Genomic DNA, 45,283 nt, shown 5'->3' with positions numbered 1-45,283 from the left:
CCGGTGAGGACGACGGTGGTACCGCCGGTCACCGATCCCGCCGTGGGGGTGACGGTGGTCAGGGTGGGCACCGCGGCGTAGGTGTAGGCGACCCCGTTGCTGGTACCGCCCGAACCGGTAACGGTGACCTGCACGGTGCCGGCCGCGTGGGCGGGGGCGACGGCGGTGATCTGCGTCGGCGAGTTCACGGTGAAAGTCGTTGCGGTCGTGCCGAACCGGACGGTCAACGGACCGGTGAACCCGGTGCCGGTGATCGTCACGTTGTTTCCGCCCGCGGTGGGACCGGCGGTCGGGGAGATGGCGGTGATGGTCGGGACGACGACATAGACGTAGGTCACCGGATTGCTGGTACCGCCCGGACCCGTGACCGTCACGGAGACGATTCCGGTACCCGCGGGGGCGACGGCGGTGATCTGGGTGTCGGAGTCGACGGTGAACGAGGTGGCCGGAGTGGCACCGAAATTCACCGCTGTGACTCCCGTGAGGCCGGAACCGGTGAGGGTGACCGTCGTTCCGCCCGCGGTCGACCCTTGGCTGGGGCTGATGCCGCTCAACGCGGGGACCGCGAGGTAGGTGTAGGTCACGCCGTTGCTGGTGCCTGCCGAGGTCGTGACGGTGACCTGCACCGGACCGACGGATCCGGAGGGAGCGATCGCGGTGATCTGCGTCGCGGAATCGATCGTGAAAGTCGTTGCGGTAGTGCCGAATCGCACGGTGGTGGGGCCGGTAAACCCGGTCCCTGTGATCGTGACGCTGGTTCCTCCGGTTGCAGGGCCGGACGTCGGCGAGAGGGAGGTGATGGTAGGCACGGTATTTGCCTCCTGACTGCTGTGATGGGCAGCGCGGATAGCTGCCCGAATTGCTCTGTGTTTCCGCTACTTCAATTAACGTCCGCGAAACACGTCGTGGGACGGTCTGCTCGGTTCGTTTTCGTCCGTTATCGGACTCGTCTTCCGGTTCCAAGATCAGAAAGCGCCTTGTGCCGCAGGGCTTTTCGGCGCCCAGTGTGACCGTGCTCCGAGTGGTCGACCGAGCGGTGTAACCGTGGAGGATGTGGAAAACGGACGAAAACGGATAGGAGATCCGTTGCTGCCCAACGGTGTTAGGGGGCTTAATGGAAAGCGGGCCACCGATCGAGTAAGGCAACCACCCGGTATGCGGAGACGCGGATCATCGTGTTCGCCGTGGCCGGAAAGAGGACGCAGCTCGTCGTGGTCGTGATAGGCGGGATCGGTAACGGCATCTCCAGCACTTGTGCCGGCGCGGTACCGGCTTCCAGTCGGTTGCCGCACGCGTCGGCGGCCCGGCGTTAGCCGCGGTCGTAGATCGAGCCGCCGCGGGGGCGGTGGTTTCAGGGGTAAAGGGGGTTTCCTTGGCTACCGTTCTGAAGACGCTGCTGGCGCAGCGGCATCTGACCAGCCACGCGGACTTCCTGGCCGCGTACGACACCTGCGCCGCACGACTCGACCCACCCATCCCGCCCGGCTACGGGCCGGCGAAGACCCAGTACTACCAGTGGCTTTCGGGCAAGATGGTCGGGCTTCCGCGCGACTACCACTGCCGGGTACTGGCCGAGATGTTCCCGGGCTGGACGGTCGAGGGTTTGTTTCGGACGGCGGGTGCCACATCGCTCGGCAGGGGAGCACACGACACGGATCCCGCGACCGACGTCGAACTCGAGGCCTTCCTCGGAGCCGAGATGTTCACCAGCGGCGTCACTCTCGTGTACCCGGCATTCGAGCTACCGCTGCGATCGGCGCGCGCACGCCGGGCGCTCGCGGCGTCCGATCGGTATTCGTTCGAGCGGAAGATTCGCGCAATCGCGGCCGACCACCGCTCGGATGTGCTGGCGGCCTTGCCGGAGAGGGAGTTTCGCGGGCTGCTGTACGTGCTGTCGATGCTCCAGCGTCATGCCGGTTTCTCGGCCGACGTCCGCAGCGATCGCGAGGTCGTCGCGCACGGTGAGCGCCCCTACATCAGCTTCGGTCTCACCGGCAACGCGTGCACACGAAGGTATCTCGACAACGCCGACCGGCCGCTGTTCGATCTCGACGGCCGCGGTCGTCGCATCGAACAGGTGGCGTTGGCCGACGGCAGCCGATACGGCTCGCGTGACGGCCACAGCATCGGTGTCATCGCGCGCGCGCGACCGGATCCGGATCTGCAGCCCGGCCGATACCGGATCTTCTGCGCCGGCTTGGGACCGCGCGGAACCACCGGCGCCGGTTGGTATCTCGCCCACTCGTGGGGTCCGTTGCAGCGCCAAGCGGGTGATCGCGAGTTCGTCGCCGTCGTCGACGTCGATGACGGCTCCGACGAGACCGCCCGCCTCGAGTACCTGATGATCGAATCGGCGCGGTGAGCCACATGCCCCACCGCCGCGCGATCCCTCCCCGGAGCCCCTCGAGGCGGCCGAAACCCCGCCGCAGCGAAGCGAAGGCAGAAATTACGGCAGCGGCGGAATCGCGTCCTCGTCGCCGACGAAGTCGACCGAGGCGTATTCGTGCAGCTTGGTGAGGCGGTGGTAGGCGTCGATGATGCGCACGGTGCCGGACTTGGAGCGCATCACGATCGACTGGGTCGAGGCGCCGCCGCTGTAGTAGCGCACGCCGCGTAGCAGGTCGCCGTCGGTGACGCCGGTGGCGGAGAAGAAGACGTTCTCACCGGAGACCAGGTCCTCGGTGGTCAGGATGCGGTCGAGGTCGTGACCGGCGTCGAGCGCCTTCTGCTTCTCGGCGTCGTCGGTGGGGGCCAGCCTGCCCTGCAGCGCGCCGCCCATACAGCGCAGCGCGGCCGCGGCGATGATGCCCTCGGGGGTGCCGCCGATGCCGACCAGCATGTCGGTGCCCGATTCGGGGCGGGCGCAGGCGATGGCGCCGGCGACGTCGCCGTCGGAGATCAGGCGGATGCGCGCACCCGCGTCGCGAACCTCCTGGATGTGGCGGGCGTGGCGGGGCCGGTCCAGCACGCAGACGGTGAGGTCGGAGACCAGCGAATTCTTGGCCTTGGCGACCCGGCGCAGGTTTTCCGCGATGGGGGCGGACAGGTCGATCACATCGGCCGCCTCCGGGCCGACCGCGATCTTCTCCATGTAGAACACCGCCGACGGATCGAACATGGCGCCGCGTTCGGCGACCGCCAGCACCGAGATGGCGCCGGGAGAGCCCTTCGACATCAGCGTGGTGCCGTCGATCGGGTCGACGGCGAAGTCGACCTCGGGACCGGTCCCGTCGCCCACGGCCTCGCCGTTGTAGAGCATCGGGGCTTCGTCCTTCTCGCCCTCGCCGATCACGACGGTGCCGCGCATGGAGACGGTGGCCACCAGTTGCCGCATGGCGTCGACGGCCGCCCCGTCGCCGCCCTCCTTGTCACCGCGGCCGACCCAGCGGCCCGCGGCCATCGCACCGGCCTCGGTCACCCGGACCAACTCCAGTGCGAGGTTGCGGTCCGGGGCCTCGCGCCGGCGACTGGTTGCGGGTGTGGGTGCCGTCATGACGGTGCCTCCTCGAGTTGTGTATTGCTGCGTGAATTGTCGCAGAACGGTCGGATCCGCCATTCAGGTACTGCTGTTCCACTTCGCGGGAAGAGCGTCCGCGCCGGTGGGGACGGCTGTGATGTCGGCCTCCCGGCCCGAGGGCGAGGCTCGGCGGATTCGGCGGCGCGTGGATACTTGGGTCGTGTCGCAGAAACCACGCATCCTCAACGACTACCGGGATCTGATCTGGTCGCTGATCCCGCTGGTACTGATCTGCGTGGTGCTGGCCGCGGTGGCCAGCCAGTGCAGCTTCTCCGCGCACGGACCCACGCCCGGTCAGGTGCCGAACTTCGACGTCCAGTCGGCCTTGCACGACGACGCGAAGGCGCTGCCGTTCCCGATTCGCGACCCCGCGGTGCCGGCGGATTGGAAGGCCAATTCGGGCAGCCGCGACACCGTCACCGGATCCGGCGGCGGCACCGTCAGCACGGTCGGTTTCATCACCTCCAACGGCACCTACCTGCAGCTGAGCCAGAGCAATGCGAGCGAGAGCGCGCTGGCCGCCCACGTCGTCGACACCCGCAGCCCGTCGGGGTCCCGGATGGTGGGCGACCAGAAGTGGACCGTCTACCACGTGCAGGGCAGCGAGTCGGCCTGGATCTCGGACTTCGGGCAGAGCCGCGTGCTGCTCAAGGGGGCGGCCGACGAGGCGGCCTATCTGACGCTCGCGCAGGCCGTGGACGCCGCGGCCCCGCTGCAGCGCTGAGCGCCGCGACAACTTCGAGCCCGGGCTACAGGCCTGAGCGCGGGTTCAGCGGTGGCTCACGACGTTGACCACCGTGCCGTCCGGATCGCGGACGAAGAACCGCCGCACACCCCACGGCTCGTCCCGCAGCGCGTAGACCACGTCGGCTCCGGCCGCGACCATCGCCTCGTGCGCGGCGTCCACATCGGCGACCTCGACGCTGATAGCCGGCTGCGGGTCCTCGGCGTCGGCGCCGATCAGCAGGATCTGCGCGGTCGGATTGCTCGGCGAGGCCAGCCCGACGGCCCAGCCGAGATCCATCACCTCGTCGAGGCCCAGCGCCCGATAGAAGGCGCGGGCCCGTTCCATATCGGCGACCCGCAGATCCGGGACGACGCGACGGATATCCATGTTCAGTCCTGGTCTCCGCCGCGCCGGGACAGGGCGTCCTCGACCCGCCGGCGGGCTCCGGCGAGATGTTCCTCGCACCGGTTGGCCAGTGCCTCGCCGCGTTCCCACAGGGCCAGCGAATCGTCGAGGTCCATTCCGCCCTGTTCGAGCATCTTCACGACGTTGACCAGTTCGTCGCGGGCGCGTTCGTAGCCGAAGGTCGCGATTTCGGTGACATCGCTCTCGGTCATGACGACTCCTCCTGTTCGGATGCCGGTGCCGGCCGGTCCGTAACCCGCTGGGCCGGTATGGGATTCGCGAGGGCCTGACTGCCCAGGGCCGCGGCGCTGATCGCACCGTCGGCGACCCGGATACGCAATTGCGTGCCCGGCGGGGAGTCGGCGACGGTGCGGACGACGTGGCGCTCCGTACCGGTAACCCGTTGCACGACAGCGTATCCGCGTGCCAGGGTGGCGGCCGGACCCACCGCGGTGAGCTTGTCGCGCAGATGGCGCGCGGTGGTGGCCTGGCTGGTGAGGCAGTGGTCGACGGCGCGATGGGCCGCGGTGCGCAGCCGCTCGATCTCGTCGTGGCGCTGGTCCAGAATCCGCAGCGGATCGGCCAGTACCGGGCGCGAGCGCAGCTGCTGCAGGGCGCGCGCCTCGCGATCGACCCAGCCGCGCAATGCCGCGGCCGAACGGGCGCGCAGTTCGCGGACGCCCGCGAGTTCGGCGGCGGCGTCGGGAACCAGGCGTTTGGCCGCATCGGTGGGGGTGGCCGCGCGCAGGTCCGCGACGTAGTCCGAGAGCGGATTGTCCGGCTCGTGCCCGATCGCGCTGACGATCGGGGTGGTCGCGGAAACGATGGCGCGGCAGAGGGTTTCGTCGGAGAACGGCAGCAGGTCCTCGACACTGCCACCGCCGCGTGCCAGCACGATCACCTCGACCTCCGGGTGATCGTTCAACTCGGCCAGCGCGTCGAGGATCTGCGGCACCGCGGTCGGGCCCTGCACGGCGGTATTGCGGATCTCGAAACGCACCGCGGGCCACCGCTGCTGGGCCACGGTCACCACATCGTGTTCGGCGGCGCTGGCGCGACCCGTGATCAGGCCGATCACCTTGGGCAGGAACGGCATCGGCCGTTTCAGCCGCGGATCGAACAATCCCTCCGCGGCCAGCAGCGCCTTCAGGCGTTCGATGCGGGCCAGCAGCTCGCCGATGCCGACGGGGCGAATCTCGGTGACGCGCAACGAGATCGTGCCCCGGCCGGTGAAGTACGACAGTTTGCCGTAGACCACCACCCGGCTGCCCTCCTGCAGCGGGACGGCCGAGGCGCGCAGCAGTTGCGGATCGCAGGTGATCGACAGCGACATGTCGGCGGCGGTATCGCGCAGCACGAGGAACGCGGTGCGGGTGCCGGGGCGCAGATTGATCTGGGTGATCTGGCCCTCCACCCAGACGCTGCCGAGCCGGTCGATCCACTGCGCGACCTTCATCGCGATGGTGCGCACCGGCCACGGCTGTTCGGCCGAGTTGGCGGGGCGGGCAGCAGAACGCGCCGGCTCCCCGGAGGCTCGTGCCCCGGCGGCCGGCGCGTCGGCGTGTGAGTCGGTCACTTGGCCTGCACGGTGGCGATCCGGTTCGTCAGCATGGTCACGAACGGCGCCCGGTCCAGGGTCTGCTGCTCGTAGGCCAGCAGTTCGGCCAACTCCTCGGCGCTGAGCATGCGCAGCCGGGCCCGTAGCTGAGCCAGCGTCATATTCGCGTAGTCGTACCGGGCGGCGACCTCGGGCTCGACCACTCCCCGCGGTTCCGCCGGCGCCGCGGTGCCGGGGTCGCCCGTGCCGGGGTTATCCGTGCCAGGGTTGCCCGTGCCGGGGTTGTCCGTATCCTCGCCGGTCGTTTCGATGGAGTTCGTCCCCGTGGCGGCATCGGCGGCGGTGGTCTCCGCCGTGTCCGTTTCGGCGGTGGCCGCTTCCGTAGTGTCCGATTTCGCAGTGTGAGATGCGGCATAGCCGTTCGTCGCCGAGGGAGTGACCGACGCCGTAGGTTCGGGGACGCCCGCGGCCGGGTCGGATTCGGCGAACAGATCGAAGCGGCTGAGCCGGGCGGCGAGATCGCGGTCGCCCCGCGCGCCGAAATCGCCGCTGCCGAACGGTTGCTCGTCGTCGAGGTCCTCGTCGAAGGTGGCCCATTCCGGCTGCTCCACCGGGCGATTGGCCAGCCGGTCGAAGACCTCGTCACCCTTGAGGGCGAGGCTGGTCACGAACTGCTGCAGATGCATCGAGGTCTGCAGCAACTGGCTGATCGCGGTGATCGGCAGATGGATTGCCACAGTGGGTAACCGGCGAGTTTCCTCGAGGGCGTAGACGGCGGCCCCAGCGGCGACCCGGGCCAGGTAGGGAGGTCGGAACATGTCCCTAGCCTGCCCGAAACGGCCGGTGATGCAAAGAACAGAGTTCACGTGTTCCATTGTCGCGCGTCCCGCCACACCGCCGTACCCGCGGTTCGCGGGCGGGACTTTCCCCGTCGGCCGGCGCACGTAAGCTGTGAACATGTCCTCGGCTATCCCCCTGAATGTCGGAATCGCCCGGTCGGCCGATGCGGCCGGTGCCGGCGCGGGCAAGCGGGTGCTGCTCGCCGAACCACGCGGCTACTGCGCGGGTGTGGACCGGGCGGTGGAAACCGTGGAGCGCACCCTCGAGAAGCACGGTGCGCCGATCTACGTGCGCAAGGAGATCGTGCACAACCGCCACGTGGTCGAGACCCTGCGCGAGCGCGGCGTGGTCTTCGTCGACGAAACCGACGAGGTGCCCGAGGGCGCGGTGGTGGTCTTCTCCGCGCACGGCGTGTCGCCGGCGGTGCACGAATCCGCGGCCGCCCGAAATCTGCACACCATCGACGCGACCTGCCCGCTGGTGACGAAGGTGCACCAGGAGGCCAAGCGCTTCGCCCGCGACGACTTCGACATCCTGCTCATCGGCCACGAGGGCCACGAGGAGGTCGAGGGCACCGCCGGTGAGGCGCCCGACCACGTTCAGCTGGTCGACGGCCCCGACGCGGTCGACGGCGTCGAGGTGCGCGACGAGAACAAGGTGATCTGGCTGTCGCAGACCACGCTCTCGGTGGACGAGACGATGGAGACGGTGCAGCGGCTGCGCACGCGCTTCCCGAATCTGCAGGACCCGCCCAGCGACGACATCTGCTACGCCACCCAGAACCGTCAGGTCGCGGTGAAGGCGATGGCGCCCGAATGCGATCTGGTGATCGTCGTCGGCTCCCGCAACTCCTCCAACTCCAGGCGGCTGGTGGAGGTCGCCCTGAACGCGGGCGCCCGCGCCTCCTATCTGGTCGATTTCGCCCGCGAGGTCGACCCGGCCTGGTTCGAGGGCGTCACCACCGTCGGTGTCACCTCCGGCGCCTCGGTTCCCGAGATCCTGGTGCGCGGCGTGCTCGACCTCCTCGCCGAACACGGCTACGGCGAGGTCCAGCCCGTCACCACCGCGAACGAGACCCTGGTCTTCGCCCTCCCGCGCGAACTGCGCACCACCGGTCGCCGCTGATTCTCCGTCGCTGCATCTCCAGGTTTCCGCGCGGTCGCGGAAACGCTTGGGGCGCAACGGTAACGGCTCGCCGCGGCGAGACGATGAGTGGGCGTGGGGATTTCGGGGATGACCGCTGGAGCCGTAACCGGTTCGGCGCCCGCGACGTTCGGCTCAGCGGTCGCGGTAGCGCACGTTCGGCCGCGGATGCGGGGGCACATCGCTCGGCGGCTGCGGCCGGCCGCGGCGGGGCTGCGGTTCGGCGACTCGGGTGCGTTCCGCGGTCCTGGTGCGTTCACCGGTGCGGGGGTAGGACGCGGCCGCGGCGACACGCGGCGGGCGTTCGGCCACCTTGCCGCCCGTGCGGCGCGCCGCCCGTGCGGGTTCCGGCTCCGCGGCTCGCTTGGCCGTCCCGGACCCGCGAGCGGCCGAATCGCCACGCTTGGGCGCCTTGGCCGATTTGGTGGCCTCCGCACCGCGCTTCTGACCGCGGGAGCTACGCCGCAGGGTCTCGCCGCCGGCGGCTTCGCTACGAGCGCGACGCGCACGGCCGGCGGCCGAACGCGGATTCCAGCTGTCGCTGCCGCGTTCCCGGGTGGGACGCGCGGTGGTGTCGGCGTTGCGGTACAGCCATACCCGCACGGCGCCGACGCCCAGCACCAGGACCGTCGCCAGCGCCATGGTCGGGAATCTGTTCACCAGCGGAATCGCCAGGTTCAGCAGAATGTCCTTCACCGAGGTCGAGCTGCGCCCGATCAGCTGCTGGTAGGCCAGCGGGACGGCGATGAACAGCAGTAGCGGCGGGGTCACCATGGTGGTGAACAGGCCGCGATAGCGCACCACGCATGCCGCGATCACACATCCGATGATGTAGAACGCGGCGAACACATGGGTCAGCTCCTTGCCGCTGTTTCCGGAGTCGATGAAAAATCCGATGAAAGTGCACGCCACCGCGATCAACACCGCGGCGCCGGCGGGGATGCCGGGCACCGACGGGACGATCGAGAGGTGCGAGGCGGGTACATCGGATCGCTCGCGTTGGGTAGCTGCCACGTAAAGCACACTATCTGCCGCGGCCGGAACGTGTGTCGAGGCCGGGCTGCTGCCGGAGTTACTCGTTGGTGTCCGAGAAGCCTACCGCGCGCGGCCACGACTGGACGGGAGCAATTGCCGGTACGGCGCGATCGCCGATGTCGAGATCGTGCAGCCGGCGCGCGGTGACCATCACGCGCGACTCGATCGAGGCCACGGTGTGGTTGAAAGCGTCGACGGCCTTACCGAGTTGGGTGCCGAGCTTGTCGAGATGGCTGCCCGTGGTGGACAACCGGGTGTAGAGCTCCCTCCCCAGTTGCTGAACAGTTGCCATGTCTCGCGAAAGCGCCTCCTGCCGCCAGCCGAACGCGACGGTGCGCAGTAATGCGATCAAGGTGGTCGGTGTAGCGAGAATCACGTTGCGGCCGAATGCGTATTCGAGGAGGCCGGAATCGGCGGTCAGTGCGGCGTCGAGGAACGGATCGCCCGGGATGAACAGGATCACGAATTCCGGGCAGGGATCGAATGCCTCCCAGTACGCCTTGCCGGCCAGCTGGTCGACATGCGCGCGCAGGTGTTTGGCGTGCCGGGCCAGATGGTCGGTGCGCCGGCGCGGATCCGTCTCCCCGGTGGCATCCAGATAGGCCGCCAGCGGCACCTTGGCGTCGACCACCAGTTGGCGGTCACCGGCCAGCCGCACCACCAGATCGGGGCGGATCAGGCCGTCGCGGCCGCTCGCGGTGACCTGCGTGTCGAAGTCGCAGTGTTTGGCCATCCCCGCCAGTTCGACGACCCGCTCGAGCTGGATCTCACCCCAGCGGCCGCGCACCTGCGGCGCGCGCAATGCCGACACCAGCTCGCCGGTCTGGGTGGACAACTGCTGGGAGATCCGCTGCATCCCCGCGACCTGTTCGCGCAGCCCGGAGTAGGCGTTGATGCGGTGGTGCTCGACCTGTTGGATGTGCTGGTTCAAACTGCCCAGGGCCTCGCGCAGCGGTTCGACCAGGGAGCCGATGGCCTGCGAATTGTGCCGTGCCGCATCCGCACTCGCGGCGCCGAGCGATTGCCGCAGCAGCTGTTCGTTGTCCCGCAGCGCCGCGAGCCGAGCTTCGGCCGTGGCCGCTCGCTGCCCCGCCCGGGCGGCATGCCCCAGCCAACCGAGGCCGGCCCCCGCGCAGAACACCAACAACAACGCGAACAGCATCGATGCGGTCATGGCCCAGATAGTGCCCCATCCCACCGACAAGTTCGCGGATCCCGGCAATTCTCCAGCATCACCCGTCGACACGCCGAAGCGATTCAACCTTGTCGGTGAGATGGCTTAGCCTCTTCCCACATGCGGATGCTGCATACCTCGGACTGGCACATCGGGCGCACCTTTCACGGTGTCGACCTGCTGGCCGATCAGGCGCGTGCGCTGGAGGCGGTGGCGGAACTCGTGGCCGCGGAGCAGGTCGACGTGGTCGTGGTACCGGGTGACGTCTACGACCGGTCGATTCCGAGCGCGGACGCGATAGCGGTGTGCAACAAGGGTTTCGAGGCGATCCGCGCCGCGGGGGCGACGATCGTCGCGACCTCGGGTAATCACGATTCACCCACCCGGCTGGGCGCTCTCGGCAGCTTCGCCGCCGCGGGCGGGCTGCATCTGCGGACGTCGGTGGCGGAGGTGGACCGGCCGGTCGTGCTCACCGACGAGCACGGACCCGTCGCCTGCTACGGCATCCCGTACCTGGAGCCCGAAATCACCCGCGCGGAACTGGATGTGCCGCAGGCGCGTTCGCACGCCGAGATCCTGGATGCCGCGCTGGCCCGTATCCGCGCGGACCGGCAACGCCGTGGTGATCCGCGCACCGTGGTGCTGGCACACGCGTTCGTGGTCGGTGCCGAGGCGACCGGTTCGGAGCGTTCGATCGCGGTGGGCGGGGTGGAGACCGTTGCGCTGAGCGCCTTCGAGGGCATCGATTACGTCGCGCTGGGCCATCTGCATTCGCCCCAGACGTTATCGGAGTCGGTGCGATATTCCGGCTCGCCGCTGCCGTATTCGTTCGCGGAGCGGTCACATCGCAAGGCGGTGTGGATCGTGGATCTGGACGCCGGCGGGCTGGCATCGGTGCGGCGCCACGATCTGCCGGTGGTACGGGGGCTGCGTCAGCTGACCGGCGTGCTGGACGAGCTGCTGGCCGCGCCCGAATATGCCGACGCCGAGGACGATTACGTCTCCGCGGTGCTCACCGATCACGCCCGTCCCGTCGATGCGCTGCGCCGGCTGCGGGAGCGGTTCCCGCACGCCGTGCACGTGGAATGGTCTCGCCCGGAGGGCAACGCGCAGCTGCGCTACCGCGAACGGGTACACGGACGCCGCGACAGCGAGATCGCGCACAGCTTCCTCAGCGATGTGCGGGGTGAACCGACGGCGGGGGAGATGGCGCTGATCGAGCAGGCGCTGTCCGCGGCCCGGCGCGAACCCGCCGCCGAAGTGGTGGCAGCCGCGGCGGAGTTGTCGGCATGACCGACGCCCGGGCGGGTCGCGCATGAGGCTGCATCGGCTGGAGCTCACGGCTTTCGGCCCGTTCGCCGAGACGGCTCGGGTCGATTTCGACGAGCTCGGCGCCGACGGTCTGTTCCTGCTGCACGGTCATACCGGCGCGGGGAAGACGACGGTGCTCGACGCGATCGCGTTCGCCCTCTACGGCCGGGTGCCGGGGGCGCGCGGTGAGAGTAAGCGCCTGCATTCCGACCACGCCGATGCGCAGACCGCGCCGCGGGTCGTGCTGGAGGCGACGCTCGGCGGCCGCAGGCTGCGCCTGACCAGATCGCCGGAGTTCGAGCGGCCGAAGAAGCGCGGCACCGGTATGCGGACCGAACAGGCTGCGGCGACGCTGGAATGGCTGGACGGGCGCGGACAACATCTGTCGCGCATCCCCGATATCGGCGACGAGGTGAGCCGGCTGCTGGGAATGAGTGCCGATCAGTTCTTCCAGGTGGTCTTGCTCCCGCAGGGCGACTTCGCGCGCTTCCTGCGCTCGGACAACGAGGATCGGGAGAAGCTGCTCGAGCGACTGTTCGACACCGAGCGCTTCGGCACGGCCGAACAGTGGCTGGCTCAGCGGCGGCGCGAGAGCGGCGCGCAGCTGGACATTCACCGCCAGAGCGTCGACCGCTTGATCGCCCAGGTCGCGATTACCGCGGGCCTGGGCGCCACCGAAGCCGTCGGCCCGCTCGAGGCCGTGGAATGGTCACAGCAGCTCCTCACGCAGGCCCGCGCCGAGGCCGAGCGTTCGGCAGCGGAACTGGCTCGCTGCCAGCAGCATTCGGCGCTCCGGCAGTCCGCGGCCGAGGAACATCGCCGCGTACAGGAGCGCCGCGAACGTGCCGCGATCGCCCGCCGACACCTCGACGACTACACCGCCGGCGCGTCCCATCGCGACCGGGTGCAGGCCGATCTGGACCGCGCCCGCCGCGTCGAACCGGTGGCGGCCGCGCTCGCCGACGCCCGCACCGCTGCCATGACCCTGCGCCGCCGCACCGACGAAGCCCGCGACCTGGCCGAACGCCTCGCCGCCCGCCTGCTCGAACCGGAATCCGCCGAGCTTCCCGGAACGACCTGGGCCGCAAGTGATCTCGCCGTCGCCGAACTGGTGGATACCGAGTTGGCCGAGGAACTGTCGGCCATTCCCGAGATCGGCCGCACCGACGCCGGCGAAGCGCATGCCGGGGAGTCCGCGGGGGACAGGCGTCGGGTTACGCCGGTCACAGTGGCAACCGACCCAGGTGACGCCGAAACAACCGACGACGCAACACTGTTCGCTCTCTCTGGACCTCCGCCGGAGGAGCACGATGCGGTGGACGAGGCGGTCGAATTGGAGTTGTTCTCCATCGACCTCGTCCGCCCCGCACCGGCGCCGGAGCCACGCGGTGACCGGACTCGCTCCGGTGCCGGCGCGCAGAGCGAGGACGGCGGCCCGCGCTCGGCGGGCGACGGTCCGCATTCGGTGGACGACAACCCGCGCCGGGCGGACGACACTGCGCACACCACGACTCCGCGCGGTCTCGACGCCGCCGTCCAACGGTGGTCGGCACACATCGGCTCCCTGGAGGAGGTCCGCGCCGACGCGGAGAACGCCGTCCGCCTGACCACCGAATTGGCCGGTCTACGAACGGAATACGCTGCCGCATCTCGCGAGCTGGAACAACTGGCGCAGCGCAGGGAGCAGTTGCCGCAGGCCATTCGCTCGGCCGAGGTGGCGCTGCGGGAGGCGGCGGATGCGCGGGCAGCGCTGCCGGGCTTGGAACGCGAATGCGAACGCACGCGCGCCGCGGCGGAGGCGGCGGTCGAGCTGGTGGGCGCGCGGAAGGAATTGTCCACGGCCACCGAGGCATTCGAGCGGGCCCGCGCCGCGCACGCCGATGCGCGCGAGCGCACCCTCGATATTCGCGAACGCCGTCTCGCCGGCATGGCGGCCGAGCTGGCGGGTGCGCTCGTCGAGGGGCAACCGTGCAGCGTCTGCGGTTCCGGCGACCACCCGGCCCCCGCCCGGCCCACCGCCGTCACCGTCGCGAAATCCGACGAGGACGCGGCGGTTCAGGCGGAACGCGACGCCGAACAGCTCCGCGACCGCGCCCTTACTCGCCGCACGGAACTGGAACGACGGATCGAACTGCTCGTGGAGCGCGGCGGCGACGGCGACCACACGGAATTGGCCGCCGCCGTGAACGCGGCGACCGAACAGTTCCGGTCCGCGCAGCAGCAGGCCAGCGCCGCCGCCGATCGTACCGCCGAGGTCGAGCGGTTGCGCACCGCCGAAACCGAACTGCACACGCGCCTGCGGGAACTCGAAAGCCGAGGCAGCGCCGTCCAGGAACGCATTCTGTCCGCCGATCGGCGGCTGGCCGAACTCACCGAGCGAGTCCGGGTCGCCGCCGGCGCCGACGGCACGGTGGAGCGCCGCCGTGCCCGCCTGGAAGCGCTCATCGCCGACGCCACGGATCTGCTCACCGCCCGCACCGACGCCTCCGCCGCCGGCGATCAGTTCGCCGACCTCGCCCGCCGCGTCGAACACACGGCCCGCGCCGCCGACCTGCAGGTCGCCGCCGAGCCGCAGCCGGAACGCTCGGCCTCGGATGCGCCCGACCACGCGGTGCTCGCGGCCTACGCGCAGGTCGTCGCGGCCGCGACCCGGACCCCGCAGCAGCAGACCGAGATGGAGGCCGAGCTCGTCGCGGCCGACCGCCGCCGCGCTCACGCCGAAGCGGTTCTCGCCGAACCCGAGGTCCGGGCCGCGGCCGACGCCGAAGCGGTGAACCTCACCGAGGTCGAGGCGGTCGTGGCCGAGGCGCGCCGCGCGCTGGACGCCGCGGTCGCCGCGCACGCCGAAAGCACCCGCCGCGTAGCCCAACTCGAGGAACTCGGCAGTCAGCTGTGGGCCGCGGCCGACCGCATCGCACCGCTACAGCAGGCGCATACCGAACTCGAGGGGCTCGCCGACGTGGTCGCGGGACGCGGCGCCAACAACCGCCGCATGTCCCTGCGCTCCTATGTGCTCGCCGCGCGGCTGGAGGAGGTCGCGCTCGCCGGTTCGGCACGCCTGCGGCGAATGTCGGGCGGCCGCTACGAATTCGTCCATTCCGATGCGGCCGGCCCGCGCGGCCGCCGCGGTGGTCTCGGCCTGGACATCCGCGACGACTACACCGGCGCCGTCCGTCCCGCGAAAACACTGTCCGGTGGCGAAACCTTCATGGCCTCGCTGTCACTGGCTCTCGGCCTCGCCGATGTGGTCGCGGCGGAATCCGGTGGCCTGGTCCTGGACACCTTGTTCATCGACGAGGGATTCGGCAGTCTCGACGCCGACACCCTCGACGCCGTGATGGGCGTGTTGGACGAATTGCGTTCGGGCGGAAGGGTTGTCGGTGTGGTCAGCCACGTCGACGAGATGCGCCAGCGCATCCCCAGCCGCCTCCACGTCATCCGGGAACCGACCGGCTCCCGGCTGCGCACGATCGTCGCCTGATCACGCGCGGCGCAACCAGCTGCCCGATTCGCGCAGTGCCCGCAGCTCCGCGGCGTGCGGATCCGGCACGGTGGTCGAGCTCGGGAAGTCGAACCTCCGCACCTGCCGGTCGGTTCCGAACGGCGCCCAACCCGGATCGCCGTGCGTCGCGAAATCGACCCAGGCCCGGTGGATTTCGTCGGCCAGTGGCTGCGGCGGGTTCGGTCCGGTCAGCGGATGTGCCTCGGTAAGTTTGTCGAAGACGAACGGAATCTCCAGCACGTGACAGGCGCCGAGGTCGGGAACCTCACTGCGCCAGCAGAATTCGTACACGTGCGTCGGCGCCCCGGCGGCGGTGTTGGCGGCCGCGATGCGCATCGAATCGTCGCGGAAGACCATATCGGTGATCACGGCCGCGAAGAGGTCGGCGGATGTGGCCTGCGGCCGCTGCTCGGCATACACCTCCACCACGGCGGAGTCGACGCCGTAGCGCGACAGCACCGGCCCCAGCGTCTCCTCGGTGAGCGTGGCCGCGATGCCGGTCGGAAAGGTGAAGAACCGGAATTCCTCGGCCGTCCAGCCGATGATCAACGGCACCGCGTGGCCGGTGGAGCGCTCCAGCACATCGACGGGCCGGTCCTCGATGAGTTCGCCGTCGATCACCGGGAAGAAACTCAGAATCCCGAGACCGTTGTCGATGATCGTGCGGCCCCACCGGTTCGGATCCGGATCGGTGATCAACTCCAGCGCCACCGCGTCCTGCGCGGTCCGCAGCCGGTCCGGCCCGAGTTCGCCGAAGGCCGCGGCCGTCGGCTCGATTCCCAGTGTGCGAGCGAGGTTTTCGGCGACCTTGACGGCGTCGGCCGCCTCGGCCACCGCGGATCCGTTGCCACTCTGCACGATCGCGCGGCGGAACAGTCCACGCGCCGGCGCGGCGGTCAGCAGGTCGACCACACTCATCCCGCCGGCCGATTCGCCGAAGACGGTCACCGTGTCGGGGTCGCCGCCGAACGCGGCGATATTCTCGCGCACCCAGCGCAACGCGAAGATCTGATCGTGCAGGCCGCGATTGAGCGGTGCGCCGGGCACGGCGGCGAAGCCGGAGATCCCGAGCCGATAGTTGATCGACACCACCACGACCCCGTCGCGGGCGAAGGTGCTGCCGTCGTACATCGTGCGGGCGTTGGAGCCGCGGGTGAAGGCACCGCCGTGAATCCAGACCATGACCGGTAGACCGGATCCGCCGGCCTCGGGCGTCCACACGTTCAGATTCAGGTATTCGTCACCGGGCAATCCGTCGCTGCCGATCAGCGCGTGGATCGGTGCGGGATACGGCGATTGCGCACAGGTCGCGCCGTAGGTCAGCGCATCGCGCACGCCGTCCCATTCCGGGACCGGCCGCGGCAGATCGAATCGGGCCGGGCCGACGGGCGCGGCCGCGTAGGGGATGCCGAGGAATGTACTCACCCCGTTCTCGGTGGTGCCGCGGACCTTGCCACCTGTCACCGACACGATCGTTTCCATGCAGAACTCCTTCGTCGTTCCGCATTCTGCCCGCCGGACCGACTGTTCGGCACGAGTTCGGTGCGCCGGATCCGAGGCGACCGGAGCTCAGCGCGTGAGCTGGGCCTTGTCCTCCGCCGCCCGCTCGTGGGCGAGCAGCCAGCGTTTGCAGCCCAGCCCCCAGCGGAAGCCGCCGAGCGAGCCGTCCGTACGCAGAATCCGGTGGCACGGAACGAACAGCGCGGCCGCATTGCGCGCACACGCGTTCGCGGCGGCGCGAATCGCCTCGGGACGGCCGGACCGGAGCGCGAACGCGGTGTAGGTGATGGGCGCGCCGGCCGGTACCGCCCGCAGCACCGACCAGGCGTGTTCGAGGAAGGGACCGGACACCTGCCGCACCGCCACTCCGTCGATGGCGTTCAGCTCGCCCTCGTGATACCGCTCGACGGTGTCGGTGAGCTCGTCGAGGGCGTCGTAGCGACGCAGCGCGGCCGGTCTCAGTTGCGGATGGACGAGGTCGCGCAGCCCCTCCGCATCGGCGGTCCAGCCGGAGGCCAGGACCGCCCCGTCGGCATCGGCGATCACGGTGAACGGCCCGATCGGGGTCGGGACCGTCGCGTAATCCGCGGTGGTCATCGCCGTGCGCCCAGATAGGCCGTGCGACGGCCGGCATCGGCGGCAGCGGCTCCGGGACGGGCGCCGTCACCACGACGGTCGAGTGCGGCACGGGCGGGCGCGGGCCGGGTGGCGTCGTCACGCCCGGCGGGGTATCCGCCGGTGCGTGCCAGTGCCGCTCGCGCGGTGGCGGCCCCGGCCACCGCGGTGCGTTCGGAGAGCGCGCGCTTCCACAGATGCATCGACAGATACGACCGCCACGGCGCCCATCGCGACGTATCGGTGAGATCGATCCCGTACTGGGCCGCGCCCTGCCGGACCACGAGGTCGGTATGCAGCAGGATGTCCGGGTCGGCGAGCAGGCGCATCGTCACGTAGTCGGCCGTCCACGGGCCGACCCCGTCGATGGCGAGCAGATCGCGGCGTACGTCGGCGGCGGTCCGGCCGGCGTGCAGTCGCAGGTCACCCGAGGCGAGTGCGCGGGCGGCGCCGACGATCGAGGCGGTCCGCCGGGCCGGTCCGGTCAGCACGTCGGCGCCGCGTTCGGCGATGGCCTCGGCGGTGGGAAAGAGCCGAGGCATCGGGCCGTTGACGTTCTCGCCCAGCGCGTCGACTAGGCGGGCGGTGTGCGTGGTCGCCGCCGACACCGAGATCTGCTGCCCGATCATGGTGCGCAGCAACAACTCCGAGCCGTCCAGGCAGCCGGGCACGCGGATACCCGCGCCGATCGCCGGCGCGCCGGGCCCGAAGCCCTCGGTGAGTGCGGCATCGATTCCGACCGGATCGGCGTCCAGGTCGAGCAGATGCCGGATCCGTGCGACCGTCGGCGCCAGATCGCGCATATCGTGCAGCGCCAGACTCGCGCGCACATGGCCGGGGTGGATGCTCGCGCGCACCGTGGCATGTCCGTGCGGGGTGCGCAGGCTGCGCGTGTAGACGCCGTCCTCCCAGCTCTCCAGGCCGGGGACCGCATGCGCGGACAGGAACCATTCGAGCCAGCTCGCGTCGAGCGGTTCGCGATAGGGCAGGCGCAGGGTGAGGGCACCGTTGGTGGCGGGCAGTGTATCGCCGCGCAACCGCCGCGCCTCCTCGCGCAAGACCGTCGGGCTCACCACGAACACCTCGCGCACGGTGTCGTTGAACTGCCGGATGCTGGCGAAACCGGCCGCGAAAGCGATGTCGGACATGGGCATTCGCGTGGTCTGAATGAGCAGCCGGGCGGTGTGAGCGCGATGGGCGCGAGCGAGGGCGAGCGGACCGGCGCCGAGTTCGGCGGTGAGTACCCGGGTCAGTTGCCGCTGCGAATAGCCGAGTTTGTCGGCCAGGCCGGGGACGCCGCTGCGTTCGATCACTCCGTCGGCGATCAGCCGCATCGCCCGCGCGGCCAGATCGGCACGGGTGTTCCACAGCGGTGAGCCGGGCGCGGCATCGGGCAGGCATCGGCGGCAGGCGCGAAATCCGCTCTGCTGCGCGGCGGCCGCGGTGGGGAGGAACGTGACATTCGTACGCTTCGGAGTGATAGCAGGACACGATGGCCGACAGTAGATTCCGGTGGTGCGCACCGCCGTGACGAATTGCCCGTCGAAACGGGCATCGCGGGTGGCCACCGCTCGATAACAGCGCTCGAAGTCCAGACCGTTCACACTCACGCAGTCCACCTTGTCAGCCCGAGGCCGCCTGCGCTAGCGGGAATCAGACAACTACCCCCGAGGGACAACGTTTCAGCGACATAGCTGTGCGCTATCAATGGTCGGTCAACTGAGAGCAGCTGGGTATAACCGCCGCAAAGGGCCTATTCCGCAGCGTCGCAAGGATTTCGGGTCGGCCGGAGTCGCCGGATGAGTTGCGCGGGGTCGGTCGCAGATCACATGCGAACGTTGCGACGGCCGGCTGCCACATCGACCCCCGGCCGCCACCGATCAGTGCCGCAGCGAGCTCAGCAACACCGGGTTCCGGGATTGCGATCGGCTGCGGCGTGCCGCTCTCGCCAGTACTCGCGCTCGCTCGGAATCGGCCGATCGGGATGCCGGCGGCGAAGATGTTCCACATATCGCGGATAGTCCTGGCCGCCGAGCACCGCGTTCAGATAGCGGGCGCCCGCACGGACCGCACGCAGCGGCGCCCGGAGGACCGCGGCGGTCCGCCGGTGCGTTCTCGCCGCGTCCGGGGCGGCGGACAGGGCCGGCGCGGCCCCTGCCGCGCCGGAACCCTCGAATTCGCTTGTCAGGAAGCCGGTTCCGGAGTCGACGCGTGCGCTGCTCCGGGGACTTTCACCGCTCCCGTGCGTTCCAGTTCCTCCCATTCGCGCTGCACCTCCTTCTCGGCCTTGGTGGTGAGGAAGCCCGACGGCCCGAAGATCTTCGACGGCACTTCCGGAGTCTCGGTGGTGGCTCCACCACCGCGCCGCACCGCCTGCACGCACACGATCACACCGACCACGGCCACGATCAACACCAGCACCGCGAAGATGATCGACAGTGAGCCCTGGATGAACGTGTTGCGCACGACCTTGTCCATATCGGCCATGCTCTTGGCCGGCGCGAGCACCTTCCCGGCGTCACGCGCGTCGCTGTAGATGCGGTGCTGGGTCCAGTAGCCGATGTTCTTGTCGCCGGAGAAGATCTTCTGCCACGAGGCCGTCATGGTGACGATGAGATCCCAGATCAGCGGTAGCGCCGGAATCCAGGCCCACTTCCACAGCCCCTTCTTCATCACGATCACCAGCACCACCGTCAGCGCGACCGCGGCCAGTAGTTGGTTGGCGATGCCGAACAGCGGATACAGCGTGTAGATACCGCCGAGCGGATCGGTGACGCCCATCAGCAGCACCGAACCCCAGGCGGCGACCACGACGAAGGTGCACAGCCAGGCTCCGGGCCGCCAGGACGGATCCTTGAACTTGCGGGCCGGTCCGCCGAGGTTGCCGAGCGTGTCCGACAGCATGAAGCGCGCAACGCGGGTGCCGGCATCGATGGTGGTCAGGATGAACAGCGCCTCGAACATGATCGCGAAGTGGTACCAGAACGACTTCATCGCGGCACCGCCGATGAAGTTGTGCATCACCTCGGCCATGCCGACGGCCAGTGTGGGCGCGCCGCCGGTGCGCGAGTAGATCGCCTGTTCGCCCACGTCGTGGGCGGCCTGGTTCAACTCGTTCGCGGTGATCGGTGTCCCGCCTAGTCCGAGGGCGTTGACCTTGTCCGCGGCGGCCTGGGCGCTGGTGAGGCCGCCGGTGTTCATCGCGAAGTACAGATGCTGGTCGAGAATGCTGGCGGCGATGATCGCCATCACCGCGACGAACGACTCCATGAGCATGCCGCCGTAGCCGATCATCCGTGCCTGCGACTGCTTTTCGAGCAGTTTCGGCGTGGTGCCCGAGGACACCAGGGCATGGAATCCGGAGAGCGCACCGCAGGCGATGGTGATGAACAGGAACGGGAAGAGGCTGCCCGCGAACGCCGGACCCTTGGAATTCCCGGCGAACTGGGAGACGGCGGGCGCGTGCAGCACCGGCATGGTGATCACCACGCCCAGCGCCAGTAGCACGATGGTGCCGACCTTCATGAACGTCGACAGATAGTCGCGCGGCGCCAGCAGCAGCCAGACCGGCAGCACCGAGGCGATGAAGCCGTAGATGATCAGCATCCACGCGATGGTGGTGCCCGAGAGGGTGAACAGATCACGGCCCCAGCCGGATTCCGACACCCAGCGCCCGGAGACGATGGCCAGCAACAACAGCACGAATCCGACGACCGAGATCTCGCCGACCTTGCCGGGCCGCACGTAGCGCAGGTACAGACCCATCAGCAGCGCGATCGGAATCGTCATCGAAATCGAGAACACACCCCACGGGCTGCCGCCGTGCAGTTGCCCGTCGGCGCCCTTGGTCGCGGCGAGCGCGTTGACCACCACGATGCCCAGGACGGCCAGCAGAATCACCATGATCACCAGCACCGCGATCAGCGCGGCGATACCGCCCACCACACCGAGTTCGTCGCGGGCCATCTGCCCGAGACTGCGGCCGCGGCGCTTCACCGAAGCCCACAGCACCAGATAGTCCTGGACGGCGCCCGCGAGCACCACGCCGATCACGATCCACAGCGTGCCCGGCAGATACCCCATCTGCGCCGCGAGTACCGGCCCGACCAGGGGCCCGGCGCCGGCGATGGCGGCGAAATGATGGCCGAACAGGACCCGCCGGTCCATCGGCATGTAGTCGGTGCCGTTCTCCAGTTCCTCTGCCGGAGTGGCGGTGTCGTCGCGCGGCTTGGTGATCTTCCATTCGATCAGCCGGGCATAGAACTGGTAGGCGATGATGTAGGTGCACACCGCCGCGATGACGATCCATACCGCGTTGACGTTCTCGCCGCGGGCGACGGCGAGGATCGCCCAGGCGACCGCACCGAAGACGGCGATAGCCGCGAAGATCGCCTTCTTGGCGGGCGTGATCGGCCGGCGGTCGACGATCCCGACGGGAGGCAGCTCCGGCTCGGTTCGGAGGTATTCGATGGTCGCCATGCGAGCTACTCTCCCGTGCTGGTCTAGGTCCGATCGAAGCGGAGCTTCCGTCCGGACATCAGGTGGAACTGACTCAAGGTAGCGGAATCCCGCCGAATCGGGCGAGCCCACGGTGGGATCCGCACCCCGTTCAGGAACTGTTCACCGATCCGGATTCCGGCATCGAAGGCCGAACCGTAGGTGGTCGGGTGTCGGGCGGCCCGGGCATCATTCGGGCGGAACGGCCGACGAATATCGCCGGCCCAGGGTCCGGATATGGTCCACGAGTTCCGGCGGTCCGTCGACGCGGAAGTCCATCATGAGCATGCTCAGGTAGATCGCGATCGTCTCCAAAGTGTCCGCGCCGGTGTACAGCAGACACGACTGTGCGTCGACGGGTTCCACCACACCGACGGCCGGGTTGATGCGCGCGATCACGGTTTCGGCGGGCGCCAGTACCGTCACCCGGGCGTGGACCCGCCAACCGGCCGTGGCGATTTCCCGCAGCACGAACGCCACGAGATCGTCGTCGGGCAGCGTACGGGCTGCGAAGTGCCGGGATCCGCTCGCGACGCGGTCTACGGCGGCGACGGGAAGCGCACGCCAGCAATGGGTTTCGAGATCGTAGGCGACGAGATACCACCGGCGTTGCCAGTTGATCAGCCGGTACGGCTCGAGAAGTCCGCCGTCGACGGTCAGGACCCGAGTACCGCGAATCGCGGACGCGATGGTGGCGAGAGTCTGTGCGGGCACGGGCGCGTCGGGTTCGCGAGAGCCGGTCGTCGCGGGGCCGATCTCGGTGGCCGTGCGCAACGCTGTCACCTTGCGCTGCAACCGCATCGGCAGAATCCGCTCCAACTTGGCGAGCGCCCGCGCCACGTTCTCGTCGATATCCGCGATCCCGGTGGACCCGTCCTCCGCGAGGCCGATCGCCACCGCCACCGCGACCGCCTCGTCGTCGTCGAGCAGCAGCGGCGGCATCGTCTTGCCCTGGCCGATCCGATAGCCACCGACCGCGCCGCGCTCGGCGTGGACCGGATAGCCGAGTTCCCGCAGCCGTGCGATGTCCTGACGCAGAGTCCGGTCGCTCACATCGAGGCGTTGCGCCAGCTCCCGGCCGGTGTAGGTGCGGTCCTGCAACAGCGACAGCAGGCGCAGTACCCGGGTTGTGGTGGAGGTCACATCGAAGCCTTTTCCGGCGGCGGATCATTAGGAAGAAATCAAGCCTAATTGCTGCATAGTCTGAGTTCCATGAACGCCACCTCCCTTGCACCTGCCGCCGTCCTCGCCCCCGTCTGGCGCGAGGTCGTCGCCGACTCCTACCGCGCCCTCGCCGAGGCGGTCGCCGGGATCGGAGCCGCCCAATGGGACCTGCCCACCCCGTGCTCGGAGTGGACCGTCACCCAGGTCGTCCAGCACGCCGCCGGTGATCAGCTCGCCTTCGCCGCCGCCCTCGGCGTGGGCGCCGGCCCCACCTACGACCCCTTCGCCCCCTCCGGTTCGCTAGACGGCACCGGCGTGGAGCTGATCTCCGCCGCCCTCGACCAGACCGCCACCGCCTGGGCCACCGTCACCGGCGACGCCGAAACCGTCCCCACCCCGCTCCCGCACGGCGCCCTTCCGACCCCCGTCGCCGCCGTCATGGCCGCCCTCGACGCCGCCGTCCACGCCTGGGACATCGCGGTCGCCACCGGCCGGCCGTCCCCGCTCACCGACACCCTGGCCACCCATCTCCTCACTGCCGCAACCGATCTGATCGAACCGCTGCGCCAGTGGGGCGCCTACGCGGCGGTGCTGAATGCCGAGCCCGGCGACACCGCCGCCGACACCCTCCTGCGCTACCTCGGCCGCAACCCGCGCGGCTGAGTCTGCTGGTTATCCTCCGCGAGAACGGGTTTCGTGCCGACACGCGATGGCCGGCACGCCCCGTTCGGGCTCTCAGAAGGCGAGGGCAGACCAGGGCATCGTGATCTCGAAGGGGTGTCCGAAGGCAATCCCCGCCTCGTCGTCGTGTGTCCATTCGCCGACCAGCAGATAGTTGGCCGGCCGTAACGGCGTCACTCCGTCCGGCAGCCGCGCGTGACCGACTTCGAGCCCGTAGGCGCGAACGACGTCGATCGAACTCACGTCGCGTTGTAGCGTCACTTCCCAGTACCAGGGAATTCCGGCGCTCGCATACCGTGCTTTCTTCGCTTCCATATCGGTCTGGCTGTTCGACGGTGACCGCACCTCGCCGACCAGGACCGTGTCCGCAGCGCGGACATCGGCATAGGGAGGCAAGCATCGGTGTACGAGGAAATCCGGAGTGAGGAAGTCGTTCTTTCCCGCGCGGCCGAGGAAGACATTCGTTTCGGCTTCCGCTTCCCAGCATCGATCCGGGCGCAGGCTCATGTCCTCCCGCACACAGCGCTCGAATTCGTTCGTCAGCCGACGGGTGAAGCGCTGATGCTCACGTGGGCCGCGGCGCAACCACACGACCCGCCCTTCCCATAGTTCGATCTGGTCCGCCACGTCTGCCGGAAGCCGTTCCAGTTCCTCCCACGTCATGTATTCGGGGAGGTCGGGGCGGTCGATTCCGGGCAGGACCATGCCGCAATCGTAACTCGCAGACGACGGGGACCACCCGTGGTCGCCTTGCGTGCTCGGCCGGTTCTGCTAATCGTTCCCCTGCCGGTCCAGCGCGCGGGTCAGCAGCCTGACCAGCCGGTCGCGCTCTGCCGTTGTCAGTCCGCCGAATATCTCGTCCTGGGCGGCGGTCAATGCGGCGTCCAGTTCGTTCAGTCGTCGTTCGCCGGCGGCGGTGAGGGTGATGAGGTTGCGGCGACGGTCGTCCGGATCCGGTTTCCGCGCAACGTATTTCTGCGCCTCGAGTTCGGTCAGCATGGCGTGCATATCGCTGCGGTCGATGCGGCACCGCTGGCCGATCGCCACCTGGCTGGCGGGCCCGAACTCGTCGAGTGCGGCCAGAATCGCGAAGTGGTAGCCGCGGGCGCCGACCGCCGACATGGCTTCTCCGATGTGCCGCTGGGCGAGTGCCGCGGTCTTGCTGACCAGCCAGCTCGGTTTGCCGCGCAGGCGTGCGGGCGTGTCGTCCATGCGTGAAGTCTAGCGGTTTCGTTGGACGGGCCAACGAATATGGCGTAGCGTCGTTCAGGTAAACCGTTGGTTGGCCCAACGATTATCGAAGGTGGAGAAGATGTTGCTCACGCTGGACGAAGCACACGCCATCAGTGCTCGGATACGCTCTCGCGCTGCGGAATTGGGCGCCCGGGTGGCCGTGGCCGTCGTGGACGAGGGTGGGCACGTGCGAGTGCTGGATCGCATGGACGGTGCGCCACCGCTCTCGGCCCGCATCGCTCCCGCGAAGGCGGCCGGCGTCGCCCTGTTCCATCGCGACGGTGGCGAACTGCAGCAGCTCCAGAAGGCCTGGCCCGCTCTCTTCGAACGCATCGATCAGCTGGCGCCGACACCGATCGTGGTGGGCGCGGGCTCGCGACTGATTCGTCGCGACGGTGTCGTACTCGGCGCGGTCGCGGTCAGTGGCGGGCGGCCCGAACAGGACGACGAATGCGCCGAGTTCGGGCTGGGCGCACCGGCTCGTCCGGCGCCCGACCCGGTATAACCGAACGCCGCCTGTCGGTCGCATGGCCCGATCCCCATGCTTCCCCGGCTACGAGAGCATGGCCATGTGCCTCGATCAGGCTGCGTGCGAACGGTTTTCGTGCCATCGCTGCACGGCGACCTGCACGGCCTCTTCGTCCTGTGTCGCGTGCGCCCCCGAGGCCCCGGCCGCCCCGAGAATCACACCGTTCTCGGTGACGAGCACCCCACCCGCGAACGGAATGTAATCGCCGTCGTAGAGATGCTGGATGCTGTCGACGATCGCACCCGGCAGCGGGAGTTGTCCCGAGGGATGCAGCGTCAGGAGTGCGGTGCGCGCCTTGGCCACCGCGAGGCGACTCGTCATCGGCATCCCGCCGTCCGCCCGTCGCAGCGCGATCACCGCACCGCTCACATCGGTCACCGCCACCGCCAGCGGCGGAAATCGGTGTTCGGACGCGACCGTCAGGGCCGCGTTCACCAGCCAATCGGCATCGGCCAAGCCCAATCCGGGAAGTCGAGGGATCTGCGCCATGGATCGACCTTAGCCGGGTTTAGTCCCAGCGTCCGGGCGGCGGTGTGGGACGCCTATTCCGTTGCGGCAGTGTATGTTTGTGCGCTGCGTCGATGGGCCGGTTCGCTGTCCGGAGCACGCCGATTCGTTGCTGTGGTCGAGAGTCTCCCCTTCGCACCGACGGCGCCGCGGGCTGCCGCTCCTATCGCAATCCGCTCGCACGTCGCCGTGACACTCTCGCTTTTCTGGATGCGGCGATCGACAGCGCCTTGGCGCTGCCCGCCACCTTCTGAGCGGTCGGCCGCGTGCCGGTGCCGGAACGTCCGGATATGGACGACGCGGGCGTGGTGGCTGCGGCTTCGCCGTCCGTGAGGCGCTCGGTCCGCTGGCTCCTTCATGCACTGGTCGCGACCTGGGCAGATTCGGTCGCCGAACGGGCGCCGCGTAGACTCTTGCACTCGTGAGTCTCACCCTCGGTATCGTCGGCCTGCCCAACGTCGGAAAGTCGACGCTGTTCAACGCGCTGACCCGCAACGACGTGCTCGCGGCGAACTACCCCTTCGCCACCATCGAGCCGAACGTCGGCGTGGTGCCGCTGCCCGACCCGAGGCTGGACAAGCTCGCCGAAATCTTCGGCTCCGAGCGCATCGTCCCCGCGACGGTCTCCTTCGTCGACATCGCCGGCATCGTCAAGGGCGCCTCCGAGGGTGCGGGCCTGGGCAACAAATTCCTCGCCAACATCCGCGAAGCCGACGCCATCTGCCAGGTGGTCCGCGTCTTCGCCGACGACGACGTGGTTCACGTCGACGGCAAGGTCGACCCCCTCAGCGATATCGAGGTCATCGAAACCGAACTCATACTCGCCGACCTGCAGACCCTGGAGAAGGCGGTCGTCCGCCTCGACAAGGAAGCCAAGGTCAAGAAGGACCGCAAGCCGGTAGCCGACGCCGCCAAGCAGGCCCAGGAATTCCTCAACGAGGGCAAGACCCTCTACGCCGTCCGCGACAAGCTCGACGCCGACCTCCTGCGCGAACTGTCGCTGCTCACCACCAAGCCGTTCCTCTACGTCTTCAACGCCGACGAGTCGGTCCTGACCGACGAGGCCCGCGTCGCCGAACTGAAAGCCGCTGTCGCCCCGGCCGATGCGGTCTTCCTCGATGCCAAGGTGGAAGCCGAACTCCTGGAATTGGACGCCGAATCCGCCCTCGAACTGCTGGAATCCATCGGCCAAACCGAACCCGGCCTCCACGCCCTGGCTCGAGCCGGCTTCCACACCCTCGGCCTCCAGACCTACCTCACCGCCGGCCCGAAAGAGGCCCGCGCGTGGACCATCCACCAAGGCGACACGGCCCCCAAGGCGGCCGGCGTCATCCACACCGACTTCGAACGCGGCTTCATCAAGGCCGAGATCGTCGCCTACGACGATCTGGTCGAGGCCGGTTCCATGGCCGCCGCCAAGTCCGCGGGCAAGGTGCGGATGGAAGGTAAGGACTACGTCATGCACGACGGGGATGTGGTCGAGTTCCGCTTCAACGTGTAGCGGATCAGCGTCTGGAAAGAAATGGGCAGCGCGTGAATCGCTGCTGGTAGCGACTCTGCTGAGCCCCCGTTCGATGTCCGGGCGGGGGCTCTGTCGTTTCGCTGGCACGGCCATCTGGGCGGTTCGGTCAGCGCGGTATGCGGCAGTAGCGGACGTTCATGGACAGCCCGAATCTCGTTGTCGGTCTTCGGATCTAACCTCAACTTCCAGCGAGACGAAGATCTCGGCGACGAAATCCAGGGACGTGATGACAGATCACCTGCATGAGATGAGCGTGAAGATCGAGTTGCTACGCCGACGGGGTGCCGTCGACGAGCTCTAGCGCCGATGGGAACAGGACGACGATTTCGCCGAGCGCTACAACGATCACGCTTATCGCTGCCTCTGGGCATCGCACTAGCCGAACATCTGCCAGCAGGACTTCGCGCGCTCTACACCCTCGCCGATCAACCGCAGTTCGGCGACCTGGAGTTTTACGCGCACCAAGTTTTTGGGCCCCAACGTCTGATCGACTCGGCAGGCGAAGTCATCGATGCCGGCAACACACTGACCATCGGTCAGGCGCAGGAACAATCGATCGTTCTCGACCTCGATACCTGGGCCCTCGGTATTCGCATATTCACGGCCCTCACGAGACCTGGGGCGAGGCATGGTGGTTGGCCGACCCGTGGTACCTCTACCTTCAAGAACTCGCCTTTGCTCGAGATCGGTCCGATGTACCGCTCATCGGCAATAGAGTGCGTCGCGAGAGCCAGCGAGGCCGAGGCGAACGTTCAGTGCGGGCCGGCCATGCACCGGCATCAGCCGGGGCAGTAGGCGGTCTCGGCGGCGTTCACGAAGGCCATCGCCGAGCCGAACTCTCCTGGCTCTTCGCTCAGGAACTCGGCCAGACTTTGCTTCGATAGGCCGGCCGCGAGCAGATCGCAGACGGCATGGCCGCCCTCGGAAATGCCCGGGAAATCCGAGATGATGTCGGGAAGTATCTGAATGCCATCCCGCTGGATGAGCAGGAACCCGAAATGCGCGTCCTGTAACGGGCCGTAGTTGTGGGGGACCGCGACCGGCCGAAGCTCGGCCGACGGCAATGCCGAGGCGGGGGCGGCGAACAAAACAGCAGCGGCCGCGGCGGCGAGCCCTGTAGCGATCTTCGAGAAGAGCAAGACGATTCCAATCGTGGGACAACTGCGCGACCCGGTGATCGCCACGAAGATCGTAAATGAGGTCGCCGAACTGCGCCGGGCGTCAATTCGCGTTACGTCACTGGACCCCACGTGGCAGGTACCGGCGGCCAGGCGAGGCCGGTAGCGGCAGACCAACCCGCGACATCGCGTACTGCACGAGCTGCCACTTCAACGCTCAGAACCAGCCCCGTGCCCCATGAACTCCACCGACGACTCACCCAGACGAAGCGCAACCGGCCAGTGCACACCCGCGGCATCAACCGCCGTGAAGTTCACAACCTCCATCCCTCTCCGGTCATCGCCCAGGATTCAACGTAGTCGAGTTCCGCTTCAACGTATAGCGGATCGGCGTCGGGGAAGAAATAGGGCAGCGCTTGCATCGCTGCTGGTAGCGACTCTGCTGAGGCCCCCATCCGGTATCCGGGTGGGGCTCAGTCCTTTTCCGGCGCGGTGCGACGGCCGCCTCGACGGCGCGGTGCAGATTCTTTCGACCGCGGCGATGAGTTTTCCGGACCGCCCCCGTCTGTACTGCTGAACGCGCCACCAACCCGGCGCGACCGACGCAGAAGGAACAAGAGATGACCGCCATCACCGCCACCCAGACCACCGCCGCCGTCCACCCCGGCAAGATCCGCAACCGCGTCCTGTGGACCCTGCAGATCGTGCTCGGTCTGTTCTTCATCATCGCCTCCGGCGGCCCGAAGATCGTCATGCCGCAGGCTCTGATGGAAAACAACGCCACTGCCTTCTCGATTCCGTTGGCGCTGTTGGTCTTCATCGGTGTCGCCGAGGTTGCGGGCGGGATCGGGCTCATGGTGCCCCGCCTGACCGCGGCCGCCGCGATCGGCTTGGCGATCGTCACCTTCCTCGCTGCCGGCTTCAACGCTTTCCTGGCCGACACCCCGGAATTGGCTCCCTTCCCGCTGGTGCTCACTGCGATCTTCGTCTGGATCGCCTACGAACGCCGGGCCTCGATCACCGCCTTGGGCGCGCTGCTCGAGCGATGACCCGCGCATAACGCCCGGCTACCGGCGGCACCCAGCCGCCGGTAGCCGCGTTGTGCGTTACGGGGACGGTTCGGTCGGGTTGGTCGGGCTGTCGCATCGGAGTCGCGGGGCGGACGGCACCGGATCGGTCCGCCCACCCCGCGACCCTCCGAAACATGTGATGACAGTGTTTGTTTCGCGGCGGGCGGTGTGTGTAGTGCCTTGCCGTCAGCCACTGGGTTTCCTGTTCTGTGGCAATCTGGCGGCGTGGGCGAGCGCGAACAGGTCGGGCGTGGAGGCGGAACAAAAGCAGTTCTCGAGAGGATTGCGGCCAGCAAGACGGGTGTCGTCGAGGGGGCCCCTGACAATGAAGATGGGGTTCGACCGGCAGCGCATCGCATGGCTCGGCTCGTCCGGGTGCTCGTCTGCTGCTCGGTGTTCATCGGTACTTTGTTGCTGGTCCCCCTGGCCGTAGGAGTGGCCTGCTTCGGGTTCCTGATCTTCCTCTTCTAGTGGCGCTGCGACGCCACCGAACGTGTGTGGGCGAGGCATTCGCGGCCGCCTAGTGATTACGTGCCGCGGCAACGGGCGGCCAATCCTGCGGTTCGATATTGGTGGGCTTTCGACTGTTGTCCTGGCTCCAGTCGAAGACAGGTGCCGGAGGTCCCCACTGCCTCGGTTCATCGAACGAGATGGTGTCACTACCGAAGTCGGCCTCATCGAACCGGGCGTTGGCGGCGAAGGTCACACGGTCGAACCGCGCCTTACCGGCGAAGGTCGCGCTGCCGAACCAGGTATTGCCGGCGAAGGTCGCGCCGTCGAATCGGGTGTTGCCGGCGAAGGCGGTACCGCCGAATCCTGTGTCCCCGGAGAAGGTGGTGCCGTCGAATCCCGCGTTGCGGGCGAAGGTTACGTCACCGAACTCGGCGTTGCAGGAGAAGCTCGCCTCGCCGAACTCGGCGTCACCGGAAAAGGTCACGCTGTCGAATCCTGTGTTGCCGGCGAAGGTGGTGCCGCAGAATCCTGCGTCACCGGCGAAGGACGCGTCACCGAAGCGGGCGTTGCCGGACAGGGTCGCACCGTTGAACCGGGCGTCGCGGGCGAAGGTTGCGTTGCCGAACCGTGCGTTGCCGGAGAATGTCGCGCCGTCGAAACGGGCGTTGCCGGAAAAGGTTACGCCATCGAACCGGGCGTGGCCGGTGAAGGTCGTCCCACCGAAGTGGGCGTCGCCGGCGAAGGTCGCGCCGCCGAACCGGGCGTCGGCGGAGAAGTTCGCCCCGGCGAACGAGGCGTTTTCGGCGAAAGTTGCCTTGTCGAACCGGGAGTTTCCGGACAGGGTCGCGCCGTCGAACCACGCGTTGCCGGAGAATGTTGCCCCGTCGAAATGGGCGTTGCCAGAGAAGGTTACGTCATCGAACCACGCGTTGCCCGAGAATATTGCGCCGTCGAACTCGGCGTTGCCGGCGAAGGTCGCGCTACCGAGCCAGGCGTCGCCCGAAAAAGTCGCGCCGCCGAACCGAGCAGCACCCGAGAATTGTGCACGACCGAAATCGACGTTCTCGAGATAGGCCGTGCGGAAGTCGAAATCGGCTGTCGACCAGCTGTATGCGGCCTCGGGTCGAAGGTGGTCGGTAATGACACGGACGATGGTTGCCCGGACTTCTCGGTCGTTGTGTCGATATTCGTGGTGATGCTCCCGGTCGTCGGCGTGGGTGTTGTCCGCCGTCGCGCGGTGCTGTTTGACGACCAGTTTGCTCTGGTGGTTGGCGCCGAGCTCCGGGTTGTAGGGCAAGCGGAGGTATCCGCACAGCACGTCGATGCATTGCTGGCGGCGCGGGCCATCGGATGCGTCGGCGACGCCGGCCATCGCGTAGACCCCGGCGATTCGGACCGCGACATCTGTCGCGCCGAGTTGGGCGGCCGCGGCGCCGAAGCGTTCGACGAACCGGCTCTGTTCCAGATCGCGTTGACGCCGGTAGGCGATGACCAGGGCGACCACGCCGCCGACACCGGCGACGACGGTCAATGCGACACGAGTGATATCGATTTCTGCCGCTTGCTTGGTCGTATCGACGGGGGTGATCCAGCGGAGGAATCCGTAGGCTGCGAAGGCGACAGCCAGTCCGGCGAGCAGCGCCGCGGTGACCGCGGGGAACAGCTGTATTCGTCCCGCCCGGCGGCTGAATGCCGCGCGCGATTCCTTGGTCAACGCTGCGCGCAGCGCGGTCGGTCTCGTATGTGCCTGTGCGCGAAGCGCGCTCACCCTCCTGGTCACTGCACGATTCTGCTCGATACCGAAGGTCAGCGCCATCGAGCGTCGGCAATCTGCCGGACCTGCCGCGCGTTCAGTCCGGCAGCCAGTGCAGCTCGTGTGCCAGGGTTTTGGCGACGGTACGGATGCGGCGGTGTAGTGGTGACTGCACGCGCGGGAGGACGAGGTGGATGGTCAAGGCGGGGGCGCCCCGCAGCGGTCGCCACGTGAGACCGGCCGGTTGTGTCGTGACCGCGACTTCACCGGCCGGGGCGAGGGTGAGCCCGTCGCGCAGATCGCGCTGGGACATATCGAAAGAGACTGCGGGCGTGTGGAATCGGGGACTCGGCCGGGTGTCGCGGAACAGTGCGGACAGCTGATCGTGGATCACGGGGTTGGCCGTACGGTCGGGGAGTCGCAGCGGATACGCGGCCGCATCGGCGATCTCGATCTCCGGGTGTGCGGCCAGCGGATGATGCTGTGCCAGTTGGACCCCGACGCGCTCACGCCGCAGCAGGAACCGGCGCACGCCACGACCCGGCTGTTCCCCGCGGGTGATCCCCGCATCGATGCGGCCGTCGGCGACCGCGGGGGAGATCTCCGGTGTCACCATCGGGACCGCGCCGACCTCGAGTCCCGGGCTGCTGCGGATGAGCTTGTCCACCAAGGCAGGTGCGGTCTCGGCCCCCGTGCTGAGGCTGTATCCGATGCGCAGCGTGCCCAGTTCACCGGACCCTGCTTTCCGGGCGGTGTCCCATGCTCGGTCCAGCGCCGCCAGCGCGGCCGGCGCGGACTCCGCCAAAGCCGCACCAGCCGGGGTCAATACGACGCTACGCGTGGTGCGAACCAGCAGGCTCGTACCGAGTTCCGCCTCCAATCGGCGCATCCGGGCACTGAGGGCGGGCTGCGCGATACCGATCCGTGCGGCCGCGCGGGTGAAGTTCAATTCCTGCGCCAGCACCAGGAAGTACCGCAGGCTCACCGTATCCGGCGCCACATGCCCTCCCTGCCGATTGATAACGATCTGTTCTGAGTCTATCGCGTCCCGATCTTTCCCTCGACCACATATCGAGCCCTAACCTGCGCATATGACTATTCGATCGACCGTGGTGGATGCCGGAGGCAGTCATGCATAAGTTGGTAGTCCTGTATCCCGAGCCCGCCGACCCTGACCACTTCCGCGACTACTACGTGACCAACCACCTTCCGCTGGTCACGCAGTGGCCCGGCCTGCTCGGTTGGCGCTACAGCTTCGACGTGGCGGCGGCCAATGGAGAAGCGCCGTATTTCGCGGTCTTCGAAGCCGACTTCGCTGACGCCGCCGCCCTGGCCGCGATGCGGGCCTCGTCGTACGGCCGTCGGGCGGCCGCCGATGTCGTCAACTACGCCACCGGCGGTGTGGTCGTCATCGACTATCCGGTGCAGGAGGGCACCATCTGAGGCGGGACCGCGCGCTCCGGGACACGTTCGGCCGACCGTTGCGGCAAGGCCGGCTATCACCTGGAAATGCCTTTCCCCGTTGCCGATTCGTTGAGCGTCGAGGTCATGACGCGACCGGGTGACGGTAGCGCAGGGCTTGGGTGGCAACACGGGCTCCGAGATGGTGTGCCGTGGTCATACCCGCCGGCGGTGTTGACCCCGTGACCGATGCGGGATTCAGCGTGTCCGAGGCGGGGCTGCTGCGCGATTGGCTCGCACGGCTCGACAGAGAGGTGCGGTAGTTATTGCCGAACGCCCGAGCTAGGTCGGCGGTCTACAACGACCACGGATCAGATGATGCTCAATGCGAGGCCGAGGGTGCCGAATGTCGCCAGGATCGAGGTCACGCCGACGTGCATTCCGATCGACAGCCGGATGTCCTTGTACCGCCACGCGGCCCAGTATCCGGGGAACGTGAAAACCACCCTCGACAGGAACGCCCAAGGCGACCAGAAGTGGTACAGCGAGAACAGAACCGTGTTGACCACCGGCGCCCATCGGCCGAGGTGGGCGACGCGGGGCAGCAGGAAGCCGCGGAAGTACAGCTCCTCGATGAGCGGGAGGGTGATTCCGGTGAGCGGCAGGCAGATCAGCATGGTGGTGAGCACGATCGAGTGTGGATATCCGTCGAGATACGAGTTGTTGCCGCTGTCACTCGTGCCCGCGTACGGCAGCCAGGTGAAGAAGGTCTTGAAATAGGTGTTCGCCGGGGCCAGTGCGAAGCTCAGCAGCGTCATCCACATGATCAGCGGGATGATCATGGCCACGAGTTTCCCGCCCGAGAGTGCTCCATCGGTGTAATGCAGTACGCCGCGCAGCGAGACGCGGCCGTTGCGGGTGCGCCCGAGCCACAGCAGTCCCGACAGGATCGGTATCAGGACCAGGCAGAGGGCGATCGCCCAGCCCAGGAAGGCCGGATATTCGACGGCGTCGGCGAGTGGTTCGCCGATGAGCAGATAGGCGGCGACGATCAGGGCGCCGGGGACAAGGTGTAACAGGACCGACAGGGGCAGGGGGTGGCGACCGTTCAGCAGCCGTTCGGCTATTCGGTTCGGTGGCGTGTCTACATAGGTGGGCACGACCAGACTCCTTGTGCTGGTGATGGGGAGCGGGTGAGACGGTGTTCATGCGGCGAACTTCATATCGGCGCTGCGGCTCGAGACCGCGTCGGCGATGCAGGCAGCCGCGACGGGGGGCGTCTGCGATACAACTGCGGGCTTGCTCGGACACCGTCGCGGCGTGGCACCTGTCGATGCCCCGGCCGGCACGCTGCCCAGGACGGCGATTCCGAGTGCGGCGCCCGCGCGGGGGATGCCGTTGCGTGCCAACGGGTTCGATATCGCTCAGCTCCCCGTGTGCTCGAGGAGGGCGACGATCTCGCGGACCGCGTCGGCGACCGCGGGGGAATCCTTACGCAGGATCTTGCCGTGGTCACTGGTGACTCTCGCGCTGACCTTCAGGTTCGGGTTCCGCTCCAGGTACGGGTCGAGGGTGCGGCGCATCTGCTCCAGCTCACCGCCCTTGTCGTAGACGGTCTCGGCCGAGGCGGCCACGTATCGGACCGGGCGGCTCATGCTGTCGAGGATGGGACCGAGGGCGGCATGCAGCTCATGGGCCTCGATCTGGATCTCGGCATGCTGGTCGGCGCTCATCCGCGCGGCCAGGCCCATCGGGGCGACCAGCGGCAGCAGCAACCGCATCCGGCGAAACGTCTTGCGGAGCCGTTCCCGGCCGGCCTCGTCGGTCCAGCCGGACGGGTACGGCCCGTCCACCCCGACCACTCCCAGGGCCCGGTCCGGGTGGCGGTCGGCCCAGTGCACGCCCAGCAACGCGCCGTAGGACCAGCCCACCAGCAGCGGCTGGTGCACTCCCCGTGCGGCGAGGACCGCGTCGATATCGCGCAGGCACGCCTCGAAGGAATAGTCCTCGGATCGCTTCGACTTGCCGCGGGCGCGCTCGTCGAAGGTGATGTGCCGGTAGCCCGGGCCGAGGTCGGCGATTACCCGCTGCCAGTGCCGCCGGCTGGCATAGGAGCCGTTCAGGTAGACGATCGGTTGGCCGGAGCCGCCGGTATCGCTCACGGCCAGCGCGGTGTCGTCGATGGGCACCATGCCGGTCCAGGTCGAGTCGGCCGAGTGTGAAGTGAAGTTGCCGGACATTGTTTTTCCTTTCGGTGATGCGCGGCGGACGGCTGATGCATCCGTGTTTCCGTGCTCTTGTCCGGTTACTTTCATCGGGTCGGCTGTCACGGCGCTGACACCGCGCTGACATGGCCACTGATACGGGTTTCACCTGATCACAGGCTCGTCCCGGCAACTGATTGCAAAATGAGAGCAGTCTCGGTACCGTCAACTGGTTGCTCATTGCAATCGGAAGGGTGCCGATGTCACAGATGGTTCGTGTCCAGAACTTCAATCTCTCCAGCGACGGCTACGGGGCCGGGGAAGGGCAGAGTCTGGAACGGCCGTTCGGGCAGGCCGATCCGAGCGCGCTGTTCGCGTGGTGTGGTCCCACCGCGCACTGGCCGACTCGTACCGAGCCGGGGGGAACCTACGGCCTCGATGATTACTTCACTCGTGACTATCGCAACAACATCGGCGCGGAGATCATGGGGCGCAACAAATTCGGTCCGCAGCGGGGACCGTGGGAGAACCACGACTGGCAGGGGTGGTGGGGTGATGAACCGCCGTTTCGTACGCCGGTATTCGTTCTCACCCACTACCCGCGGCCCTCTATCGTGTTGGGGGACACCACGTTTCACTTCGTCGATGCGTCACCGAAAGAGGCTCTGGAGAAGGCTTTCGAAGCTGCCGACGGCATGGATGTACGTATCGGCGGTGGCGTCTCCACCATCCGCGAATTCCTCGAGGCGGATCTCATCGATCAGATGCACATCGCCGTCGCACCGGTCGAACTCGGCGGCGGCGAACAACTGTGGACAAACCCGGACGAACTCACCGACCGCTTTCACTTGGAGCGGGTGCCGAGTCCGAGTGGTGTGACGCACCATCTGTTCTGGCGTCGCTAGAAGTCCATGCCACCGAGACCGCGGGGCGAGGACTCGGGTTCGCCCTGCTGGCGGCCGCCGGTCGGGTCGCTCGTGGTCGAGTGGTGTTCGGCGGCGAGATCGGTACTCGGTTCGCGGCGGGGATGGTGGACCATGGCCCAGGCCGAATGGGCCGCGGCCGATATTCGATGCCCCAGTGGGGTCGCGATTCCTGACATCGGACTACTCCTCATCGGACGACTGTTCTTGTCTCGCGCATACCCGGTGCCGGCCGGAGCATTCCCCACCCGCGCTTCCGCGAGGACCCGGGCCGAAGGCCATCTCTATCGCGGGACATCAGAGGACGTTCTGCCCTTGGTCCGGCTGAGCGAAGCGGCAACGCTGGACAGCGACAACCGGGATCCCGCCGGGATCACACCGCGTCGAGAGGGCATGAATATGAAACCGCTGTCGGAATCACTGATGGATCTCGCGGTCCGGGTGAAGGAGTTCGAAGACTCCTCCGCCGGGGCCCGGGACAAGAGCCTTGCCGCATTGCAGGCTCGGCGGGAAAAGCTGACCGCGACTCTCGAACATGAGGGGCACGAGTTCGAGAAGACCGCGGCCGAACTTCGGGATGCCGCGCAAAGCTGGTGGTCGGACACCCAGGAAGCGATCGAACGTCAGATATCTGTGATGCGCGCGGACTTCGAGAAGTGGCAGGCGGGCATCAAGGCGCAGCGCGCGGGACGACCCGCCGAGCTCGCGGAACCGGCGAACAAGGGCTGATCGCAACCGCGACGGTGATCCACATCACCATTCGTTCCTGTCAGGAATTCGCGCCCTGTCTCGTTCAGGGAGCACGTGAACCAGACAGGAGCGAACCATGAAGCACCGCATCGTCGTTCTCGGGGCCGGATATGCCGGAGCCTTCTCCGCCGGATACCTGGCCCGCCAACTCCACCCGGACGACTTCGAGATCACGGTGGTCAATGCCGAACCCGATTTCGTCGAGCGGTTGCGGCTGCATCAGCTCGCCGCCGGGCAGGAGCTGCGCCACCGGCCGCTGGCTGAGGTGTTCGCGGGTACGGGCGTCCGGTTGCGAGTAGCGCGGGTCACCGCGGTCGACGTCGAGGACCGGACGGTCACGGTTGCCGACGGTGACGGCATCGACCGACTCGGATACGACACCCTCGTCTACGCGCTCGGCAGCACCGCCGCCGATCAGGGGGTTCCCGGCGTCCACGAGCATGCCTTCCACGTGGCCGCGCGACCGTCCGCGCTGCGCCTGCGCACCCGCCTCGACGAGTTGGGCGGAGACGGGAAGGTGCTGGTCGTCGGCGGAAACCTGACCGCGATCGAGGCTGCCACCGAATTCGCCGAATCTCGCCCGGGGCTTCGCGTCGGGCTCGTCACCAGCGGCGAGCTGGGCGGCTGGCTGGGCGCGAAGGCTCGCAGGCATCTGTTGCGCGCGTTCGAGCGATTCGATATCTCGGTGCACGAACACACCACGATCGGGTCCGTTCAGGAAGATGCCGCTCTCGCCACCGACGGCACCGTTTTCGCCTCCGACGCGACCGTGTGGGCCGCGGGTTTCGCCGTGCACCCGATTGCCGCCGCGAGCGGCCTGGAGGTGATCGCCAACGGTCAGATCACGGTCGACCGTCAGATGCGGTCGGTCTCGCATCCGGATGTCTATGTCGCCGGTGACAGTGTCTTCGTCATCGGCGAGAACGGCCGGCCGTTGCCGATGTCCTGTGCGTCGGCCGGATTCACCGCTATGCAGGCGACCGCGGCGATCATCGGCGATCGGACCGGGCGCAAGATATCGACGACCTCACTGTCGTATGTCGGCAACCACATCAGCCTCGGCCGCAAGGACGGGATCTTCCAGCTGGTCGACGGCGACGCGCACGCGAAGTCGTGGGCCCTGTGCGGACGAACGGCCGCACGCGTCAAGTCGACGATCCTCGACACCGCCGCCTGGACCCTGAGCCATCCGACCTTCGGAAAGCCGAGTCACAAGTACCGCGCGACCGCCGCCCTCGAGCATTCTCCGCGCGTGGTCGCCGCATAGGGTCGTGCTCATGGATACCGCCACCGTGGCGCGTTTCGAGGCCAGCCGGAATCGGCTGGCCTCGCTCGCCTACCGTCTCCTCGGCTCGGCCGCCGACGCCGAGGACACGGTGCAGGACGCGTTCCTGCGGTGGCAGGCCGCCGACCGGGAGTTCGTCGAGGTGCCCGAGGCGTGGCTGACCAAGGTCGTCACCAACCTGGCGCTCGACCGCCTCCGGTCGGCAACGGTGCGGCGCGAACGCGCGGTCGGCGCCTGGATGCCCGAGCCGCTGCTCGACGGCGATCCGATGCTGGGCCCGGCCGAGACCGTCGAGCAGCGCGAATCGGTGACCTTGGCGGTACTCACGCTCATGGAGCGCCTGTCGCCGATCGAACGCGCCGTTTACGTACTGCGCGAAGCGTTTTCGTACAGCCACGCCGAGACGGCCGACATCCTCGACATCACCGAATCGGCGAGTCAGCAATATCTCCATCGGGCGCGGCGCCGAATCGCCACCGCCGGCGCGACGACCGAGACCGACCGGGCATCCGCGCGCCGGATCGTCGAGGCGTTCGTCGCGGCTGCCTCCTCGGGCCGGACCGAACGGCTGGTGGCGTTGCTGACCGCCGACGCCACCGGCGTCTCCGACGGCGCCGGCCTGGGATGGACCGCGAAGCTCATCCGGTACGCGACGCCGGAGCGGATCGCCGGCGCGGTGCGGGCCGGCTTCAAACCGTCTCCGGCCAAGCGCAAACTCGCCGGTGGCTCGCCCGCCATCCATGCCGCCGTGGTCAACGGCTGTCCGGCCATGCTCGCCACGCTCGACGATCGCGTCGTGGGTGTGCTGGTCCTGGAGGTCCGCGACGACAAGATCGCGGGCGTGCGCGGGATCGCCGCCCGGCACCGGCTCGGCCGCCTCACCGAGGAATGGCAGCGCCAGGACCACGATGTCCCGCTGATCGAATCGTGGTAGCCGCGCCTATACCTGCTCGTCCAGCACGGCCAGGACCGCCGAGGTGTCGTGATAGTAGGGCCGGAATTCGGTGATCAGCCCGTCTCGGAAGCTGATCCATTGCAGCAGTGAGGTTTTCAGTTCACGACCGGTGCGGCGCGCCCGCAACCGACCGCGGCTGTGAACGACCACCCGGTCGCCGTCGCTGAGGAACTGCTGATCGTCGAACCACAAACCGTCCCAGCTGTCGCCCATCGCGGTGATGAACTTCCGGAAGCCGTCGTGGCCGTGCCATTCACCGCCGTAGGGCAGGCTCGCCGCTTGGTACATGACCACATCGGGCGCCAGATGCCGAGCCATCTCCCCGAACTCGGCGCCCTCCGTGAGGTAGGCCGCTTCGGCCGCATAGAACGCTCGCAAGGTGGTCATCACATCCGCCGTCATGCCACGATCCTGGTGGTCGATACGACGGTCTGCTGGCGAGAATTCGCCGTCGCGTTCGGGCCGTCGAATCGTCGTAATGCCCGCCCGCGCAGATGATGACGTCCGCCGACCGCCCGAGCCGATGCGACTCCGGAACGTTCACACGACGATGACTCGTCGCCCGCGAGTGTGCCCGGCCTGGCTGTCGATGTGCGCCGCGGCGGCGTCGGCGAGGGGGTACGACTTCTCGACCGGAATATGCAGCTTTCCCCGCGCGATGAGATCGGCGGCCTCACCGAGTGCGTCCCGCATGCTTCCCGCTACGCCGGAGAATCGGACGCCGAACTCCGGTGCGCCGAGGTCGGCAATGGTGATCACTCGCTGCGGATCTCCGGTCAGTTCGACGAGTTCGCGGATGACGCCCGAACCGGCCAGGTCGAGGGCCGCGTCGACGCGGCCGAGTCGGCGTACTCGCTCGACCCAGCCCTCGCCGTAGGTGGTGGCGATGGCGCCGAGGCCGCGCAGGTAGTCCTGGTTCGCCGCCCCGGCCGTGCCGATCACCCTGATGCCGCGCTCGCGGGCGATCTGGAGCACCGCCGATCCGACCCCGCCCGACGCGCCGCTGACCAGCAGCGTGTGTCCAGGCCGCGCGCCCACCTGGTCGATGATGCGCAATGCCGTCTCCACCACGGACGGATAGCCGGCCGCTTCCTCGAACGCGAGGCCGTCGGGCATGTGGGCCCACACCGACAACACCGCGAACTCGGCACAGGTGCTCGAACCTTCGCCGAATACGGAGTCACCGATCGCGAATCCCGTTACGCCCGCGCCGATCTCGTCCACCACCCCGGCCGCGTCCTGTCCGACTCCGGCGGGCAACTCGAGCGGATGGGCCTGCTGGAACTGCCCTTCGCGAATCCGCCAGTCGACGGGGTTCACGCCTGCCGCACGCACGGCGATGCGGATCTGCCCGGGGCCCGCGTGCGGCTCCTCGGCGTCTACGAGTTGCAGGACTTCCGGGCCGCCGAACTCGGCGAAACTCACCTTCTTCATGCGAACGACACTAACACTAACAGTTAGTGTTTTGTAGTTGTTAGTTTTTCATACTTGATAGCATCCAGAGGTGACTGCGCCGACCGGACGTCGTGAGCGGAAGAAGGCCGCGACCCGCCAGAAGATCGCCGATACCGCGCTGCGGCTCTTTCTCGAGCGCGGGTACGACGCGGTCGGTATCCGGGATGTGGCCGCCGAAGCCGATGTGGCGGTGACCACGCTGTTCTCCCACTTCGCCTCGAAGGAAGCGCTGGTTTTCGAGCGGGACGACGACTTCGAACAGCGCCTCACCCGGGCGGTCACCGACCGGGCCGCGGGGGAGCCGCTCATGCCCGTGCTGCGGCGCGAGATTCTCACGCTGGTCCGGCATTGCACTGCGGAAGGCGCGGATCCGATCTGGCGCATGATCGACGACTCGCCCGCTCTGCGGCAGTACGAGGAGTCGATGCGGCTGCGGCACGCCGAGTCGCTGGCGACGGCCATCGGGGCGGACCCGGAACTGTCTCGCACTCCGACGGCCTGCCGGACGATCGCGAGATTCGTGATCGACGCCTACTCGCTGGCTCGCGAGTCGGCCGATCCGGATGCCGCGGTCGACGAGATCTTCGCGATGGTCGAGGGGGCGTGGGCGGTCGCGCCGAGGACCGATTCCGTTGCGGGATAAGCGATTCACCTCCCGCACCGGAATCGGTCCCGGCGGTCAGCCGGCGACCGATCGGAAGAATTCGCGAATATCGGTGACGAGTTCCGCGGGCGCCTGGAGGGAAGCGAAGTGGCCGCCCACGGGGTACTCGTTCCAGCGCACGATCGTGTTGGCCGACTCCGCCAAGCCGCGAACGGCCCGATCGCCCCGGAAGTTCGCGACCGCGGTGGGCACGCCCGACGCCGCGGGTCTGCTGCCCCACGAGGCCCCGGACTCGCGGTAGATCCGGGCCGCGGAACCCGCGGTGCCGGTGAGCCAATAGGTCGTGACGTCGGTCAGGATGATGTCGCGATCGACCGGCGCTTGGTCGGTCGCCGTGGGATCCCAGTCGACGAACCATTCGAGATTCCAGGCGAGCTGGCCGACCGGTGAGTCGTTGAGGGCGTAGGCGATGGTCTGCGGCCGCAACGCCATCTGGGTCGCGTAGCCGTTGTGGCCGTACCACCACAGCTGGTTCGCGACGGCCTTCGCGCGGTCCGCTTCCGACAGTTCGTCGAGTTCGCGGCCGGATCCGGTCGCGGTCGCGGCGTCGGCCAGCGCGTTGACGTGCACGCCGATCACCTTGTCCGGTTCGACCCGGCCCAGGGCGGGGGAGATGAGACTGCCGTAGTCGCCACCTTGGGCGCCGTAGCGTTCGTAGCCGAGCCGTTCCATCAGCGTCGCCCATGTGCGCGCGATTCGCGGTACGTCCCAACCGGTTTCGTGAGTCGGGCCGGAGAATCCGAAGCCCGGCACCGACGGTGCCACCACGTGGAACGCGTCGGCCGGATCCCCGCCGTACGCGCGCGGATCGGTCAGTGGTCCGAGGATGTCGAGGAAGTCGGCGGGCGTGCTGGGCCAGCCGTGGGTGAGGATCAGTGGCGTCGCGGCGGGTTCGGGAGAGCGGGCATGCATGAAATGCACTGTCTGCCCGTCGATTTCGGTGAGAAACTGCGGGACCTTGTTCAATCTGGACTCGTGCTCGCGCCAGTCGTAGCCGGTGCGCCAGTACTCGGCCAGATCGATCAGGTAGTCGCGATCGACCCCGTACGACCAGCCGACACCCGGCAGGGCATCGGTCCATCGGGTGCGCGCGAGCCGAAAGTTCAGTTCGTCCAGGTCTTCCTGCGGAATGTCGATGCGGAACGGGGTGATCGTCGTATCGGTCATGAGTGGAGCATTCACCGCGTATAGGACGGAAACGGTCCTACTCGTGCGAGATGATCGATCCATGCCCGAAACCACGCCGGCGCGGCTGTTGCGATTGCTGTCGCTGTTGCAGACCCATCGCGACTGGACCGGAACGGAGCTGGCCCAACGACTCGACGTCACCACTCGCACCGTCCGGCGCGATGTGGAACGCCTGCGCGAATTGGGATATCCCGTGCACGGCGTGATGGGGCCGGAGGGCGGCTACCGTCTCGGCGCCGGTGCGTCACTCCCGCCGCTGCTGCTGGACGACGACGAAGCGGTGGCCGTCACCATCGGATTGCAGACCAACACCACCGGCAATGTCGCCGGCATCGAGGAAACCTCGCTGCGTGCGCTGACCAAGATGCAACAAGTACTTCCGGCCCGGCTGCGCCACCGCGTCGACGCACTGCGCGGCGCCGTGATCGCCATGCCACCCCGCTACGATCCGGGCCCCGCTGTCGACGCCGATCAGCTCACCGCCATCTCCGCCGCCATTCGCGCCGCCGAAACGCTGCGCTTCGACTATCGCAGTCATGCGGGCGAGGACACCCGGCGCACCGTGGAGCCGCATCGCATCGCGCATTGGAGTCATCGGTGGTATCTCGTCGGCTGGGACAGCGACCGGGCCGACTGGCGCACCTACCGCGTCGACCGCATGTCGCTGCGGACCCCCAACGGTCCGCGCTTCACGCACCGTCCGTCACCCGACGGCGACGTCGTCGCCTACCTGCGTCGCACGATGGGTTTCGCGATGTGGCCGTATCGCTCGGTCATGCGCGTCCACGTTCCCGCGGAACGACTGGCCGGGCGCATCGAGGGTTTGGTCACGCCGATCGACGAGCACACCTGCCGCCTCGAAATGGGTTCGGACTCCTATGCTTTGGTGGCGCTGGCGGTCGGCATGCTCGATGTGGAATTCGAGGTCGAATCGCCGCCGGAACTGGTGGAACAGCTGCGGGCCCTCGCGGGCCGATTCACCCGCGCGGCAGGTGGATAGCACCGGGCCGGGCAGGAGCTCCCTGCCCCGACGCCGGCCTCACCACACCGGCCGTCCTTCCGCCACTGATCCCCCCGATGAGTTTCGGTGCGGCAGCGCGTCATGATCAAGGACTCACGACGACTCCGTGGGCCTGCGATCGAAGGAGAGACTGTGGCGATCAAGCGGATGGACAACGTGCTCATCGTGGTCGAGGACATCGACGCGGTGATCGCGTTCTTCGTCGAACTCGGTATGGAACTGGAGAACAGGGGGCCGGTCGAGGGGCGGTGGGTGGAACGCATCATCGGAGTCGACGATGTGCGGCAGGAGGTCGCGATGCTGCGAACTCCCGACGGTCACGGCCGGGTGGAACTCGCGATGTTCCACCAGCCGCAACCGATCCGGTCCGAGCCGCAGCACGCGCCCGCCAACACACTCGGCATTCGCCGCATCATGTTCGCCGTCGACGATATCGACGACGTCATCTCCCGCCTGAGTGCGCACGGCGCCGAACTCGTCGGCACAGTGGAGCAGTACGAGCAGATCTTCCGGCTCTGCTACGTCCGTGGTCCCGAGGGCATCATCGTCGGCTTGGCCGAGGAAATCGGCTGACCAGGGGAAACTCCGTATCAGCGGTCGTATCAGGCCGGCGTCAGGGGCGTATCAGCCGGCCACCGCACAGTTGTCCCCATGAACAGCACAGCAATTGCCGCCTCCGGGTTGCGGAAGGCATACGGGGACAAGACGATCCTCGACGGGATCGATCTGACCATCGAGGCCGGGACCATCTTCTCGCTGCTCGGTCCGAACGGGGCCGGGAAGACGACGACCGTGAACGTGTTGACCACGTTGGCGAAGGCCGACGGCGGGACGGCTCGGATCGCGGGGCACGATCTGGCCACCGAGGGCAAGGCCGTGCGGGCGGCGATCGGGGTGACCGGTCAGTTCGCGGCGGTGGACGATCTGCTGACGGGGGAGGAGAACCTGCGCCTGATGGCGGGGCTGCATCGCCTGCGCGGAGATGCGGGCAAGCGGGTGGTGGCCGACCTGCTGGAGCGGTTCGATCTGGTGGAGTCCGCGGGTAAGCGGGCAGCGACCTACTCCGGCGGTATGCGCCGGAAGCTGGATCTGGCGATGACGCTGGTCACCAAACCGCAGATCGTATTCCTGGACGAGCCGACCACCGGACTGGACCCGCGCAGCCGGCGCACCATGTGGGACATCGTGCGGGAGTTGACCTCCGAGGGCGTGACGATCTTCCTCACCACCCAGTACCTCGAGGAAGCCGACCAGCTGGCCGACCGGATCGCGGTACTCGACCAGGGGCGCATCGTCGCCGAAGGCACACCCGACGACCTCAAGCGCCTGGTCCCCGGCAGCCACATCCAGCTTCGTTTCACCCAACCCGAGGAACTGGATGCCGCCGCGCGCAGCCTGCCCGGCGCCACCCGTGACGACAGCGCGCTGACCCTGCGCGTCCCCGGCAACGGCGGCACGAAATCGCTACGCCACCTGCTGGATCGGCTCGCCGAGTCCTCGGTCGAGGCCGAGGAGGTCACCGTCCACACCCCCGATCTCGACGACGTTTTCCTTTCCCTGACCGGTCACGCGACCACGGAGGT

At 68.1% G+C, this 45,283-nt stretch carries 45 protein-coding genes; 20 read left to right on the top strand and 25 right to left on the bottom strand.

What is annotated here, in order from left to right; all coding sequences use genetic code 11:
- Positions 1–809, bottom strand: an 809-nt coding sequence (locus tag NK1_RS15480; RefSeq protein ID WP_218023122.1) for an IPT/TIG domain-containing protein, incomplete at its 3' end; no start/stop codon positions are given.
- Positions 810–1,372: 563 nt separating this feature from the next.
- Between NK1_RS15480 and NK1_RS15475 the strand changes: the two genes are divergently transcribed.
- The gene (locus NK1_RS15475; RefSeq protein ID WP_063009287.1) at positions 1,373–2,362 is read left to right on the top strand and encodes a hypothetical protein; all 990 of its coding nucleotides are present in this window, start codon (positions 1,373–1,375) and stop codon (positions 2,360–2,362) included.
- A gap of 84 nt (positions 2,363–2,446) precedes the next feature.
- Here NK1_RS15475 and glpX read toward each other — a convergent pair whose 3' ends face one another.
- Positions 2,447–3,493, bottom strand: a complete 1,047-nt coding sequence (gene glpX / locus NK1_RS15470; RefSeq protein ID WP_063009285.1) for a class II fructose-bisphosphatase — start codon at positions 3,491–3,493, stop codon at positions 2,447–2,449.
- Between the two features lie 184 nt (positions 3,494–3,677).
- Here glpX and NK1_RS15465 point away from each other — a divergent pair, with 184 nt between their 5' ends.
- Positions 3,678–4,241 carry a DUF4245 domain-containing protein gene (locus NK1_RS15465; protein ID WP_245660537.1) on the top strand — a complete coding sequence of 188 codons (564 nt, stop codon included), beginning with the start codon at positions 3,678–3,680 and terminating at the stop codon, positions 4,239–4,241.
- 45 nt (positions 4,242–4,286) lie between these two features.
- Here the strand turns inward: NK1_RS15465 and NK1_RS15460 are convergent, their stop codons facing one another.
- The 4 genes from NK1_RS15460 to NK1_RS15445 form a co-directional block, all read right to left on the bottom strand.
- Positions 4,287–4,631 carry a VOC family protein gene (locus NK1_RS15460; protein WP_063009281.1) on the bottom strand — a complete coding sequence of 115 codons (345 nt, stop codon included), beginning with the start codon at positions 4,629–4,631 and terminating at the stop codon, positions 4,287–4,289.
- 2 nt (positions 4,632–4,633) lie between these two features.
- A complete protein-coding gene (locus NK1_RS15455; RefSeq protein ID WP_036505013.1) occupies positions 4,634–4,861 on the bottom strand; it encodes an exodeoxyribonuclease VII small subunit in 228 nt (75 codons plus the stop codon).
- Positions 4,858–6,105, bottom strand: a complete 1,248-nt coding sequence (xseA, locus tag NK1_RS15450) for an exodeoxyribonuclease VII large subunit (protein ID WP_218023123.1) — start codon at positions 6,103–6,105, stop codon at positions 4,858–4,860. Before xseA ends, NK1_RS15455 begins: the two co-directional genes overlap by 4 nt.
- Positions 6,106–6,221: 116 nt before the next feature.
- Positions 6,222–7,025 carry a lipid droplet-associated protein gene (locus NK1_RS15445; RefSeq protein WP_063009279.1) on the bottom strand — a complete coding sequence of 268 codons (804 nt, stop codon included), beginning with the start codon at positions 7,023–7,025 and terminating at the stop codon, positions 6,222–6,224.
- 139 nt (positions 7,026–7,164) lie between these two features.
- On the opposite strand from NK1_RS15445, the gene NK1_RS15440 reads away from it, so the two are divergent.
- Positions 7,165–8,172, top strand: coding sequence for a 4-hydroxy-3-methylbut-2-enyl diphosphate reductase (locus NK1_RS15440; RefSeq protein WP_063009277.1), 1,008 nt, complete (start codon positions 7,165–7,167; stop codon positions 8,170–8,172).
- Positions 8,173–8,325: 153 nt separating this feature from the next.
- Here the strand turns inward: NK1_RS15440 and NK1_RS15435 are convergent, their stop codons facing one another.
- On the bottom strand, positions 8,326–9,204 hold the full coding sequence (locus tag NK1_RS15435) for a DUF6542 domain-containing protein (protein WP_063009275.1): 879 nt from the start codon (positions 9,202–9,204) through the stop codon (positions 8,326–8,328).
- 58 nt (positions 9,205–9,262) lie between these two features.
- Complete coding sequence (locus NK1_RS15430; protein ID WP_063009273.1) at positions 9,263–10,399, bottom strand: DNA recombination protein RmuC; 1,137 nt, start codon at positions 10,397–10,399, stop codon at positions 9,263–9,265.
- 120 nt (positions 10,400–10,519) lie between these two features.
- Between NK1_RS15430 and NK1_RS15425 the strand changes: the two genes are divergently transcribed.
- Together NK1_RS15425 and NK1_RS36050 are read left to right on the top strand one after the other, a co-directional pair.
- The gene (locus NK1_RS15425; protein WP_063009271.1) at positions 10,520–11,692 is read left to right on the top strand and encodes an exonuclease SbcCD subunit D; all 1,173 of its coding nucleotides are present in this window, start codon (positions 10,520–10,522) and stop codon (positions 11,690–11,692) included.
- 22 nt (positions 11,693–11,714) lie between these two features.
- Entirely contained in the window at positions 11,715–15,191 is a 3,477-nt protein-coding gene (locus NK1_RS36050; protein WP_063009269.1) for an AAA family ATPase, read from the top strand.
- Here NK1_RS36050 and NK1_RS15415 read toward each other — a convergent pair whose 3' ends face one another.
- The 6 genes from NK1_RS15415 to NK1_RS15395 form a co-directional block, all read right to left on the bottom strand.
- Positions 15,192–16,694, bottom strand: a complete 1,503-nt coding sequence (locus NK1_RS15415) for a carboxylesterase/lipase family protein (RefSeq protein ID WP_063009267.1) — start codon at positions 16,692–16,694, stop codon at positions 15,192–15,194.
- Between the two features lie 87 nt (positions 16,695–16,781).
- A complete protein-coding gene (locus NK1_RS15410) occupies positions 16,782–17,309 on the bottom strand; it encodes a methylated-DNA--[protein]-cysteine S-methyltransferase (RefSeq protein ID WP_063009265.1) in 528 nt (175 codons plus the stop codon).
- Entirely contained in the window at positions 17,306–18,946 is a 1,641-nt protein-coding gene (locus NK1_RS15405; RefSeq protein WP_157104285.1) for an AlkA N-terminal domain-containing protein, read from the bottom strand. The genes NK1_RS15410 and NK1_RS15405 overlap by 4 nt, the downstream gene beginning before the upstream one ends.
- A gap of 278 nt (positions 18,947–19,224) precedes the next feature.
- Positions 19,225–19,404, bottom strand: a complete 180-nt coding sequence (locus tag NK1_RS36325) for a YbdD/YjiX family protein (protein ID WP_084460999.1) — start codon at positions 19,402–19,404, stop codon at positions 19,225–19,227.
- Between the two features lie 107 nt (positions 19,405–19,511).
- Positions 19,512–21,806, bottom strand: coding sequence for a carbon starvation CstA family protein (locus tag NK1_RS15400; RefSeq protein WP_063009263.1), 2,295 nt, complete (start codon positions 21,804–21,806; stop codon positions 19,512–19,514).
- A gap of 207 nt (positions 21,807–22,013) precedes the next feature.
- Positions 22,014–22,967, bottom strand: a complete 954-nt coding sequence (locus tag NK1_RS15395; RefSeq protein WP_063009261.1) for a helix-turn-helix transcriptional regulator — start codon at positions 22,965–22,967, stop codon at positions 22,014–22,016.
- Between the two features lie 69 nt (positions 22,968–23,036).
- Between NK1_RS15395 and NK1_RS15390 the strand changes: the two genes are divergently transcribed.
- A complete protein-coding gene (locus NK1_RS15390; protein WP_063009259.1) occupies positions 23,037–23,651 on the top strand; it encodes a TIGR03086 family metal-binding protein in 615 nt (204 codons plus the stop codon).
- A 72-nt stretch (positions 23,652–23,723) separates the two neighbouring features.
- On the opposite strand, the gene NK1_RS15385 is transcribed toward NK1_RS15390, so the two are convergent.
- Positions 23,724–24,374 (bottom strand): Uma2 family endonuclease, encoded by a 651-nt coding sequence (locus tag NK1_RS15385; RefSeq protein WP_063009257.1) that lies wholly within the window; start codon positions 24,372–24,374, stop codon positions 23,724–23,726.
- Positions 24,375–24,440: 66 nt separating this feature from the next.
- Positions 24,441–24,881 carry a MarR family winged helix-turn-helix transcriptional regulator gene (locus NK1_RS15380; protein WP_063009255.1) on the bottom strand — a complete coding sequence of 147 codons (441 nt, stop codon included), beginning with the start codon at positions 24,879–24,881 and terminating at the stop codon, positions 24,441–24,443.
- Positions 24,882–24,981: 100 nt separating this feature from the next.
- Between NK1_RS15380 and NK1_RS15375 the strand changes: the two genes are divergently transcribed.
- Positions 24,982–25,407: a GlcG/HbpS family heme-binding protein gene (locus NK1_RS15375; protein WP_157104284.1), complete on the top strand. Its 426-nt coding sequence runs from the start codon at positions 24,982–24,984 to the stop codon at positions 25,405–25,407.
- A 75-nt stretch (positions 25,408–25,482) separates the two neighbouring features.
- Here NK1_RS15375 and NK1_RS15370 read toward each other — a convergent pair whose 3' ends face one another.
- Positions 25,483–25,920, bottom strand: coding sequence for a GlcG/HbpS family heme-binding protein (locus tag NK1_RS15370; protein ID WP_174552723.1), 438 nt, complete (start codon positions 25,918–25,920; stop codon positions 25,483–25,485).
- A 439-nt stretch (positions 25,921–26,359) separates the two neighbouring features.
- On the opposite strand from NK1_RS15370, the gene ychF reads away from it, so the two are divergent.
- A complete protein-coding gene (gene ychF / locus NK1_RS15365) occupies positions 26,360–27,439 on the top strand; it encodes a redox-regulated ATPase YchF (RefSeq protein ID WP_039780547.1) in 1,080 nt (359 codons plus the stop codon).
- Positions 27,440–27,766: 327 nt separating this feature from the next.
- Entirely contained in the window at positions 27,767–28,255 is a 489-nt protein-coding gene (locus NK1_RS34530) for a hypothetical protein (RefSeq protein ID WP_157104283.1), read from the top strand.
- Here the strand turns inward: NK1_RS34530 and NK1_RS15360 are convergent.
- Complete coding sequence (locus NK1_RS15360) at positions 28,240–28,644, bottom strand: DUF732 domain-containing protein (RefSeq protein ID WP_063009251.1); 405 nt, start codon at positions 28,642–28,644, stop codon at positions 28,240–28,242. The genes NK1_RS34530 and NK1_RS15360 overlap by 16 nt on opposite strands.
- A 554-nt stretch (positions 28,645–29,198) precedes the next feature.
- Between NK1_RS15360 and NK1_RS15355 the strand changes: the two genes are divergently transcribed.
- Together NK1_RS15355 and NK1_RS34525 are read left to right on the top strand one after the other, a co-directional pair.
- Positions 29,199–29,627, top strand: coding sequence for a DoxX family protein (locus NK1_RS15355; RefSeq protein ID WP_063009249.1), 429 nt, complete (start codon positions 29,199–29,201; stop codon positions 29,625–29,627).
- 246 nt (positions 29,628–29,873) lie between these two features.
- Positions 29,874–30,119 carry a hypothetical protein gene (locus NK1_RS34525; RefSeq protein WP_157104282.1) on the top strand — a complete coding sequence of 82 codons (246 nt, stop codon included), beginning with the start codon at positions 29,874–29,876 and terminating at the stop codon, positions 30,117–30,119.
- 49 nt (positions 30,120–30,168) lie between these two features.
- Here NK1_RS34525 and NK1_RS15350 read toward each other — a convergent pair whose 3' ends face one another.
- Entirely contained in the window at positions 30,169–31,881 is a 1,713-nt protein-coding gene (locus tag NK1_RS15350; RefSeq protein ID WP_157104281.1) for a pentapeptide repeat-containing protein, read from the bottom strand.
- Between the two features lie 70 nt (positions 31,882–31,951).
- Positions 31,952–32,854 carry a LysR family transcriptional regulator gene (locus tag NK1_RS15345; RefSeq protein WP_063009245.1) on the bottom strand — a complete coding sequence of 301 codons (903 nt, stop codon included), beginning with the start codon at positions 32,852–32,854 and terminating at the stop codon, positions 31,952–31,954.
- A gap of 131 nt (positions 32,855–32,985) precedes the next feature.
- On the opposite strand from NK1_RS15345, the gene NK1_RS15340 reads away from it, so the two are divergent.
- Positions 32,986–33,297: an EthD family reductase gene (locus NK1_RS15340; RefSeq protein ID WP_063009293.1), complete on the top strand. Its 312-nt coding sequence runs from the start codon at positions 32,986–32,988 to the stop codon at positions 33,295–33,297.
- A 329-nt stretch (positions 33,298–33,626) separates the two neighbouring features.
- Here the strand turns inward: NK1_RS15340 and NK1_RS15335 are convergent, their stop codons facing one another.
- Both NK1_RS15335 and NK1_RS15330 read right to left on the bottom strand, forming a co-directional pair.
- Complete coding sequence (locus tag NK1_RS15335; RefSeq protein WP_063906011.1) at positions 33,627–34,415, bottom strand: CPBP family intramembrane glutamic endopeptidase; 789 nt, start codon at positions 34,413–34,415, stop codon at positions 33,627–33,629.
- A gap of 264 nt (positions 34,416–34,679) precedes the next feature.
- Complete coding sequence (locus tag NK1_RS15330) at positions 34,680–35,495, bottom strand: alpha/beta fold hydrolase (protein WP_063009241.1); 816 nt, start codon at positions 35,493–35,495, stop codon at positions 34,680–34,682.
- Between the two features lie 224 nt (positions 35,496–35,719).
- Here NK1_RS15330 and NK1_RS15325 point away from each other — a divergent pair, with 224 nt between their 5' ends.
- The 4 genes from NK1_RS15325 (at position 35,720) to NK1_RS15310 (ending at position 39,351) form a co-directional block, all read left to right on the top strand.
- Positions 35,720–36,364: a dihydrofolate reductase family protein gene (locus tag NK1_RS15325; RefSeq protein WP_063009239.1), complete on the top strand. Its 645-nt coding sequence runs from the start codon at positions 35,720–35,722 to the stop codon at positions 36,362–36,364.
- A gap of 132 nt (positions 36,365–36,496) precedes the next feature.
- Positions 36,497–37,111, top strand: a complete 615-nt coding sequence (locus tag NK1_RS15320; RefSeq protein WP_063009237.1) for a hypothetical protein — start codon at positions 36,497–36,499, stop codon at positions 37,109–37,111.
- Positions 37,112–37,208: 97 nt separating this feature from the next.
- Entirely contained in the window at positions 37,209–38,399 is a 1,191-nt protein-coding gene (locus NK1_RS15315) for an NAD(P)/FAD-dependent oxidoreductase (RefSeq protein ID WP_063009235.1), read from the top strand.
- Positions 38,400–38,409: 10 nt separating this feature from the next.
- Positions 38,410–39,351, top strand: a complete 942-nt coding sequence (locus NK1_RS15310; RefSeq protein ID WP_063009233.1) for a sigma-70 family RNA polymerase sigma factor — start codon at positions 38,410–38,412, stop codon at positions 39,349–39,351.
- A 6-nt stretch (positions 39,352–39,357) separates the two neighbouring features.
- Here NK1_RS15310 and NK1_RS15305 read toward each other — a convergent pair whose 3' ends face one another.
- Together NK1_RS15305 and NK1_RS15300 are read right to left on the bottom strand one after the other, a co-directional pair.
- Positions 39,358–39,774 (bottom strand): nuclear transport factor 2 family protein, encoded by a 417-nt coding sequence (locus tag NK1_RS15305; protein WP_218023121.1) that lies wholly within the window; start codon positions 39,772–39,774, stop codon positions 39,358–39,360.
- A 138-nt stretch (positions 39,775–39,912) separates the two neighbouring features.
- Positions 39,913–40,806, bottom strand: a complete 894-nt coding sequence (locus NK1_RS15300) for an NADP-dependent oxidoreductase (RefSeq protein ID WP_063009231.1) — start codon at positions 40,804–40,806, stop codon at positions 39,913–39,915.
- Positions 40,807–40,876: 70 nt separating this feature from the next.
- Between NK1_RS15300 and NK1_RS15295 the strand changes: the two genes are divergently transcribed.
- Positions 40,877–41,470 carry a TetR/AcrR family transcriptional regulator gene (locus NK1_RS15295; RefSeq protein WP_063009229.1) on the top strand — a complete coding sequence of 198 codons (594 nt, stop codon included), beginning with the start codon at positions 40,877–40,879 and terminating at the stop codon, positions 41,468–41,470.
- A gap of 36 nt (positions 41,471–41,506) precedes the next feature.
- On the opposite strand, the gene NK1_RS15290 is transcribed toward NK1_RS15295, so the two are convergent.
- Positions 41,507–42,658: an epoxide hydrolase family protein gene (locus NK1_RS15290; protein ID WP_157104280.1), complete on the bottom strand. Its 1,152-nt coding sequence runs from the start codon at positions 42,656–42,658 to the stop codon at positions 41,507–41,509.
- Positions 42,659–42,719: 61 nt separating this feature from the next.
- Between NK1_RS15290 and NK1_RS15285 the strand changes: the two genes are divergently transcribed.
- From NK1_RS15285 to NK1_RS15275, 3 genes are all read left to right on the top strand, one after another.
- Positions 42,720–43,679: a helix-turn-helix transcriptional regulator gene (locus tag NK1_RS15285; protein ID WP_063009227.1), complete on the top strand. Its 960-nt coding sequence runs from the start codon at positions 42,720–42,722 to the stop codon at positions 43,677–43,679.
- 153 nt (positions 43,680–43,832) lie between these two features.
- Complete coding sequence (locus NK1_RS15280) at positions 43,833–44,273, top strand: VOC family protein (RefSeq protein ID WP_063009225.1); 441 nt, start codon at positions 43,833–43,835, stop codon at positions 44,271–44,273.
- A 78-nt stretch (positions 44,274–44,351) separates the two neighbouring features.
- Positions 44,352–45,283, top strand: a 932-nt coding sequence (locus NK1_RS15275; protein WP_063009223.1) for an ATP-binding cassette domain-containing protein, incomplete at its 3' end; no start/stop codon positions are given.

It is taken from the genome of Nocardia kruczakiae NBRC 101016 (assembly GCF_001612965.1).
GTDB classification, from domain to species: domain Bacteria; phylum Actinomycetota; class Actinomycetes; order Mycobacteriales; family Mycobacteriaceae; genus Nocardia; species Nocardia kruczakiae.
The sequence above is the reverse complement of the archived record's forward strand: the minus strand, read 5'-3'. Positions and strand labels throughout refer to the sequence as shown.

What these genes read in the sequence shown, in the direction of transcription:
- glpX (WP_063009285.1), bottom strand. Translation starts at nt 3,493, where the DNA reads ATGACGGCACCCACACCCGCAACCAGTCGCCGGCGCGAGGCCCCGGAC.
- NK1_RS15460 (WP_063009281.1), bottom strand. Translation starts at nt 4,631, where the DNA reads ATGGATATCCGTCGCGTCGTCCCGGATCTGCGGGTCGCCGATATGGAA.
- NK1_RS15455 (WP_036505013.1), bottom strand. Translation starts at nt 4,861, where the DNA reads ATGACCGAGAGCGATGTCACCGAAATCGCGACCTTCGGCTACGAACGC.
- xseA (WP_218023123.1), bottom strand. Translation starts at nt 6,105, where the DNA reads ATGAAGGTCGCGCAGTGGATCGACCGGCTCGGCAGCGTCTGGGTGGAG.
- NK1_RS15445 (WP_063009279.1), bottom strand. Translation starts at nt 7,025, where the DNA reads ATGTTCCGACCTCCCTACCTGGCCCGGGTCGCCGCTGGGGCCGCCGTC.
- NK1_RS15440 (WP_063009277.1), top strand. Translation starts at nt 7,165, where the DNA reads ATGTCCTCGGCTATCCCCCTGAATGTCGGAATCGCCCGGTCGGCCGAT.
- NK1_RS15430 (WP_063009273.1), bottom strand. Translation starts at nt 10,399, where the DNA reads ATGACCGCATCGATGCTGTTCGCGTTGTTGTTGGTGTTCTGCGCGGGG.
- NK1_RS15425 (WP_063009271.1), top strand. Translation starts at nt 10,520, where the DNA reads ATGCGGATGCTGCATACCTCGGACTGGCACATCGGGCGCACCTTTCAC.
- NK1_RS36050 (WP_063009269.1), top strand. Translation starts at nt 11,715, where the DNA reads ATGAGGCTGCATCGGCTGGAGCTCACGGCTTTCGGCCCGTTCGCCGAG.
- NK1_RS15415 (WP_063009267.1), bottom strand. Translation starts at nt 16,694, where the DNA reads ATGGAAACGATCGTGTCGGTGACAGGTGGCAAGGTCCGCGGCACCACC.
- NK1_RS15410 (WP_063009265.1), bottom strand. Translation starts at nt 17,309, where the DNA reads ATGACCACCGCGGATTACGCGACGGTCCCGACCCCGATCGGGCCGTTC.
- NK1_RS15400 (WP_063009263.1), bottom strand. Translation starts at nt 21,806, where the DNA reads ATGGCGACCATCGAATACCTCCGAACCGAGCCGGAGCTGCCTCCCGTC.
- NK1_RS15390 (WP_063009259.1), top strand. Translation starts at nt 23,037, where the DNA reads ATGAACGCCACCTCCCTTGCACCTGCCGCCGTCCTCGCCCCCGTCTGG.
- NK1_RS15385 (WP_063009257.1), bottom strand. Translation starts at nt 24,374, where the DNA reads ATGGTCCTGCCCGGAATCGACCGCCCCGACCTCCCCGAATACATGACG.
- NK1_RS15380 (WP_063009255.1), bottom strand. Translation starts at nt 24,881, where the DNA reads ATGGACGACACGCCCGCACGCCTGCGCGGCAAACCGAGCTGGCTGGTC.
- NK1_RS15375 (WP_157104284.1), top strand. Translation starts at nt 24,982, where the DNA reads ATGTTGCTCACGCTGGACGAAGCACACGCCATCAGTGCTCGGATACGC.
- NK1_RS15370 (WP_174552723.1), bottom strand. Translation starts at nt 25,920, where the DNA reads ATGGCGCAGATCCCTCGACTTCCCGGATTGGGCTTGGCCGATGCCGAT.
- NK1_RS34530 (WP_157104283.1), top strand. Translation starts at nt 27,767, where the DNA reads ATGGGAACAGGACGACGATTTCGCCGAGCGCTACAACGATCACGCTTA.
- NK1_RS15355 (WP_063009249.1), top strand. Translation starts at nt 29,199, where the DNA reads ATGACCGCCATCACCGCCACCCAGACCACCGCCGCCGTCCACCCCGGC.
- NK1_RS15340 (WP_063009293.1), top strand. Translation starts at nt 32,986, where the DNA reads ATGCATAAGTTGGTAGTCCTGTATCCCGAGCCCGCCGACCCTGACCAC.
- NK1_RS15330 (WP_063009241.1), bottom strand. Translation starts at nt 35,495, where the DNA reads ATGTCCGGCAACTTCACTTCACACTCGGCCGACTCGACCTGGACCGGC.
- NK1_RS15325 (WP_063009239.1), top strand. Translation starts at nt 35,720, where the DNA reads ATGTCACAGATGGTTCGTGTCCAGAACTTCAATCTCTCCAGCGACGGC.
- NK1_RS15320 (WP_063009237.1), top strand. Translation starts at nt 36,497, where the DNA reads ATGGCCCAGGCCGAATGGGCCGCGGCCGATATTCGATGCCCCAGTGGG.
- NK1_RS15315 (WP_063009235.1), top strand. Translation starts at nt 37,209, where the DNA reads ATGAAGCACCGCATCGTCGTTCTCGGGGCCGGATATGCCGGAGCCTTC.
- NK1_RS15310 (WP_063009233.1), top strand. Translation starts at nt 38,410, where the DNA reads ATGGATACCGCCACCGTGGCGCGTTTCGAGGCCAGCCGGAATCGGCTG.
- NK1_RS15305 (WP_218023121.1), bottom strand. Translation starts at nt 39,774, where the DNA reads ATGACGGCGGATGTGATGACCACCTTGCGAGCGTTCTATGCGGCCGAA.
- NK1_RS15300 (WP_063009231.1), bottom strand. Translation starts at nt 40,806, where the DNA reads ATGAAGAAGGTGAGTTTCGCCGAGTTCGGCGGCCCGGAAGTCCTGCAA.
- NK1_RS15290 (WP_157104280.1), bottom strand. Translation starts at nt 42,658, where the DNA reads ATGACCGATACGACGATCACCCCGTTCCGCATCGACATTCCGCAGGAA.
- NK1_RS15285 (WP_063009227.1), top strand. Translation starts at nt 42,720, where the DNA reads ATGCCCGAAACCACGCCGGCGCGGCTGTTGCGATTGCTGTCGCTGTTG.